Source organism: Streptomyces sp. NPDC055243 (assembly GCF_044544025.1).
Lineage (GTDB): Bacteria > Actinomycetota > Actinomycetes > Streptomycetales > Streptomycetaceae > Streptomyces.
Map to the genome: position 1 here is coordinate 111563 of NZ_JBITWR010000017.1, position 55109 is coordinate 166671.

Here is a 55109-nt window from a genome sequence, read left to right on the forward strand (position 1 = left end):
CGGTCGTCGAAGCCGATCAAGGTGTCCGGGCTCGACACCTCCCAGTCGGCGGGGACGTCGAAGGCGGTGCCCCACTTGGGGTTCACCACGACCTTCCAGCCGGGGATCGTCGGCTTGGCGCCGCCGCCCGTGCCGCGCTCGGTGCCGCCCTCTTCGGTCGGGGTCGGCTTCGGGGACGCGGACTTGACGGGCTTCTTCCCCGGCTTGTCGTTGGCCTCGTCGTCCTTGTCACCACCGAGGACGAGGAAGCCCGTGACGCCCGCGGCCACCACGACGGCGAGCGCCGCGACGATCGCGGTGATCTTCGTCTTGTTTCCGTCACCGCCCTGACCGCCGCCCGGCTGGGGCGGCATGGGCGGTGGCGTGGGCGCCGCCCACTGCGGCTGCTCCGGCTGCGAGTAGGCACCCGAGTGAGGCTGCTGCTGAAAGCCCGGCTGCTGGTATCCCGGCTGCTGGTACGGGTTCGGCTGCTGGTACCCCGGCTGCTGGTACGGGTTGGGATTCTGGTCCTGCGGGTTCTGCTCGCCCCCGGGCGGCTGCTGTCCTGGCCACATGGGCAGTAACCATAGAGGGGCTTGTGGCCTGATGTCATCGCTGGCCCCGCCGGGAGCTCGGCACATCGGGTCACAAGCCCCGCGGGTGCACGAAACGACTCAGGATTCCGTCGGGTCGCCGTGCAGCCGCACCGTATTGAGGATCTTCATGACCGTCGCCTCCGGGATCTCCTCCTCGACGCCCTTGGCGCCGTAGAGATTCCAGGCGACGTACTCGCCCTCGGAGTTCTTGAAGCCGAAGGTGATCGCCTTGCCGTCCGAGGCGCACTTGCCCGTCTGCGGCGTGTTCGTCGAATGGGCCCGCGCGAGGCTCCCCTTGATGCCGGTCTTCGTGGTGAACGGCTTCGCCTTCTTGTCGAAGGAGAGGCTCTTCTTGTCCGGCTGCGTGTACCCGCCGAAGACCCACCAGGGCACCTGGTTCACCGCGACCTCATCGGTGTTCTTCGCGCCGTTCGCGCCCTTGGTGCCGACGGCCCCGAGGGCGGTGTCCTCCTTCGTGCCGTCCTTGTCCTCGTCGGACGAGCACCATTTGGACTTGTAGTACGCGGGCGCCGACATGGTGATGAGCGGCTTGCTCCCGGCGTCCTCGCTCGCGTCGTCGAAGGCGATGGCCGAGTCCGGGGACTGCACCTCCCAGTCGGCGGGGACGTCGAAGGCCGTGCCCCACTTGGGGTTCACCACGACCTGCCAGCCCTTGACCACGGGCTTCGGGCCGTTGTCCGTGCCTCGCTCGTCCTCACCGCCGCCGGTGGCCGGATCGGAGCCCGGCTTCTTGGACGCGGACCCGGCGGGCTTCTTCGCCGCCTTGCCGTCGGCCTCGTCGTCCTTGTCGCCGCCGAGCACCAGGAAGCCGGTGACCCCGGCGGCCACCACGACCGCCGTCGCGGCGACGATCGCGACCAGCTTGGTCCTGCCGCCGTTGCCGCCGCCCCCGCCGGGCTGCTGCGTCCATCCCCCCGGCGCCGTCGGCACGCTCCACTGACCCTGGGGCTGCCCCGGCTGCCCCGGCTGTCCCGTTCCCTGCTGATAGGGATTGGGCTGCTGGTATCCCGGCTGCTGATAGGGGTTCGGCTGCTGGTACCCCGGCTGCTGGTACGGGTTGGGATTCTGGTCCTGCGGGTTCTGCTCGCCCCCGGGCGGCTGCTGTCCTGGCCACATGGCGGGAAACGATACGGGGTGTTGCAGCGGACACGTCACGACCGCCCGCGAGGGGCCGTTCGGGCCGTGGAGGGCTACTTGATCTCGCGCACCGTGCCGAGGATCTTCTTGACCGTCGCGTCCGGGACCTCGTCACTCACGCCCGCGGCGCCGTGGAAGGACCACGAGGCGAACGCGCCATCGGAGTCCTTGAACGCGAACACCGTGGCCTTGCCGTCCGTGTCGCACTTGCCCTCCTTCTTCGCGCCGGAGGACGAGGCGGTCACCACACTGCCCTTGAGGCCCGATGCGGTGGTGTAGGGCTCGGCGGCCCCGGTCCTGATGTTCTTCTTGTCGGGCTGGGTGAAGGCGCCGTAGATCCACAGGCGGGCGTCCTTGCTCGCCGCCTCGTCGGTGCTCCTGGCGCCCTTGTTGCCCTTGCTGCCCGCGGCGGCGAGAGGGGTGTAGTCCTTGGTGCCGTCCCGGTCCTCGTCGGCCCCGCACCACTTCTCCTTGAGGTACGCCGGTGCGGAGATGGCGACGATGGGCTTCTCGTCGAGGTCGTCGGCCTCCGAGACCCAGCTCACCCAGTCCGTGGACTTCAGGACCCACCCCGCGGGCACGTCGAAGGCGATCCCGCGTGCGGGGTTCACGACGGTCTGCCAGCCCGCGATCGTCGGCTTCGGATTGCCGCCGTTGCCACGGGCGTCGGCGTCGGCGTCGTCGGAGCCCGTCGGACTCGGGGCGGCGGACGAGGACTTCGCGGGGTCCGGCTTCGCGTCGTCGTCCTTGTCGCCGCCCAGGACCAGGAAGCCGGTGACCCCGGCGGCCACCACGACCGCGGCCGCGGCAACGACGGCGATGACCTTGGTCCTGCTGCCGCCGCCCCCGCCGTTGCCCCCCTGGCCGCCCTGCGGAACCTGAGGTGCGCCGCCCGGAACGGTGGGCGCGTTCCACGGCGCCGGCTGTTGGTACCCCGGCTGCTGGTACGGATTCGGCTGCTGGTTCGGCCCGCCCCCGGGCTGCTGCTCTCCTGGCCACATGCGCAGCAACGATAGGCGACGGCGATCTACGCCTTTCGGACTCCTGGCCAAAGAACGCTACTCGTGGGTAACATCACGGTCATGAGCGCTGACCAGATGTCGATAGGCGAGATGCTCGCCGCCACCGTGCCGATGGCCCGGACGCTGAACCTCGAGTTCCGCGAGACCACGCCCGAGAAGGCCGTGGTCGCCCTGCCCGACCAGGCCGACTACCACAACCACGTCGGCGGGCCGCACGCCGGAGCCATGTTCACGCTGGGCGAGTCGGCGAGCGGCGCGATCGTGCTCGCCGCGTTCGGGGACCAGCTCTCGCGGGCCGTGCCGCTGGCCGTCCGCGCCGACATCGCGTACAAGAAGCTCGCCATGGGGCCGGTGACCGCCACCGCGACCCTGGGCCGCCCGGTCGCCGAGGTCGTCGCCGAGCTGGACGCGGGTCAGCGGCCCGAGTTCCCGGTGGCGATCGCGATCCAGCGCGAGGACGGCGCCGTGACCGGCGAGATGACCGTCGTGTGGACGCTGCGTCCCAATAACTGAGTCGCGTGCGGGCGTTCGCTTCCGTACGTTCGTTGAACACAGCGGCGTCGCGTCGGCCGGGCCACGGGGGTCCCGACCGGTGCGGCGCCGTTTTTCCGTGACCTCGCCCGACCTCGTCCCGCCGTTTCGGGCGGTGTTCTGTTCAACTCATTGACACGAGTCAACAACGGTCATAGTTTTCCGCCGCCAGTGGGTCGACGTCATCCAGGGGAGCCGCCGCATGAGCCGCAGTTGCCGTATGAGTCGTATGAGCCGTCTAAGAGGTGCGGGGCGCACCACCTCCGCCCTCGTCGTCATGGCCGCCGCCGCGGCCCTGCTCGCCCCGCACCCCGCGCAGGCCGCCCCGGAGGATGCGCCCAGGGCGGGCGGCAAGGGCACGCTCGTCCGCACGGACGCGGGCTGGCTGCGCGGAGAATCCACCGCCGAGGGGCGCCAGTTCCTCGGCATCCCCTACGCGCGGCAGCCCGTCGGCGACCTGCGCTGGAAGGAGCCGCGGCCCGTCAAGTCCTGGCAGGGCGTGCGCGGTGCGACCGCCTTCGGCAACCGCTGCGTACAGACCGCCAGTTGGGACCCCGGATACGAGAACCCCAGCCACACCGAGGACTGCCTCGACCTCAACGTCTACGCGCCCGAGGGGCGACAGAACAAGCAGCGGCCCGTCCTGGTCTGGTTCCACGGCGGCGGGCTCACCGCGGGCGCGGGGGAGGACGTCGTGCCCGACGTCTTCGCCCGGCGCACCGGCAGCGTGGTCGTGACCGTCAACTATCGCCTCGGCGCGATGGGTTTCCTCGCCGGGAAGGGCCTCGACGCCGAGGCGTCCGACCGGGTCTCGGGCAACTACGGCATGCTCGACCAACAGGCCGCCCTGCGCTGGGTGCGCGCCAACATCGGCTCGTTCGGCGGCGACCGGCAGCGCGTCACCATCGCGGGTGAGTCCGCGGGCGGCCGCTCCGTCTGCACCCAGCTCGCCTCGCCCACCGCCAAGGGCCTCTACCGCGCGGGCATCGTGCAGAGCGGCGCCTACGGAGACTGCGCCGCCCGCGAGCGCGAGGAGGCGCTCACGCAGGGCGCCGCGTTCGCGAAGAAGGCGGGCTGCCCCGAACCGGCGACCGCCCTCGCCTGTCTGCGCGAGAAGTCCGCAAAGGAGATCCTCGCGGCACAGGCCGGGTTCGACTGGGGCCCGGTGGCCGGCGGCGACTTCCTGCCGGTCCAGCCCGAGGAGGCGTACGAGAACGGCAGCGCCTCACGCGTGCCGGTCCTGAACGGCGCGAACAGCGACGAAGGGCGCCTCTTCGCCTACGGCCAGTTCGACGGACAGGGCAAGCCGCTCACCGAGGCGCAGTACCCGGGCGCGCTCACCCGGACGTACGGCGCCGAGCTGGGCGCCGAGCTCCTCGAGCGCTATCCGGTGTCCGGGCACGCCTCGCCCACCCACGCGTACGCGGCCACCCAGGGCGACAAGATGTTCGCCTGCACGGCGCTGCGCATGGACAGGACACTCGCGGGCCGCGGCCCCGTTTATGCCTATGAGTTCGCCGACCGCACCTCGCCGCCCTTCGCCTCGATCCGCGAGGCGGGCAGGACGTTCGACTTCGGGGCGACCCACGTCAACGAAGTGCAGTACCTCTTCAAGCACTTCGGGCTCCCGACGCCGCTCGACGCGGAACAGCGGGCACTGGCCCGGCAGATGGTCCAGTACTGGGGCTCCTTCATCCACGGCGGCGCGCCGCGCGCCGAGGGCCAGCCCACCGCCCCCGACCAGCGGACCCGGCCCGGTCAGGTGCTCTCGCTGCGCACCGCGTCCGCCGGGGGGAACGAGCTGAGCGCCACTGTGGCCCGGGAGCACCTCTGTGACCTCTGGGACCGCGCGGACTCCGCCCCGGCCGACGCCGGGTGAGCGGGTAGGCTGCCCGGCGTGCGCGATCTTGGGGGGAACGCGCACGCCGGGTACAAGCACACCAGCACAGGAGGAACCGGCCTTGCACGTCCAGGAATGGCTGGAGACCGTACCGGCCGTCAGTATCTACGCGCTGGTGGGCGTGGTCATCGGTCTGGAGAGCCTGGGCATCCCGCTGCCGGGCGAGATCGTCCTCGTCTCCGCCGCGCTGCTCTCCTCGCAGCACGGCGAGCTCGACCCCGTCGTCCTGGGGATCTGCGCCACCGCGGGCGCCATCATCGGCGACTCGATCGGGTACGCGATCGGACGCAAGGGCGGCCGGCCACTCCTGGCCTGGCTGGAACGGAAGTTCCCCAAGCACTTCAGCGCCGCGAACGTCGGCAGCGCCGAGCGGTCGTTCCAGAAGTGGGGCATGTGGGCGGTCTTCTTCGGCCGCTTCGTCGCCCTGCTGCGGATCTTCGCGGGACCCCTGGCCGGCGTGCTGCGCATGCCGTACTGGAAGTTCCTCGTCGCCAACGTCCTGGGCGGCATCGTCTGGGCGGGCGGCACGACCGCCGTCATCTACTACATCGGTGTCGTCGCCGAGGACTGGCTCAAGCGGTTCTCGTACTTCGGCCTGGCCATCGCCGTGCTGATCGGCGTCGGCTCCATGCTGTTCGTCAAGCGCCGCGCCAAGAAGTCGGCGGCTGCGCACTCCGGGGCGGAGGCCGACAGCGGTGCGCGGACGGCGGCCGAGCCGGTTCCCGTCCCGGCCGCCGACTGACGTCACTTGGCGTGGGCGTCCCGGTGGGCCTTGGCCAGCTCGACGTACATCGTGCCGTTGAGCGTGATGCCCGCGCGCTCCTCGTCGGTGAGGGGCCTGCGCACCTTGGCCGGGACGCCCGCGACGAGCGACCCGGGCGGCACGACCATCCCCTGCGGCACCAGCGCCTGCGCCGCGACCAGTGAACCGGCGCCGATCACCGCGCCGTTGAGGACCGTCGCTCCCATGCCGATCAGGCAGTCGTCCTCGACGGTGCAGCCGTGCAGGACGGCGTTGTGGCCGACCGAGACCCGCTCGCCGATGGACATCGGGAAGCCCAGGTCGACGTGGAGGCTGCAGTTGTCCTGGATGTTGCTGTCGGCGCCCACGACGATCGGCCCGCCGTCCGCGCGCAGCACCGCCCCGTACCAGGCGCTCGCGCCGGCGTGCAGCGTCACCTCGCCGATGATCACCGAGGTGGGCGCGGTGAAGGCGTCCTGATCGATCTTCGGGTCCTTGCCGCCGATCCCGGTGATGAGTGCCTCGTGGCTCATCGGATTCTCCATTCGTACGTGTCTCGCGCCTGGCGGAACCGTACGGGACGGCGGCGGGTGCGCCGCCCTGTGGGGTGAAGATCACAGGGGTCCGGGCTCACCGGGGCGCGCGGGGCTGAGTAACGTGAGCGCGTGCCGAAGAACAGGAACACGTTCTCATCCGCGGTCGCCGACTGGCGGCGCCGCGCGACCCAGCGCGCCGTCCACGCGGGCTGGGCGTGGGTGCAGCGGACGGGGGCCGTCACCGCACAGCGCCCCGGGCGGCTGCGGTTCGGCGCGCTCGGCGACAACACGAAGCTGGCTTTCCCGCAGGGGACCGTCTTCGGTGAGCCGTGGATCCGCATCGGCGATCACTGCATCATCGGCGAACAGGTCACCCTCACCGCCGGGATGATGCCCGACCTGGACCTGGGCCCCGACCCGATCCTGCGCATCGGCAACGGGGTCGTGCTCGGCCGCGGCAGCCACGTCATCGCCGACACGACGGTGACGATCGGCGACGACTGCTACTTCGGGCCCACGGTGTACGTGACGTCCACGAACCACTCGTACGACGATCCCCACACGCCCATCGGCAAGCAGTGGCCACGGATGGAGCCGGTCGAGATCGGGCCCGGCTGCTGGATCGGTACGAACGCGGTGATCCTGCCCGGCGCGAAGATCGGCCGCAATGTGGTGGTCGCGGCGGGCGCCGTCGTGCGGGGCTCCGTGCCCGACCACGCCGTGGTGGCCGGGGCGCCCGCCCGTGTCGTGCGTACCTGGGACCCCGATGCGGGGTGGCAGCCGCCGTTGCGGACGCCCGCGCCCGTGCCTATTCCTGACGGGGTCACGCCGGAACAGTTGCTTGCCCTGGGGGAGTTGGAAGGATAGTCGCGGGTCTTTTCGTCTGCGGGTGCGTGCGGGCTTGTCGCGCAGTTCCCCGCGCCCCTAAAGGGGCGTCCGTCTAGCTGGCCAGCAGGACCGTGCCCACCAAGGCCAGGCCCGCTCCCGCCGCCTGCACCCCTCGCAGCCGTTCCTTCAATACCGCCCGTGCCGCGAGTGCCGTGATCACCGGGTACGTCGAGGAGAGCACCGCGGCCAGCGTCACCGGGCCGTTCTGGGCCGCCATCGAGTACGTGCCGTTGGCCGCCACGTCCGCCAGGCCGACGAAGGCCAGTGCCGGGAGCGCCGCCCAGATCAGGCCCATGCCCGTGCCCTCGGGGAGTGCGACGCCGCCCCGCTTCACGGAGACGAACAGCGCGGCTCCGCCCGCTGCCACGTTCGTCACGCGCTGCACGAACAGGGCGAGGAACAGACCGGTGAGGTTGCTCGACGCCTCGGAGATGAGGGCGAGCACCGCGCCGAAGCCGAAGGCCGCGAGCAGGGTGAGCAGCACCGCCTGGCGCTGCACGGGGGCGCCGCGCAGCTCGGGGCCGCCCGCGAGCACGATGCCCACGATGGCGACGGTGAGCCCGGCGAACTGCGGGATTCCGGGCCGCTCGCCCATGAAGAGGCCCACGCCCACCGGAACGACGACGCCCACGGAGGCCAGCGGCGAGACGACGCTCATCGGGCCGATGGCCAGGGCCTTGTAGAAGGCGAGCATCGCCACCGGGCCGAGGAGACCCGCGGCCACCGCGAACCACAGTTGGGGTCCCCACTCCGTCCAACCACCCGTCGCGACCACGATCGCGCCGAGGACGATGACGGCGATGGTCTGCGAGGCGACGACGACGGTGAGTGCGGGGATGCGTCGGGTCAGCAGCCCGCCGCCGAAGTCGGCCAGCCCGTACATCAGGCTGGTGGCCAAGGCGAACAGTGCTGTCATCGGAGATCCTCGCAGTACAGTGTGGTGAACCTTTAGGTGCACCACACCGTAGTTCACTATCCTTAACTATGTCATCCAAAATATTGGACGGAATGTGTCGGACCTCGACCAGCTGACTCAGTCGCTCGCGCGCAATCTCAAGCGCTGGCGCTCCGAGCGGGGCTTCACGCTCGACGCGCTCGCGGCCCGCGCGGGCGTGAGCCGCGGCATGATCATCCAGATCGAGCAGGCCAGGACCAACCCCAGCGTCGGCATCACGGTGAAGCTCGCCGACGCCTTGGGCGTCAGCATCACCACGCTCCTCGACTACGAGCAGGGCTCGCACGTCCGGCTTGTGCCGCCGGAGCAGGCGGTGCGGATGTGGTCCACGGAGGCGGGCAGCAGCACGACGCTGCTGGTCGGAACCGAGGCGCGGGGGCCCTTCGAGCTGTGGGCGTGGAAGCTGATGCCCGGCGACGGCAGCGACTCCGACGCGCACCCGCCGGGGACCATGGAGCTGCTGCATGTCGCGGCGGGCGAACTGACGCTCCTGGTCGACGGCGTGGAGCACCTCGTGCCCGCCGGGTCGGCCGCGTCGTTCGAGGCGAACGTGCCGCACGGCTATCACAACAAGGGCGACGAGCCGGTCGAGATGACCATGTCGGTGTCCGTGCCGCCGGCGCACGCCTCCTCGTACTGAGCGCTGGCGCGCCTGTTAGCGTGCGGCCATGCGTGCACCCATGGGAGATTTCGACGACGCCCGCCCCGCGCCCGAGGCCCTGGACCTCCTGGTCGCACCCGTCGCCGACGCCGTGCGCGGCTGGAGCGGGACCGTCCCCGCCGATGAGGTTCTCCACGTCGACACCGACCCCCGGTGGGCCGACACCGTCACCTTCGTGGAGCACTACGGCCAGGACATCCTGGAGCAGTCCGCGAACTGCGTCGTCGTCGCGGGCAAGCGCGGCGGCGAGGCATCGCTCGCCGCGTGCCTGGTCCTGTCCACGACCCGCGTCGACGTGAACGGCGTCGTGCGCCGCCGACTCGGCGCCCGCAAGGCCTCGTTCGCGCCGATGGACACGGCGACCGGCGAGACCGGCATGGAGTACGGCGGCATCACCCCGATCGGCCTGCCCGCCCACTGGCCGCTGCTCGTGGACGCCGCCGTCGTCGACCTGCCGTACGTCCTGATCGGCAGCGGCCGCCGCCGGGGCAAGCTCATCGTGCCGGGCAAGGCGTTCGCCGAACTGCCGAACGCGGTGGTGCTCGAAGGGCTCGGCGTCGCCTGACGCGGGGGCCTTGACCAGGCATCACACGCCGCTCACCGGCAGACGCCCTCCGCCCGCAGCCGGGCGATGTCGTCCGGGCCGCGCCCCAGCTCCCCGAGGATCCGCTCGGTGTGCTCCCCCGCGGCCGGCACCGGATCCATGCGCGGGTCCACGCCGCTCAGGTTCGCGGGCGGCACCAGCGCCTGCACCGGAGTCGAGCCGCCCGGGATCGCGACCTCCCGCCAGCGGTCGCGCTCGGTGAGCGCGGGGTGGTCCAGGAACTCGGCGACCGAATTGACGCCCGCGTTGGCGATGTTGGCGCGGTCGAGCAGCTCCATGGCCTCCTCGCTGCCGAGTTCGGCGAAGCGCGCGGAGATGATCGCGTCCAGCTCGTCGCGGTGCGCGACGCGGTCGGAACCGGTGGCGAACCGCGGGTCGGCGGTCAACTCGGGCCGCCCGATGACCTGTTCGCACAGGGCGGCCCACTCGGGCTCGTTCTGCACGGACAGCAGGACGTCCTTGCCGTCGGACGCGGTGAACGGGCCGTAGGGCGCGACCGTCGCGTGCCGGGCGCCGACGCGCGGCGGCTGTGTGCCGCCGTAGCGCGTGTAGTAGGCGGGCTGGCTCATCCACTCGGCGAGCGCGTCGAACAGGGAGACCTCGACGGCCGGTGCGCGCCCGGTGGTCGCCCGGGTGAAGAGCGAGGTGAGGATGCCGCTGTAGGCGTACATCCCGCCCGCGATGTCCGCGACGGAGATGCCGGCCCGCACCGCCTCGTCGGGCGTGCCGGTCAGCGAGAGCAGCCCGGTCTGGCACTGCACGAGCAGGTCGTACGCCTTACGGTCCGCCCAGGAGCCGCTGGTGCCGTACCCGCTGACGGTGCAGGGGATCAACGACGGGTAGCGGGCCTGGAGTTCGTCCGCGCCGAGACCGAGGCGGTCGGCCGCGCCGGGGGCGAGGTTCTGCACGAACACGTCGGCGCCCGCGAGGAGTTCGTGCAGGATCTCCCTGCCCTCCTCGGACTTGAGGTCCAGGGTGAGGGACTCCTTGGAGCGGTTGAGCCAGACGAAGTAGCTGGCCTGGCCGTGCACCGTGGTGTCGTAGCGCCGGGCGAAGTCGCCGCCGACGGGGCGCTCGACCTTGATCACACGGGCACCGAGGTCGGCCAGCTGGCGGGTGGCGAAGGGAGCGGCGACCGCCTGCTCCAGGCTGACGACGGTGATGCCCGCCAGGGGGAGCTGACCGGCCGGTTCGTGGTGCGTCGTCGCCATGACTGCCTCTCGTTCGCGGGTGCTGCTGCCTGAGTCTGTACGGTCACACGGGGCGTGGGGCGGGCGGGTCGCGGGGGGTTGCGGGCCGTTGTGGGTGGGGCGAGCTGGGCTGCGGCCGGGGCCCGCTCAATCGCCCTCACCCTCGCCCTCCCCCTCTCCCTCCCCCTCGTTCTTGTCCCCGCCCTCTCCCACCACCGACTTGGACACGAGCCGTCCGTCGGCGAAGCAGAGGCGGTAGCCGTCGGACGACATCAACCCCGTGCTGTAGTACGCGCAGTCCTGGCCGCGCGGTGTCGCGGGCGCGCCGTCCGGCGGGCCGTCCCTGGTGAACCGCGGCAGCCGGGATTCGACCGCGCCGCGCGGCTCCCCGGCCGTCAGGCCCGCGTACACGTCCCGGTCGAGCACCGACAGGGAGGAGCTGACGAGGCTGACGGGGATCATGAGAAGGAGGATTCCGGCCAGGACCGCGAGCGGGGCCACGACCGCCTGGAGGAGCCGCCGCCTGATCCGGCGCCTGGCCAGCTCCAACTCGCGGGCGGAGGTGGTCGGCCGGGGCGGTCCGGCGGTGCGCGGGGCGGCGCCCGCCGCGGGCAGCTCGGCGGTGACCGCGAAGCCGCCGTCGTCCGTGGGCTCCGCGCGCAGCGTGCCGCCCGCGAGGCGTACCCGCTCGTCGAGGCCGACCAGGCCGCTGCCGCCCGACGCCACCCCGGGCAGGCGCCCCGCGGGGGCCGGGTCGCTCTCCACCGTCAGGCGCAGCGCGTCGCCGTCCCGCGCGATGCGCACCCGCACCGCCGCGCCGGGCGCGTGCTTGGCGGCGTTCGTCAGGGACTCCTGGAGTACGCGGTGGACGGCGAGGCCGACCATCGGCGGCGGGTCCTCCGTGGCCCCCGAGCGTTCGAGCGTGACGTCGACCCCGGAGGCCCGCGCACGCTCGACCACGGCCTCCGCGCTCTCCTCCGAGGGCGCCCGCGGCGGGACTTCGTCGTCGGCCCGCAGCACGCCGATGATCTCCCGCAGCCGCTCGGTCGCCGCCCCCGCCGCCTCGCGCAGCTCGCCGACGGCCGCCTGCTGGCGGGCGTCCAGGGTGGGATCGACCTCCAGGGCGCCCGCCTGGACCGCGATGAGCGTCAGGTCGTGGCCCAGCGAGTCGTGCATGTCGCCCGCGATCCTGGCCCGTTCGCGGATGCGGGTGCGGTCCGCGACGGCCTGCTGCTCGTGCTCCATGCGCTCGGCGAGCCGCCAGCCGGTGGCCATCAGGTCGGCGTACTGGCGGCGGTAGCGGCCGAGCAGCCAGGGCAGCACCACGGCGATCAGCAGCGTCAGGAGCATCGAGGGCCAGCCCCACAGGTCGCTCGACACGACCGCGCACAGCACCAGCCCGGCCGCGGCGACTGCCCCGCAGAACCACAGTGCGGGACGCACCGCGACCGTACGGCTGCCCGCGAGATACCCGAAGAGGGCCAGCGCCGCCCAGTACACCGGCGTCAGCATCTCCGGGTCCGTCATCAGACTCAGCGCGACCGGCACGGCGAGCGCGGCGAGCGGCCGGCACCTGCTGAACGCCACGGCGCCCCCGAGCAGCGGGACGGCCAGGGCCGCCACGACCGCGTCACGTCCGTCGAGACGCAGGGCGGCCGAGACCGGCGGCGCGCACACCACGAGCCACAGACCGATGTCGAAGAGCCGGGGAAGCCAGCCGTTTGCGCCGCGCATCCGCCAAGCATCGCCGATCACCCCCGGCCGGCGCGCCCCCCGACGAAGGCAGGGGATCGCCACGCGGCATCAACTGCCGGTCGCCCGCCGCTCACTCCCCGCCGACGAGCCCCGCCTCGTACGCCAGGATCGCGGCCTGCACCCGGTTCTTGAAGCCAAGGCGGGCCAGGACCTGGCTGACGTACGCCTTCACCGTGCCCTCGACGACGTGCAGCCGCCCGGCGATCTCCGCGTTCGACAGCCCGGCACCGACCAGCGCCAGCACCTCGCGCTCGCGCGCCGTCAGCTCTTCGATCCGGGCCCGCGCGGCGGCCTGCTTGCCGAACTGCCCGGTGCCGAGGTGGGAGATGACCAGCCGCGCGATCGACGGCGAGAGATACGCGCCGCCATCGGCGATGGCCCGGACACCGCTGATCAGCTCGCGCGGGTTGCCGGACTTGAGGACGAAACCGGCCGCGCCCGAGTCGAGCGCGGCGGCGATGTACTCGTCCTCGGAGAACGTGGTGAGCATCGCCACCGCCGTCCCGGGCGCGGCCTTGTGCAGCTCGGCCGCCGCCCGGAGGCCGTCGAGCCGGGGCATCCGGATGTCGAGGAGGCAGACGTCCGGGCGGTGCCTGAGCGCGAGGTCGACCGCCTCGCGCCCGTCGGCCGCCTCGGCGACGACCTCGATGTCCTCGGCGCTGCCGAGGATCGCCCGCACTCCGGCCCGGATCAACGTCTCGTCGTCGGCGAGAAGCACTCGGATCATGCGAGCACGCTACCGGGCCGCTCGGGACCTGGTGTCTGCCGTCGCAGTTCACCTGATGCTCATGAGTGTCCTGACCGTCGGCCTCGCGGCCATCGTGCGCAGTTCAGCCGGGACCATCACCGTGCTGTTCGTGCCGCTGCTCATCGTGCCGCCGATCCTCCCCTCGACTCCCCTCGACTTCCTCACGAACCTGGCGCGGTTCCCGCCCCGGGCGGCGGGCACGCAGTCCCTCACCGGCGACGCGGATCTCTACGGTCCCGCCACCGGGCTGCTGCTCCGCGTGGCCGGACAGCCGCCTCCCCGACCCTGGCCACGGTGATCCTCGGGCGCCGCGACGCCTGAGCCTTCTCCGCCGACGACCTGCCCTCCCCGAACGGAGCCCGGATCTGTCATGCCCTCGACATCCGCTGCATCGGCATCCGCCGCCTCGAAGCCCACCGCTCGCACCGCCCCCACCGCCCCCACCACGCCCGCCGCCCCCGCCGTCCCCAGCGCGTACGTCACCTCCATCGCCGACTCCGAGGAGCAGATCCGGGCCGCGCAGCGCCTGCGGTACCGCGTCTTCGGCGAGGAGATGGGAGCCACGCTCCACACCCCCCTGCCCGGCCACGACGTGGACGACTACGACGACCTCGTGGACCACCTGATCGTCACCGACACCACCACCGGCGATGTCGTGGGCACCTACCGCCTGCTGCCTCCCGGGCGGGCCGAGCGGTCCTACTCCGACAGCGAGTTCGACCTGCGCGCCCTGGAGGAGCTGCGCTCCTCCACGATCGAGGCGGGCCGCTCCTGCGTGCACCCCGACCACCGCTCCGGCGCGGTGATCAACCTGATGTGGTCGGCGCTCGCCCGCTACGTCCTGCTCTCCGGCCACCGCTACCTGGCCGGCTGCGCCTCCGTGCCGCTGTCCGACGGCGGCAAGGCCGCGTCCAGCGCCTGGCTGCTCGGCACGTCCAAGCACGCGTCGCCGCCCGAGCTGCGGGTGCAGCCCAGGCGCCCCTGGGTGCCCACCGCGCCGACCGTGGAGCGGCCGGCCTACGCCGACCTGCCGCCGCTCCTGCGGGGCTACCTGCGGCTCGGCGCGTGGATGTGCGGGGCGCCCGCGCACGACCCCGAGTTCGACGTCGCCGACTTCTTCGTCCTGCTCGACATGGACCGGTTCGGCGACCGCTACCGCCGCTACTTCCTGGGGGAGACGCCATGAGCCCCGCGGCAGCCACGGCCGCGCTCTGCACCCCGGCCTGCGTCACCCGCTCGGCGTCGCGCGTCCCGCCGCCCGAACTGGCCCGCCGGTACGCCGCGTTGTCGTACGAGATCGGCCTGGGCGTGGCCCAGGGCGCGCGGCTCGCCGAGCCCCACGCGCTGCGGGCGCGGGCCCGGGGAATCCTGGGCGCGCTGGGCGTGCGCCTCGACGCGGGGCCGGAGAGGCTGACGGTGGACCGTGCCGGTCGTTCTCCCGGGACCCTGATCGTCGCCAACCACATCTCCTGGCTCGACGTCGTCAGCCTGCTCGCCGTCGAGCCGGTGACGGTCCTCGCCAAGCGGGAGGTGGGCCAGTGGCCGGTGATCGGCGCGCTCGCCCGGCGGGCGGGGTCCCGGTTCATCGACCGTGACGGCCTGCGCCAACTGCCCCATGTGGTGGCCGACCTGGCGTCGACCCTGCGCTCGGGCCGCTCCGTCCTCGTCTTCCCGCAGGCGACGACCTGGTGTTCCGTGTCCGGCGGCCGGTTCCGCCGGGCCACCTTCCAGGCGGCGGCCGACGCGGGGGCTCCCGTGCGGCCGGTGACCATCCGCTACTACCAGCACGGCGCCCGCAGCACCACGGCCGCCTTCCTGGGCGACGAGACCTTCGGGGCCTCGCTGCACCGCGTCGCCGGTGCCCGGGGACTGGCCGTGCGGGTCACCGCGCACGCCCCGCTGCACGGCTCGGACCGCCGGGAGCTGGCCGCCGAGGCCCAGGCGGCCGTCGGCGCCGATGAGATGCCCGCCCACGGTGGGGTGTCGTAGGCCTCAGGAGCCCCCGAGCGTCCTCACCGGCGTCACCTCACGCACATGCACCACGGCGTCGAACCAGTCCGCGAGGGAGCCGCCGGACAGATGGTGGTCCGCGTCCTCGTTATGTGCGGCACGGGAACTGGAGCCCCTCCGCGGCCGACTCCTGAACAGGCGCGGACGTGACGGTTCCGCGCTGTCTCGTTCACGAGTGTCAGGAGAGCGGCGATGAGCGATCGCCCCCAATTGCCCCTGCTCTGCGGTTTCCTCGCGCTGCTCGCGGTGATCTTCGCGGTGTCGTACGCCGTGGGCACGGCCGTCGGACCGGTCGCACCCGGGATGCAGCGGACCGAGACCGAGACCGGGACCGGGACGGACACGGAGAGGGGGCAGGGCGATGGCGGCGGCGGGTCGCACGGAAGCGGCGGTCACTGACGTCGTCACCGATCTGACCGTGGGCGGGATGACCTGCGGCGCCTGTGTGGGACGCGTCGAGAAGCGGCTCGGCAGGCTGGACGGCGTGAGCGCGGTGGTGAACCTGGCCACCGGGCGGGCCCGCGTGACCCATCCGGCCGCCGTCGCCCTCGGTGAACTCGTCGCGGCGGTCGAACGGGCGGGCTGTACGGCGGAACCCGTCCGGCAGCCGGAGCCGCTCCCCGAGCGGGACAGTGGGCCGACGGACCCCGAGCCCGTGCCGGAGTCCACGAACCCCGAGTCCACGAACCCCGAGTCCACGAACCCCGAGCCCACGAACCCCGAGTCCGCGAACCCGGAGCCCGCGCGCGATGACCGCGTACGAGGCGACCGTGACCGCGACCGCCTCCTGATCGTCGCCCTGCTCGCGGTCCCCGTGCTCGTCCTCTCGATGGTGCCCGCCCTGCAGTTCCGCAACTGGCAGTGGCTGTGCTTCATGCTGGCCGCGCCGGTCGCCGCCTGGGGCGCCTGGCCGTTCCACGCCCGCGCGCTGCGCGGACTGCGGTACTCCGCCGCGACCATGGACACGCTCGTCTCGCTCGGCGTGGCCGCCTCGTTCGCCTGGTCCTCGTACGCCCTCTTCCTCGGCGGTGCGGGCGACCCCGGCATGCGGATGCCGTTCAGCCTGCTGCCGTCCACGGCGGACGGGGCCGCGCACATCTATCTGGAAGCGGTGGTCGGCGTACCGCTGTTCGTCCTGGCGGGGCGGTACCTGGAGGCGCGGGCCCGGCACGGGACGGGGGCGGCGCTGCGTTCGCCGGCATCCCTGACCGTCAAGGACGTCGAGGTCAGGGACGGTGACACGGAACGGCGCATCCCGCTCGCGCACCTCCGCGCGGGCCAGAGCTTCGTCGTGCGGCCGGGGGAGCGCGTCGCCACCGACGGCGTGGTGCGGGAGGGCGGTTCGGCCCTGGACCTCTCGCTGATCACGGGGGAGAGCGAGCCCGTCGAGGTCGGCCCCGACGACGCGGTGACCGGTGGCGCCGTCAACGTCGGCGGGCTGCTCCTGGTGCGGGCCACGGCAGTCGGCGCCGACACCCGGCTCGCCCGCATCACCCGACTGGTCACCGAGGCCCAGGCCGGCAAGGCGCGCGCCCAGCGGCTCGCGGACACGGTGGCGGGCGGATTCGTGCCGGTGGTGCTCGCGCTGGCCGTCACGGTGCTCGGCTTCTGGCTCGGCGCGGGAGCCGCCCCGCAGTCCGCCGTGACGGCGTGCGTGGCGATCCTGGTCGTGGCCTGCCCCTGCGCGCTCGGCCTCGCGACCCCCACCGCCCTGCTCGCCGCCACGGGCCGGGGCGCCCGGCTAGGCGTCCTGGTCGGCGGACCGCGGGCTCTGGAGACCCTGCGGCACATCGACGCCGTCGTGCTCGACAAGACCGGCACGCTCACCTCGGGGCGGATGAGCGTCGTCCGGGTCACCGTGACGGCGGGCGGCATCGCACGGGAGGAGGTGCTGCGGCTCGCCGGTGCGGTGGAGCGGGGCGCGGAACATCCGCTGGGCCGGGCGGTCGTCGCCTACGCGGAACGCCCGCTGCCGCAGGTGACCGAGTTCCGTGCCACGCCGGGCAGCGGGGTGAGCGGCCGCGTCGAGGGCCGTTCCGTCGAAGTCGGCGCCCCCGAGGGCGAGTTGCCCGACGACCTGGCTCATGCGCTGGCCGCCGCCGAAGCCGCCGCGCACACCCCGGTCGTGGTCCGTGTGGACGGCGTGGCCCAGGCCCTGATCGCGATCGGCGACGTCGTACGCCCCGGAAGCTACCGAGCCGTCGACCGGCTGCGCCGCCTCGGCGTGCGCCCGGTGCTCGCCACGGGAGACCGCGAGCCGACGGCCCGCGCGGTCGCCGCGGAGCTGGGCATCACCGAGGTCCACGCGCGCTGTACGCCCGAGGGAAAGGCAGACCTGGTGAGGGAGTTGAGGGGCCAGGGCCACCGTGTCGCGGTCATCGGGGACGGCGTGAACGACGCGGCGGCCCTCGCGGGCGCGGACCTCGGCATCGCCATGGGCGACGGAACCGACGCGGCCATCGGGGCCGCCGACGTCACGCTCGTACGCGGCGACATCGAGACCGTCGCGGACGCGGTCCTGCTGGCCCGCCGCACCCTGCGCACGATCCGGACGAACCTCGTCTGGGCCTTCGGCTACAACGCGGTCACCGTGCCCCTGGCGGCCGTCGGCCTGCTCAACCCCATGGTGGCGGCCGCCGCGATGTCGGTCAGCTCGCTCCTGGTGGTGGGCAACAGCCTGCGGCTGCGCACCTGGCGGCCGGGTCCGGTGCGCGGCAGGACGGCCGGTGTGCGATGAGCAAGGACTTCCGGTCGGCGGCACGCGGCCTCCGCGGCCCGCTGCTCGCCGCGCTCGCGCCCGTCACGGCGTGTGCCGTCGCGCTCGGCGGCCTGACCGCGTGGGTGGGCGCGGGCGGTGCGGGCAGGCCCGCGCGGATCGAGGTGGCGGCGGGGCGGGTCTTCCTGCCGTACGGGGACACGCAGGACACCTCGGCCTACTTCCGCATCACCAACAGGGGCGGCTCGGCGGACCGGTTGACCGGCGTCACCTCGGACTCCCCGGCCGCCGACCAGGCCATGCTGGGCCGCCACCGGACCACGGGCGGCCGGGCGGCGTACATGAGCGGCACGGGATCGGCCGAGGTCCCGGCGCACGGCACCCTGGCGATGTCGCCGCTCGGCGTGGACGTGATGCTGCGGGCCCGCGGCCGGTGGCAGGTGGGCGACACGGTGCCGTTCACGCTGCACTTCCGGGACGGCGGCAGCGTCCGGGCCGAGGCGGTCGTGGTCCGGCCGGGCGCGGAATCCGTCCGGGGCGGGAACCGGACGGGCCCGCCGTCCGACTCCTGAGACGTGTCGCTGTCATGACCAACAGACTTGCTGGGAAAGGGAGTTGAGAAGAGATGGGCGCTGATGGACTCGGGGTGGGCGCGGGCCGTCGTCAGGTGCTGCGGGGCGCCGTGGCCGGGACGCTGGGCGCGGCCGGACTCGCCGCCGCGTCGGGCCTTCCGGCGCACGCGGCAGAGCGTCGGGCACCCGGCGAAGAGGCCGCGAAGTCGCTGGACGTCGCCGTGCTGCTGTACGACGGATTCACCGCCCTGGACGCCGTCGGCCCGTACGAAGTGCTGTGCCGGGTACCCGGCGTGCGCGTGACGACGGTGGCCAGGAAGGCGGGCCCGGTCCGCACCGACACCGGCGAACTGACGCTGGTGGCCGAGCGGGCCATGAGCGACGTCGGCAGGGCCGACGTACTGCTGGTGCCCGGCGGCGGCGATCGCGGGACGGTCGCCATGATGGAGGACGCCGACGCCCACCGGTGGATCCGCCGCATCCACCGCCACTCCACGTGGACCACATCGGTCTGCACGGGCTCCCTCATCCTCGGCTCGGCGGGCCTGCTGCGCGGACTCCCGGCCACCACCTACTGGGCGTCGCGCCCCTACTTGAAGGAGGTCGGCGCCGTCTACACCCCCGGCCGCTTCGTCGAGACCGGGAAGATCATTACGGCGGCGGGCGTCTCCGCGGGCATCGACATGGGTCTGCACCTCGCGTCCCGGCTCTCCGACGAGAAGGTCGGCCGGGCGATGCAGCTGGCCGTCGAGTACGACCCGGACCCGCCGTACGACACGGGCAGCCCCGAGAAGGCCGACGCGGAGACCGAGGCACTGGCCCTGAAGCTGCTCGCGGACTCGGCGCGTTGAGTCGCCCCCTCAGGGGTCGGAGCGGAGGTCCGCCCAGTTCCCGCGGTCGTGTGTGCCGTGGCTCACACCTGCGGGGCGGGTGAGTGGACCGGGTTCATTTCGCGTACCCGCCCGTGAAAGGAGTGGCGCGAATGCAAAGATGTCCCCGCCATGACTGCTGGGTGGTGTTCTCGCGCGGTACGGGCTGCGGTGTTCGCGGCCGCCTGTGTGCTGCTCGCTGCCCTGGGGCACGTGATGATGTCGGGGGCCCCGGTGCCCTGGTGGACGCTGGGTGCCGGAGCCGTCGGAGTCGGCGCCACGGCATGGGCGTTGGCCGGGCGCGAGCGGGGGCTGCCGGTGGTCGTCTCCGTGACGGTGGCCGCGCAGGCCGCGCTGCACTCGGGGTTCTCCCTGGCGCAGGCCGTGGCGCAGCCCTCCGGCGGAGTCCCGCTCGTACGGCGGTGGGCGCAGCACGTGCTGTGCGCGGCGCCGATGGGCGCCGACTCCATGGGCAGGGGACAGGGCTCGGCCATGTCCGCCCCGATGCCCGCCTCGGGGTCGATGTCGGGCGGCATGCCCGCCGCGCCCCCCGTGCCCGCTGTGCCCTCTGTGCCCGCTGTGCCCGCTGTGCCCGCTGTGCCCTCGGTGTCCTCGGTGTCCTCCTCCATGGAACACATGGATCACATGGGCGGTGGCCACGACATGAGCGGCATGTCGCCGCTCGGCATGCTCGCCGCCCACCTGCTCGCCGCGCTCCTGTGCGGCCTCTGGCTCGCGCACGGCGAGCGTGCGGCCTTCCGGATCGCGCGTGCCTTCGCCGGGTGGCTCGTCGCCCCGCTGCGGGTGCCTCTCGCGCTCCCGGCGCCCACCCACCGTCCCCGCATCCGGCCCCGTCGCCGCCCTGCGGCGGGCCGGCCGCGGCAGTTGCTCCTCGTCCACGCCATCACTTCTCGGGGTCCGCCCACGGGGACCGCTGTCGCCTGACAGCCGGCTCCCCGACGCCGTTCCCGCGCGCCACGTCGCGCGGCCGGGCGGCTCGGGCATCGGTCGTACGCACTCGCGCGCGGCCGTACCCCCCTCACCGGACCCGCCGGACGCACGTATCCACCGCGTACCCGGGTCCCGGATTCCCGAGAAGGACACCAGGTGATCATTCCTGCCCTGCCCAGCTCACCCGACGAGTCGATAACGGCCTGGGCGCTCGCCGCCCGCGCCGGTGACCCCGAGGCGGTCGAGCACTTCGTACGCGCCCTGCACCGCGACGTCCGCCGGTACGTGACGTACCTCGGTGGCGATCCGCAGGCCGCCGACGACCTGACGCAGGACACGTTCCTGCGGGCCCTCGGCAGCCTGCACCGTTTCGAAGGGCGCTCGTCCGCCCGTACCTGGCTGCTGTCCATCGCCCGGCGCGCGGTGATCGACAGCCTGCGGCACGCCGCCGCCCGGCCCCGCCTCTCCGACACGGACGACTGGCAGTCCGCCGCGGAGCGGGCCCAGCCCAGGGGCCTGCCGGGCTTCGACGACGGCGTGGTCCTCGCCGACCTGCTCGCGACGCTGCCCGACGAGCGGCGTGAGGCCTTCGTCCTCACCCAGCTCCTGGGGCTGCCCTACGCGGAGGCCGCGCTGCTCACCGGCTGCCCGGTGGGCACGGTCCGCTCGCGGGTGGCGCGGGCCCGCATCTCGCTGATGGAGCGGCTGCGGGACGCCGAGCGCCCCGCGCTGGTGGGCGCCGCGGCCTGACGCGCCGTGCGGCCGCCCGGTGGAGACGCCGGGCGGCCGCACGCGTGCCCCGTCAGAGTGCCGTCAACGTCCTCGTCACCGGCGCCAGAGCCGCGTCAAGGGCCGCCTCTTCCGCGTCCCGAGGCGGTTCGGTGGAAGCCGGTGATTCCGGACGAGGGAACAGCGGTGATTCTGGACGAAGGCACAGGGGTCGAGCGCGAGCGCGTGAGCGGCGTACGGCCCGGCACGACCTACTGCCGCAGCGACGACAGCGACCGTGGCCAGGACCCGGAAGGCCGCACGTCGGTGACCCGGGTGCTGGTGGTGGAGGACGATTCCCGGCTCGCGCGGGCTCTCGTGATCAACTTGCGGGCGCGCGCGTACGCAGTGGACGCGGCGCCGGACGGCGCGACGGCGCTCCGGATCGCGGCGACGCGTCGACCCGACGTCGTCGTCCTGGACCTGGGGCTCTTGGACATGGACGGCGTGGACGTACTGAGGGCCCTGCGCGGCTGGACCAGGGTGCCGGTCCTGGTGCTCACCGCGCGCCGGGCCTCCGCCGAGAAGGTCGCGGCGCTCGACGCGGGCGCCGACGACTACATCACCAAACCGTTCAGCATGGACGAGCTCCTGGCCAGGCTGCGCGCGGCCGTCCGCCGCACGCGGGCCGCGCCGGACGACCCTGCCGCCGAGGTCGTGACGACGGACGAGTTCAGCGTCGACCTGGTGGCCAAGAGGGTGCGGCGGGGCGGACGCGACGTACGCCTGACCCCGACCGAGTGGCAGCTGCTCGAAATACTGATCCGCAATCCCGGGCGGCTCGTCAGCCAGCGGCAGCTGCTGCGGGACGTGTGGGGCCCCTCCCGCGGCAGCAAGACCAACTATCTGCGGGTCTACATGGCCCAGTTGAGACGCAAGCTCGAAGCGGACCCGTCCCATCCGCGCCACCTCGTCACGGAGCCGGGCATGGGGTACCGCTTCGAGAGCTGACGGCCTTGAGCTGCGCGGGAGAGAGACGGTCCTGTCCGGCGCGGCGCAGGGCGGCGGACACCCGGTCCGCGGGCCAGCCGAGGGCTGCGGCCAGGGCGCACTCCGGGAGGGGAGCGCCCGCGTGCCGCAGCGCGGCAAGCACGGTCAGGGCGTCGTCGACGGCTCCGGTGCCGCCGCTCATGTCCTCGCTGAGGGTCGCGAAGAACTGGCTCATATGGGCAAGGCGGGCCCCCGCGGGCGTCGCCGGGTCGAGCACCTCGACGCCGCGCTGCGCGGTCCGCGCCCACGTCGCGTGCTGCTGGGCGCTCGTCAGCCACGCCTGGAGCCAGACGTCGTCGTCGATGACGTACCGCTGGCGACGCTGTCCCGGCTCCCGTACGCGGCGGATCACCTCAAGCCCCTCCAGATAGCCGACGGCCAGGGACACCGACGCCGGGCTGACCCGCAGCCGCTGGACGAGGTCCGCGGCGGTGAGGCTGCCGGAGTCGTCGGTGATCAGGCACGTGAGCACTCGCGCGGCCATGCGGGGCACCCCCGTGCTGACCATCAGGGCCGCGAGCCGCTCGGCGAAGTCGCGTACGGCCTCGGGGTCGCGTCCGTAGGGGTCGGCGGGCGCGGCGGGCGCGCGGCGCGGGATCTTCCTGCGGCGGCGGGCGCGCCGTTCGGTGGCGAGGTGGGCGTGGTCGACGCGGTAGGCCTCGGGGCCGCCGTTGCGGGTCACCTCGCGGCTGACGGTCGACGTCGGCCTGCCGATGCGCCGGGCGATCTCGGCGTACCCGAGCCCCTCGGCGAGGCCCGCGCCGATGCGGCGGCGGTCTTCGTGGGTGAGCCTGCCTCCGGGCATGCGCGTCGGCCTCCTTGCGTTCATCGGCAAGTCCATTGCAATGAATCCGCGAATTCCCCTACTGGAGCGACTGTCTCGTCCAGTTATTCATTGATGGCTGGTTGAACGCAACGTAGCTTCGCCGACATCTGAACGGATTCGGATTCGGATTCGGATGCGGCTATGGCTATGGACAGGGCGAGGAGTTGACGTGACGACGACGAGCGAGGACGTCGTGCTCGATGTCGAGGGGCTGCGCATGCGCTACGGCACCGCCGACGTGCTGCGCGACGTGACCTTCCAGGTGCGGCACGGCGAGGTGCTCGCGCTGCTCGGACCGAACGGTGCGGGCAAGACCACCACCATCGAGATCATGGAGGGGTTCCGCATGCGCTCGGCGGGCCGCGTCCACGTGCTCGGCGCGGACCCGGCGTTCGGCACCGAGGCCTGGCGGGCGCGGATCGGGGTCGTCCTGCAGTCCTGGCGCGACCACGGCAAGTGGCGGGTGCGTGAGCTGCTCGCGCACCTGGGGACGTACTACGCCCCCTACTCCACCGGCACGATCCGGCGGCCGTGGGACACCGATGAACTCATGGCGGCGGTCGGCCTGAGCGCCCACGCGGACAAGAAGATCAAGACGCTGTCCGGCGGACAGCGGCGCAGGCTGGACGTGGCGATCGGCATCGTGGGCCGCCCGGAACTGCTGTTCCTGGACGAGCCCACGGCGGGCTTCGACCCGGAAGCCCGGCAGGAGTTCCACGAACTGGTCCACCGCCTCGCCGACGACCACGCGACCACGATCCTGCTCACCACGCACGACCTGGCCGAGGCGGGCAAGCTCGCCGACCGCATCCTGATCCTGTCCGGGGGACGGATCATCGCGGACGGCTCGCCGGACGACCTGGCGCGGCGCACCGCGGGGCGGGACGAGGTGCGCTGGACGTACGGCGGGCGGCACTTCGTGAAGGCGACGGCCGAATCGACGGCGTTCGTCAGGGAGTTGTTCCGCGAGCACGGCGATGCCGTAGGTGAACTGGAGGTCCACCGGGCCTCGTTGGAGGACACCTACCTGGCGCTGGTACGACAACAGGGCGAGGCCGAGGAGACGCGCGAGACCGGGGCGACCCGCGAGACCGAGGAGACCCGCGGGACCGGGAAGGCGGTGGCCCGGTGAACGCGACGAGTGTGGCGGTCCGGGCGGGCTGGAGCCGTGGGCTGATCGAACTGCGGCAGTCGTTCACCAACGGCGGCGACGTGCTGTCGCATCTGCTGTGGCCGGTGCTGATGCTGACGGTCATGTTCTTCATGCGGGACACGGCGTTCGGCACGAGCGGACTGCTGCTCGGCACCCTCGCCCTGCCGAGCATCCTGGGCATGAACGCGGCGATGGGCATGGTCAGCATGAGCCAGGCGCTCACCGCCGAACGCGAGGACGGCACCTTGCTGCGCGCCAAGGCGACGCCGAACGGGATGCCCGGCTACCTCATCGGCAAGGTCGTCTCCGTCTCCGGCGGCCTGCTCGCCGACCTGGCGATCCTGCTGATCCCCGGGATCTTCGTCGTCGGGGGCCTGGCGATCGGCGGCCCCGGCTCGTGGCTGACGCTGACCTGGGTCCTTCTCCTCGGCATGGTCGCCACGCTGCCCATCGGCGCGATCCTGGGCTCGGTGTTCACCAGCGCGCGCAGCCAGGGCCTGATCCAGCTGCCGATCCTGGGCATGATCGCCATCTCCGGCATCTTCTACCCGATCACCGCGCTGCCGGACTGGCTGCAGTGGACGGCCCAGGCGTTCCCCATCTACTGGCTGGGCCTCGGCATGCGCTCGGCCCTGCTGCCGGACGGCGCGGCCGCCATCGAGATCGCCGGCTCCTGGCGCCCCTGGGAGACGGCCGGGGTGCTGGGGGCCTGGGCCGTGCTGGGCCTGCTCGTGGCCCCGGTCGTGCTGCGCCGCATGGCACGCAGGGAGTCGGGCTCCAGCGTGGCTGCGCGCCGGGAGAGGGCGCTGCGGCGGGTCGGCTAGCCGGCCTGGCCACAGCGCCCGCTCCCCGAACGCCTAGCGCAGCATGGGCAGTTCGATGGCCGGGCAGCGGTCCATCACCATCTCCAGGCCCGCTTCCCGCGTCCGTTCGTACGCCGCCTCGTCGATGACGCCCAGCTGGAACCAGACCGCCTGCGCGCCGATCGCGACGGCTTCGTCGGCGGCCTGGCCCGCTAGGGCGCTGTTGAGGAAGACGTCGACGACGTCGATCTTGAAGGGCACGGCTGAGAGGGACGGGTAGCCCTTCTCGCCGTGCACCGTCTCGGCCTTCGGGTGGATGGGGACGATGCGCTTTCCGTAGCGCTGAAGGACCCCCGCGACCCCGTACGCCGCTCGCTCCTCGTTCGTGGAGAGCCCCACGACCGCCCAGGTGTCTCCGAGCTCCGTCAGGATCTTGCGCACTGTTGCCGGATCGCCGTACACGTCCCGCTCCCTCTGCCGCCGTTGGTCGGATGACTGCGCGGCGACTGGTGTCGCCGTGGCACCTCGGACGTGCGCGTCCGACGCGTACGTCGATCGGACGCGTACGTCAGACGTGCACTCCTCAGACGTGCACTCCTCAGACATTCACGCCAAAGTCCGACGCGATGCCGCGCAGCCCACTGGCATAACCCTGGCCGACCGCGCGGAATTTCCACTCCGTGCCGTGGCGGTAGAGCTCGCCGAAGACCATGGCGGTCTCGGTCGACGCGTCCTCGGTCAGGTCGTAGCGGGCGATCTCCGCGTTGTCCGCCTGGTTGACCACGCGGATGAAGGCTCCCCGGACCTGGCCGAAGCTCTGGCCGCGGTTCTCGGCGTCGTGGATGGAGACCGGGAAAACGATCTTCGTGATGGTGGCGGGGACCGCCGCGAGGTTCACCTTCACGGCCTCGTCGTCGCCCTCGCCCTCACCGGTGAGGTTGTCGCCGGTGTGCTCGACCGAACCGTCGGGGCTCTTGAGGTTGTTGTAGAAGATGAAGTGCTCGTCGGAGACGACCTTCCCCGAGTCGTCGCAGAGCAGTGCGCTGGCGTCCAGGTCGTAGTCCGTGCCGGTGGTCGTGCGGACGTCCCAGCCCAGGCCGACCAGGACGGCGGTGAGGCCGGGGGCCTCCTTGCTGAGCGAGACGTTGCCGCCCTTGGCCAGGGAAACTCCCACGATGTCCTCCTGAAGTCCTGAGGTGAGGTGCGTACCGGCCGTGGTCAGGGCCGGAGAGAAAAATCTACAGCACTGTAGAAGTGACCGGGGTGCCGCGTCCCGATACCGCGTCCCGTTACGATGTGGCGCCCCTCGACGGGCCGTCAAGAGAGCCGTCAAGACAGCCCCGGGAACGGGCGTCGGGAACAGGCGTCCAGGTATCCAGGAGGGACACGGGCATGGAGCGGCATGAACGCGAGGCGCGGCAGCCCCGCCTCCGGCGGCGCGCGCAGGGCGAGTTGGAGGCGCAGGTGCTCGCGGTGCTGCACGGTGAGGCGGGGCCGGTGAACGCGGCGTGGGTGCAGGAACGTATCGGCGGAGACCTCGCCTACACCACCGTGATGACGATCCTGACCCGGCTGCTCGCCAAGGGCACCGTCACGCGCGAGCGCGTGGGCCGGTCGTTCGTCTGGCGCTCGGCGGCGGACGAGGCGGGTCTCGCCGCGCTGCGGATGCGCAAGGTGCTCGACGGCGAACGCGACCGCGGCGCCGTGCTGGCCAGCTTCGTCACCACGCTCTCGCCCGCCGACGAGCGGATGCTGCGGGGGCTCCTGGGGGCGGGCGGCGCCGGCGGGTGACCCCGTCCGCCCCATGCGCGGCCTGACGGTCGCGGCCGTGTCGGAAATCGAGAACAGGGGCCGAAACCAGAGGCCGGAATCAGGGGCCGAATCCAGAGGCCGGAATCAGGGGCCGAATCCAGAGGCCGGCATCAGAGGTCGAACTCGTGCGGCGGCAGGTCGAGCGCGAAGCACGCCTCCCGCACGACGGCCCGCTCCGCCGGGTCGAAGTCGCCGTCCGCGCCGCCGATGACGATGCCGATCTGGATCACGGCACGCGCCTCGGCGGGCTTCTTCTTCGCCTTGGCGACCTCCTGCAACACGCTGACCTTGCCGAACGCGAAGTCGGCGGTCAGCTTGTCGACGTACTCGTCGAAGCGGCGCCGCAACTCGTCGGCGGGGAAGTTCTGCAGCACTTCATTGGTGGCGATGAGCTGGGCCACGCGCTGGCGTTCGGACGGATCGATGGTGCCGTCCGCGGCCGCGACGAGGGCGCACATCGCCATACTGGAGTCGCGGAAGGCGCCGCTCTTGAGGTCGTTCTTCTTCGCCATGAGCTGGGTCTGCATCGTCGATGCGGATTCCTTGACGCGGTCCCACAGGGCCATGAGAGCTCCGTACGTTGGTTACTTGTTTCTACAGCACTGTAGAAACTAGCAGGAGTGCTGAGAAGTTCCGCCGAGGGCAGGGAGGACGGACGATGACACGGACCGCAGAGGAACTGCTCGACGCCGTGGCGGTGCAGCTGGCCCCGGATCCGGCGGCCAACCCGCTCGTCCCGCGGGTCGCGGACGGCACCGCGAACCGTTCCGCGATCACCGCTCTCGCTCTGGAGCAGCGCTCCGTGATCCCCGCCGACCGCCGCTCCTTCCTGCACCTGGCCGAACGCTCGGCCGCCTCCGGAGAAGCAGAGTGCGCCGCCTTCTTCCGCACCCTCGCCGAGGGCGAGACCCTCGCCCTCGACCGGCTCGACGCCCTGGTCGCGGCGTGCGGCGTGGACAAGGCCGACGCCGACGCGTACGAGCCGCGCGCGGGCTGCCAGGCCTACCCGGCGTACGTGGCCTGGCTCGCCCTGAACGGCGCCCCCGTCGACGTGGTCCTCGCCCTGACCGCCAACTTCGCGGCCTGGGGCGCCTATTGCGCGACGCTGGCCCGCGCGCTTCCCGCCCACTACGGCTTCAGCGAGGAGGCCTGCGGGTTCTTCGCCTTCTTCGCCGAGCCCGCGCCCGACCTCGAACGGCAGGCGCTCGCCGCGGTGCGCGCGGGCATGGACCGGGGCCTCGACGCGACCGGGTCCGCCCTGCGCCACGGCAAACTCCTCCAGCGCTACGAGGCGATGTTCTGGGAGACGCTCGCCGACCCGGCGCGCGGCCTCTGACCTCCGCCGCCGGTAAGCCGGGTGCGCCTACTCCCCGCGGAACTCGGCGAGTTGAGCCACGAGCCCGCGGATCAGCGCGTCGAGCCCCGACGCGAACGCCTCGTCGGCCCGCGCCGCCTTGCCGCCGCCCACGGCACTCTCCAGGGCGGCGGCAAGGACCGGCACCCGTGGCGCGTGCCCGGCCGGGTCGATCATCAGCGGCGGCGCCACGAGGTCGAGCGCCGAGCCGAGCAGGAACGACTCGACGCTGGTCAGGGTGGTGACCAGCCGTTCCTGCGGCCAGCCGCCGCGGGCCAGCGCCGCGACCACCGCCTCGTACATGCTGAGCGTGGCCGGTGAGCTGATGGTCGTGGTGGCCAGCAGGTCGATCGCCTGCGGGTGCCGGGCGAAGGCGTCGCGGTACGAACGGGCCCACGCGGCAAGGGCCTCGGGCCACGGCAGCGCCTCGAAGGCGGAGACGTCCATCTCCTCGACGATCAGCCGCCGCACGCCCTCGATGACCTCGGCGCGGCCGTCCAGGTGGTTGTAGAGCGATGCGGTCCGCACCCCGAGCCGCGCGGCCAGGCGGGGCAGGCTGAACGCGTCGGCCCCCTCGGCGTCGATCAGCGCGAGGGCCTCCCGCGCTATCAGGTCCGCGCTCAGCACCGGTATACGCGGTCTTCCTCTGCCCATCGCCTGGCAACTCCCCTCTTCGGACGGGGTCTTCACAGCCGCCCAGGTGCAGAGTACGGTCCTGCCCAGCTCTGACTAAAGGCTTTAGTTTTCGGACCCGCCTGGCCGACCCCTTGGAGTGCCCGCGTGACCGCACCCACCTCCCGACCCGCCAAGGGCCTGAGCGGCGGCGCCGTCGGCACCGGCGACCTCGTCTTCTTCGTCGTGGCCGCCGCCGCGCCGCTGACCGTGATGGCCGGGGTGGCCCCGCTGGCCATCGGTATGGCGGGCCGTGCCGCGCCGCTGGGCTACCTGCTGTCGGGGCTGCTGCTCATCGTCTTCGCAGCCGGATTCACCGCGATGAGCCGCTTTGTCCGCAACGCGGGAGCCTTCTACGCCTACATCGGCCGCGGTCTTGGCCGCCCGGCGGGAGCGGGCTCCGCGTACGTCGCGCTCTTCTCGTACAACGCCATCGGGGTCGGACTGCTCGTCGCCTTCGGATGGTTCACCGAGTCCGGGTTCGAGGACCTGACCGGGGTCCGCGTGGCCTGGTGGATCTGGGCGCTCGCCGGACTCCTCGCCATCGGCGTGCTCGGCTATCTGAAGGTCACCTTCAGCGCCAAGGTCCTCGGTGTCGCGCTGGTCCTCGAAGTCCTCGTCCTGCTGGTCTTCGAGGCCGGTCTTCTCGCCCACGGCGGCGGGCCGCAGGGCCTCGACCCGGGCACGCTCTCGCCGCACCACCTCGGCGCATCGGGGGTGGGCGGCATGTTCGTGCTGGCCGTCGGCGCCTTCGTCGGGTTCGAGGCGACGGCCATCTACGCGGAGGAGGCGCGGGAGCCGGAGCGGTCGGTGCCGCGCGCCACCTACATCGCCGTGGCGTTCCTCGCGCTCTTCTACACCTTCACCGTGTGGATGATCATCAACGCGTACGGCTCCGGCCGCGCCCAGGCCGTCGCCGATGGCGAGGGCGGCGCCGACATGGTCTTCACCGCCACCGAGCGGTTCGCCGGGGCCTGGGCCGCCGACTCCATGCACGTACTGATCATCACCAGCGCCTTCGCCGCGACCCTCGCCTTCCACAACGGCGCCGCCCGCTACTTCTACGCCCTGGGCCGCGAAGGGCTGTTGCCGCGCCGCCTGGGCACCGTGTCGCCGAAGACGCGGGCGCCGGCCGCGGCGGTCGTGACGCAGTCGGCGCTCGCGCTTGCCGTGGTCGCCGTGACCGTCGTCGGCGGCGCCGATCCGTACACCGTGACCTTCCTGTGGAGCAACGGCTCCGGCATCCTCGGCGTGATGCTGATGCAGGCGCTCGCCGCGCTCGCGGTGTACGGCTTCTTCCGGCGCGACCGCAGGGGCATGCCTGCCTGGCGGGTGGTCGCGGCGCCGCTGACCGCCTGCGCGGGCCTCGCGGTCCTCATCGGCCTGGTGTGCGCCAACCTCGATCTCCTGACGGGAGCTTCGGGCGGCGTCAACGCGGCACTGATCGCGCCGCTGCCCGTGCTGTTCGTGACGGGAGCGGCACTGGCCCTGCGGATCCGACGGCGTGATCCGCAGGCCTACGAACGGCTGACGACGGTGGACGCGGAGCGCGTGTGACGGAGAGAGTGCGTGTGACGGAGGGGCGGGACAGCATGGCGGACGAGACGGCGGTGACGCGGGTCTTCCTCGGGGCGGTGCGCACCGGAAGCGACGCCCACGGGGACACCACGGCACTCGCCGTACGCGGCGGACGCGTCGTCGCGCTGGGCGACGCGGCCCGCGCGCTCGCCGAAGTGGCGGACGACGTCGTCGAGTTGGGCGACGGACTGCTCCACCCCGCCTTCGGCGACGGGCACGCCCACCCCCTCTTCGGGGGGCTGGAGAGCTTCGGCCCGCAGATCAAGGACCTCACATCGGTCGACGCGATCGTCGCGGAGGTCGGACGCTGGGCCGCTGCGCACCCGGACGCGGAGTGGATCGTCGGCGCCTCCTACGACCCCGCGCTCGCGCCCGACGGCGAGTTCGACGCCCGGTGGCTGGACGCGGCGGTGGCCGAACGGCCCGTCGTGCTGCGGGCCTACGACTACCACACGGTGTGGTGCAACACGGAGGCGCTGCGCCGGGCAGGGGTGCGGGACTCGACGCCGGACCCGCGCCTGGGCTGGATCATCCGGCGCCCCGACGGCTCGCCGCTGGGCACCCTGCGCGAGTGGCACGCCTGCGACCTCGTGCTCGACCAGGTGCCCGCACGCGAGGAGGCCGAACTGGTCGAAGCCGTGCGCCGCGCGGGGGAGGCGTACGCGCGAGCGGGCATCACCTGGGTGCAGGACGCCTGGGTCGAACCGGAGATGGTGGAGGCCTATCTCGCGGCGGCCCGGCACGACGCGCTCAGCGTCCGCGTCGACCTGGCCCAGCGTGCCGATCCCGACCGCTGGCGCGAGCAGCGGGGGCAGTTCGACGCGGCGCGCGGGCGCGTGGCCGCCGAGGGCGGCCCGCTGCTGTCCGCGCGCACGGTGAAGTACTTCAGCGACGGCGTCATCGAGGGCGGTACGGCCGCCCTGCTCGACCCCTATCTGGACGCTCCGCACAGCTGCGGCATGCCCGTGTGGGAGCCGCGTGCGCTGGCCGAAGCGGTGCGCGCGTTCGACGCCGACGGCTTCCAGACGCACATCCACGCCATCGGCGACGCGGGCGTGCGGGCGGCGCTCGACGCGGTGGAGGCCGCGGTCACCGCCAACCCGGCCTGGGACCGGCGGCCCGTGATCACCCACGTCCAGCTCGTCGACCCTGCCGACCTGCCGCGCTTCGCCGCCCTCGGCGTCATCGCCAACTTCGAGCCGCTGTGGGCGCAGCCCGATCCGCTGCAGACCGATCTGTCGATGCCGCGGATCGGTGCCGAACGCTCCGACCGGCAGTACCCGATGGGGGAGTTGGCGCGCGACGGGGTGCGGCTCTCCTTCGGCAGCGACTGGCCCGTCAGTTCGTACGAGCCCCTCGAGGGCATCCAAGTCGCCGTCACCCGGCGGACGTTCGACGGTGTCCCGGAGGGCGGCTGGACCCCGCACCAGCGGCTCACCGTGGAGCAGGCGCTCGCCGCGGCCACCAGCGGCGTCGCCCACCAGGCGGGCGCCGACGACCGGCTCGCGCTCGTTCCCGGGGCGCCCGCGGATCTGGTCCGGCTCTCCGCCGACCCGCGCACGGTCGACCCGATGGCCGTCCGGCACGTGCGGGTGCTCGGCACCTGGCTGGGCGGCGTGGCTACGTACCGGGCGCCGGAGGAGTGAGGGGCAGGACGATCGCGGTGACGGCGATGCCGTCACGTATCAGCCAGGTGCCCCGGAAACCCTTCAGCTCACGCCCCGCCACCGTCGGTCCTGACACGCGGAGCGCCGCGGTGAACGTGCCGTCCGGGTCCAGGTCCAGTCGCGCGTCCTCGAAGCCGAGCCAGCGTCCGGTGAGCGGGAACCACGTCTTGTAGACGGACTCCTTGGCGCTGAAGAGCAGCCGGTCCCAGGGGACGTCCGGATGCCGGGCGCCGAGCCCGGCCAGGGCCGTGCGCTCGCCCTCGTCCGCGACCAGCGCGAGGACGCCCTCGTCGGCGAGCGGAGCGGCCGGCTCCGCGTCCACGCCGATGGAGGTGACCGCCGAGGAGCGCGCGACGACGGCGGCGCGGTAGCCCGCGCAGTGCGTCATGCTGCCGATGATGCCGTCGGGCCAGCGCGGCGCGCCCTTGGGGCCCGGCAGGATCGGCACGGCCGGCACACCGAGCTCGGCGAGCGCCGCGCGGGCGCACTGCCGGACCGTGGCGAACTCGCGGCGCCGCTTGTCCACGGCCCGCGCCACGACGTCCGCCTCCTCGGGAAACAGGAAGGGATCGACCGGGTCCTCACGGGTCTCCACGACGGTGACGGACACGGCCGCGAGCAGCGAGCCCAACACGTCGGTGCCGCCGGGGACTTGGCGTACGGGATTCGAAGGTGACGTCACAACGGATCACCGTACCGGGGCCGGGGTCCCGGCGGGGGCCTACCCTGGCGTGATGCACGACGAGTACCGCACAGTGGCCCGCGAGGCCGTGCACGAGACCGAGATCAACCGCTCGCGCTTCCTGTGCGCCCTCGCACCCGCGGCCACCGAGGCGGAGGCCCAGGACTTCGTCGCGCGCATCCGCAAGGAACACCCCTCCGCCTCGCACAACTGCTTCGCGTACGTCATCGGGGCCGACGCCGGGGTGCAGAAGGCCAGCGACGACGGGGAGCCGGGCGGCACCGCCGGTGTGCCGATGCTCCAGATGCTGCTGCGGCGCGACATGCGGTACGTCGTGGCCGTCGTGACCCGCTACTACGGAGGGGTCAAGCTCGGTGCGGGCGGGCTGATCAGGGCCTACGGAGGCGCGGTCGGCGAGGCGCTGGACGCGGTCGGCACCCTGACCCGCAGGCGCTTTCGGCTCGCCACCGTCACGGTCGACCACCAGCGCGCGGGCAAGATCCAGAACGATCTGCGGTCGGCGGGGCGCGCGGTGCGCGACGTGCGGTACGGGGACGCGGTGACCATCGAGATCGGTCTTCCGGACGCCGATGTCGAGGCCTTCACGTCCTGGCTCGCGGACGCGACCGCGGGCAGCGCGGTGTTCGAGCTCGGGGGAGAGGCGTACGGGGACGCCTGAGGCCGGGGCGCGCGAGCCCAGGCGCAAACGCCTGTGAATGGGTAGAATTCGGGCATGGGAGAGCGGCCTGTAGCGCCGACTGCGCCCGAACTCGTCCTCGAGACCGACACCGGCTCCACGGTGATGAGTCCGAGCCGGGACTATCACGTCGGGCGCGACCCACTGAGCGACATCGTCATCGACGACGCCCGCGTCTCCTGGCACCACGCCGTCCTCCACGCCGAGCTCGACCACTGGACGATCGAGGACGAGCACAGCACGAACGGCACGTACGCCGACGGGCGGCGCATCCACGAGTGGGGCGTCGGACCGGGCAGCGTGTTGCGCTTCGGCAGCGTCGCCGACGGCCCGCGCGCCGTGCTCGTCGGCCGGGAGCCTTTGCCGCCCGCCGCCCCCGAGCGTCCCTCCGCCGTCCGCACGCCCTCGGCCACCGGTACCTTCCGGCGCCCGACCTCCGTGCGCCCGCTGCCCGCCCGCACCGTGCGCATCGGCCGCGCCGCCGACAACGACCTGGTCATCGACGACCTGGTCGTCTCCCGCCGCCACGCCGAGCTGCGGGTCCTCGCGGACGGCGCGTACGAGATCGTCGACCTCGGCAGCCACAACGGCACCTATCTCAACGGCCAGCCGGTCACCCGCGCCCCTGTCCTGCCCGGGGACATCGTCGGCGTCGGCCACCGTGCGTACTGCCTCGTCGGGGACGAGCTCCAGGAGTACGTCGACACGGGTGAGGTCTCGCTCGACGTACAGGACCTGACGGTCGCCGTCGACAAGGGCCGCAAGACGCTCCTCGACCGGATCTCCTTCCCCGTCGGCGAGAAGTGCCTGCTCGCGGTGGTCGGACCCAGCGGCGCCGGGAAGTCCACCCTCCTCAACGCCCTCACCGGCCTGCGCCCCGCCGACGACGGCACCGTCCTCTACGACGGCCGCGACCTCTACCGCGACTACGCCGAACTCCGCCGGCGCATCGGTCTCGTGCCGCAGGACGACATCCTGCACGCACAGCTCACCGTGCGCCGCGCCCTCGGCTACGCCGCCGAACTGCGCTTCCCCCAGGACACCGAGAAGGCCGAACGCCGGGCCAGGGTCGACGAGGTCATCCACGAGCTGGGCCTCGAACAGCGCGTCGACCAGCCCATCCACAGCCTCTCCGGCGGCCAGCGCAAGCGCGTGAGCGTCGCCCTGGAACTGCTCACCAAACCGTCGCTGCTCTTCCTCGACGAACCGACGTCCGGGCTCGACCCCGGCATGGACCGCTCGGTGATGCACATGCTGCGCGGCCTCGCCGACGACGGCCGGACGGTCATCGTCGTCACGCACAGCGTGCTCAGCCTCGACGGGTGCGACCGGCTCCTGGTGCTCGCGGCGGGCGGCAGGATCGCCTACTACGGGCCGCCCCAGGACGCCCTCCCGTTCTTCGGCTTCGAGGAGTGGCCCGAGGCGTTCGAGGCCTTCGAGGGGGACCGCGACCGCGACTGGGCGGGGGAGTACCGGCGCTCGCCCTTCTACCAGCAGTACATCGTCAACGCCTCCGCGCAGCCGCCCGTGCCGCAGGGCGCCGGGGGCGTGGCCCCCTCCTTCGCCCCGCCGCCGAAGGCGCAGAGCTGGGGCTCCCAGCTCCGGACGCTGGTGCGGCGCTACGCGGCCGCGCTCGGCGCGGACCGTACCTTCCTCGCGATCATGGTCGCGCTGCCCTTCGTGATGGGCGCCATGGCCCGCGCGCTCGCCGGGAGCAAGCTCACGCAGGAGACGGCGATGAACGCGCTGCTCATCCTCTGCGTGGGCGGCGTCCTGACCGGCGCGGCCAACGCCGTGCGGGAACTGGTCAAGGAGCGGGTCATCTACCGTCGCGAACGGGCCGTGGGGCTCTCCAGATCGGCGTACCTGATGTCCAAGGTCGTCGTCCTCGGAACGATCACCGTGCTACAGGCCGTCGTGCTGACCCTGGTGGCGCTGCTCGGCGTCGATCTCAACGCACCCGCCGGCAAGGGCGTGCTGCTCCCGCCGCTGGTCGAGATCACGGTGGCGGTGGCCCTCCTCGCGTTCACCGCCATGATGCTCGGGCTCCTGGTCTCGGCCCTGGTGCGCAAGGAAGAGGTGACGATGCCGCTGCTCGTGCTGCTCGCCATCGTCCAGGTGGTGTTCTGCGGCGCCCTGCTGAAACTGCACGGGGTGCCCGGCGTCGAGCAGCTGGCGTGGCTCGTGCCCTCGCGGTGGGCGCTGGGCGCGATGGCGGGGACCATCGGCCTCGGCAGGATCGTGCCGGGGGAGCTGACGGCCGACCCGCTGTTCCGGCACTCGGCGGGCGTCTGGCTGCTCAACATGGGCATGCTCGTGGCTCTGTCGGTCGTCTTCGGCTACGTGGTCGCCAGGCTGCTGCGACGGCACGAGCCTGCGGTCATGCGGAAGCGGTGAGCGCCGAACGGGGGCCGAAGCGGGAACAGGCACAGGAGCGGGAGGCAGGAGCGGACGAGATGACCACTGCGGACTTCCGGCCCACCCACGTCGTCCCCCAGGACGGTCTTCCCGCGTGGGAGGCGCCGGACGCCGACCTCCCGACGACGCCGCTCGACGCGCTCCTGCCCGTGCGACTGATCGACCGGCTCGGCGACTGGGGCCGGATCGTCTGCGCCAACGGCTGGTCGGCCTGGGTCGACGGCCGCCTCCTGGTCGCGGTCCCGCAGGACCCACCGGCCGCGGGGCACCCCCTGACCCGATCGGCCGACCCGGGCCCGCTCCTGAAGAGGACCGAGGACGCCCTTGGCCGCTACCGCCGGGCGACGGAGGAGCTGGCGGCGGGCGACGGCGACGGCGAGTCCTTCCGGAGCCGGACGCGCGGCCTGCGTGTGGGCGTGGTCGTGGACGGCGAGTCGATGTGGCTCTACGACGCCGAACACGAGCGGTGGGTGTACTGCGACGGGACCCGGCTCAGCACGTACGCGGCGCGGGAGGGCCCGAGCGTCCACGGCGAGGGACCGGTCGGGGCGCCGCCGGCGGGCGCCGGGGGTCCGGAGCCGACGCAGGTGGTGGGCGGAGCCGTGAGTCCCGGCGGCACGGCGGCTCCGGAGCCGACCCAGGTGGTCGAAGCCGTCTCCGGCACGGAACCCGGCGACGCTCCTGCCGCGTACGGCGAAGGCCCTGGCCGCCTCCCCGACCCGTACGCCGATGAGGAGACCCGTCGCATCCCGCCCGTCACGGTCGATCCCGGTCCGGCGGCGGGCCGGGACGGGGGCGCGTGATGGAGGCCGGCACCCATTCCGGGCGGCCGTCCGAGCTGATCGGGAAGCAGATCGCGGGGTACCGCGTCGAGAGCGAGATCGGGCGCGGCGGCATGGCCGTCGTCTACCGGGCCAGGGACCTGCGCCTGGACCGGACCGTCGCCCTGAAGCTGCTGGCCCCCGAGCTCGCGCGCAACGACACCTTCCGGCAGCGCTTCACGCACGAGTCGCGCGTGGCCGCAGCGATCGAGCATCCGCACATCGTGCCGGTCTTCGAGGCGGGCGAGACGGACGGCGTGCTCTACATCGCCATGCGGTACGTTCCCGGGCTCGACCTGCGCCATCTGCTCGACGACTCGGGCCCGCTCCCCGTAGGAACCGCCTTGCGCGTCGCAGCGCAGGTCGCGTCCGCGCTCGACGCGGCCCATGGCCACGGCCTGGTCCACCGCGACGTCAAACCGGGCAACATCCTGGTGGCCGAGGGCACGGACAGCGACCACCCGGAGCACGTCTACCTCACGGACTTCGGGCTGACGAAGAAGTCGCTGTCGCTGACCGGGTTCACGACCGTGGGCCAGTTCGTCGGGACCCTCGACTACGTGGCGCCCGAGCAGATCTCGGGCCGCCCCGTGGACGGCCGTTGCGACGTCTACAGCCTCGCCTGCGTCGTCCACGAGACCATGGCCGGCGGGCCGCCCTTCCAGCGCGACGACGACATGGCGCTGCTCTGGGCCCATCAGTACGACCGGCCGCCCCGCCTGACCGAGAAGCGCCCCGGCGTCCCCGCGGCCCTCGACGCCGTCCTCGCGAAGGCGCTGTCCAAGAGCCCCGACGACCGCTACGGCTCCTGCCTGGAGTTCGCCGCCGCGCTGCGGGCCGCCGTCACGGGAAGCACGGAGGGGCACGCTCCTACGCAGGTGGCTCTCCCGGTCGTGGGAAGCGCGGAGGACCCGGGAGGCTCGGGGGAGTCGGGGGAGTCGGGGAAGCCGGGGGAGTCGGGGAAGTCGGGAGATCCTGGGGCGCCTCCGGAGCCGCCCGGCTGGGCTCGGCCCGTCTTCCGGCGGCTGTCCGGCTAGGGCCTGCGGGGTGCGTCCGGCGCCACCTCGCCGCGCCGGTGGACCCGCCGCGCGAGCACGCCGCCGATGAACCCGGTGACCAGACCCCAGGCCACGGCCAGGATCAGCGCGGTGCCCAGGTTCGGGTGCAGCTTCACCAGGCCGGAGAGGCCGCCGCCCAGGTCCCCGATGCCCAGGAGCGACAGGCCGTAGTGGGCGTCGACGCGGGCGAGCAGGCACACGGCGAGCACCGTGAGGGTCAGCGCCACCGCCATGTGCACGGCGTGCTGCCAGGACCGCATCCGCGCGGGCGAGCGCGCCGCCATCAGGAACGCGGCTCCCAGGACCATGACCGCCGCGACGACAAGGAGCCACCACACCCGGCCGTCGTGTTCGGAGAGCGTGCGCAGACTGAGCGTGGAGTCGGCCGGAGTACGCAGTACGTCGTCGAGGACGCGCGGCATGGGCAGCCCGAACGGCCCGTCCACGCGGCCTTCCCAGGACGCGCCGAGCCCGATGGTGAAGGCGAGCCAGACGAGGTTGGGCAGCCCCAGGAGCAGCACCGCGAGGGTCTCGGCGGCGTGCCCCCGCGTGGCGGCCACGACCAAGCCGACGACGAGCCCCAGGGCGACGTACGCGAGCAGCAGGACCACCATGGCGTAGGCGGTGGGACGCACCGATTCCTGGAAGCGCACCAGGCGGGCGGGGAGCGGGGCCCCGCGCGCGACCAGCAGCGCCACGGCGAGCACGCCCGCCAGCCACAGCAGCCCGAACACGAGGGTCAGCGGCACGTCGGTCTCGAAGCCGACCCTTGGCGTGGCCCCCAGCAGATCGCCGACGTCGGCCGCCGCCCCCTCGCCGAGCGCGACGGTGAACCGGTGGCGGGCGAGCAGACCGAGGCCGATGAGGAGCAGGACCCACAGCACCGCGAACCGTGCGGCCCAGCCGGTCAGTTCCTTCGTGTCGGCGACGGCGCGGTGCCGCAGCGGCCTGAGGAACCCGGCGGCGATCACCAGCGCCCCGGCGAGAGCGACCGAGAGGGGGAGCACGGAGAGCCCCGCGTTCGTCTCGGCGATCGCCCCGGCGTCGCCGGAGAGCCCGACGGAGCCGCCGACCGCCATCACGACGACGGCCGCGACGACGCTGGGGAACGCGCCGCCGGGCAGGTCGGCGGCCCCGGCGGCCCACAGGCCGAGCGCGGCGACGACGGCCATGGCCACCAGCGCGGCGAGCACGGTGACCACGGCGTGGAGCCAGCCGTGGGGGGCCCGGCGGATCTGTGGCGCGCGCTGCGCGCCTGCTCGGCCGTGCGGTTTCTGGTCGCTCACGTTGTCACGCTAAGCAGCGCCGGGGCAGCCCGCCCCTCGGGAGGGCCGACCGCGTCGGCTTGCGGTCCTCCGGGAACCGGGACACACAATAGGCGCGTAACGGTGCACAGCGTGCGGAGCGGTATAAAACGCGCTTGGTGCCGTGCGCCGCAGCAGATCCCCTACGCAGGGAAGAAGTGTTCGTGAGCGTCGAACCGCCGTCGTCAGGACGCCCCACAGGACCCCCGTCAGGCCCGCTCTCGGGCCCGTCGCAGCCGGGGGCGACCCAGGCGGGTTCGACGCCGCCGCCCAGCGGTGAACGGCCGTCGGGCCCGCCGGGCGGTCCGCCGGACGGCCCTGCCGGCGGCGAGGGCCGGGGCGGCGGACCCGGCGGGCCGGACCAGGGCCCCGGCGGGAGCCCGGAGCCGGACCGCCCCTGGTGGAGGTCGGCGCCGCGGGTGGCGGCGATCTCCCTCGTGCTCGTGGCCGCGGTGGTGCTGACCGTCGTCCTCACCCGGCCCGACGGCTCCGACGGCACCCCGGAATCCGCCGGCGAGGTCATCCTCCAGCCCGCGGGGAAGCCGGGCCCCGACCCCTTCACCGAGTCGACGGCCCGGGACGACGCCACACCGTCGTCCCCGTCCGCGCTGCCGAGCTCATCGGCGTCGGCCAACGTGACGCGCGGCGTCGACGGCTCCGCCCCCGGCCTCTACGGCGGGACGCGCAAGGTCGGCAGCTGCGACGTGGAGAAGCAGGTCGCCGCCCTCAAGGAAGACCCGCTGAAGAACAAGGCGTTCGCCTCGGTCCTCGACATCGACGCGTCCGCCGTCCCCGCCTACCTGCGCGCGCTCACCCCCGTGCAGCTGCGCATGGACACCCGCGTCACCAACCACGGCTACCGCGACGGCGCCCCCACCGCCTATCAGGCCGTCCTGCAGGCCGGGACCGCCGTGCTCGTCGACGACCGGGGCGTGCCGCGCGTGCGCTGCGCCTGCGGAAACCCGCTGCTGCCTCCCGTCGCGCAGAAGAGCACCCCGAAGCGGGCGGGCGAGGCGTGGCCCGGCTACCGGCCGTCGAACGTCGTCGTCGTGGCGCCCGCCGTCCAGGTCGTGAACGTGTTCGTCATGTACGACCCGAAGAGCGGGGACTGGTTCGAACGTGACAAGGGCGACACGGGCGCCGGTGACACGAAGACCCGGCCGCCGGTGAACGAGCCCTCTCCCTCCCCGTCTGTGTCCGACTCGTCCTCCTCGTCCCCTTCGTCCGCCGCTCCCTCCGCCTCCTCCGGTGAGCCCTCCTCGCCGTCCGCCTCGTCCTCCGCGCCCTCGTCGCCCTCCTCGGAGCAGGAGCAGCCGTCCTCCTCGCAGCCCCCGCAGCCGCCGTCGTCGCCGGTGGCGGATTGAGGTTCGTGATCGAGCAGGGGCCGACAGGCGCTAGCGTGGTGGGTGCTGTCGGCGAGGCCCGTGCTGGGGCGGTGCTGGATCCGGGGCGTAGGAGGGGTGAGCGAGCATGCGGGCCGGAGCGGCGTCTTGAGAATTCTGCACACGTCCGACTGGCATCTGGGCCGGTCCTTCCACCGCGTGAACATGCTCGACGCCCAGGCCGAGTTCATCGGCCACCTCGTCACCACCGCGCGTGAGCGCGAGGTGGACGCCGTCGTGGTGTCCGGGGACGTGTACGACAGGGCGGTGCCCCCGCTCGCCGCCGTCGAGCTGTTCGACGCCGCGCTGCACCGGCTCGCGGACCTCGGCGTCCCGACGGTGATGATCTCCGGCAACCACGACTCGGCGCGCCGCCTCGGTGTCGGCGCCGGACTCATCGGCCGCGCGGGCATCCACCTGCGCACCGCGCCCGCCGCCTGCGGGGAGCCGGTGGTCCTGGCCGACGACCACGGGGACGTGGCGTTCTACGGCCTGCCGTATCTCGAACCGGCGCTGGTCAAGGACGAGTTCGGGGTGAAGCGGGCCGGTCACGAAGCGGTGCTCGGCGCCGCCATGGAGCGGGTGCGCGCCGACCTGGCCGCCCGGACACCGGGCACCCGGTCCGTCGTCCTTGCCCATGCCTTCGTCACCGGCGGCGAGGCCAGCGACAGCGAGCGGGACATCACGATCGGCGGGGTGTCCGCCGTGCCCTCCGGGGTCTTCGAAGGCGTCGACTACGCGGCCCTCGGCCACCTGCACGGCAGCCAGGCCATCAGTGAGCGTGTGCGCTACTCGGGCTCCCCGCTGCCGTACTCGTTCTCCGAGTCCACGCACCGCAAGAGCATGTGGCTCGTCGACCTCGGCGCGGCGGGCGAGATCGAGGCCGAGCGGATCGACTGCCCCGTGCCGCGGCAGCTCGCCCGCATCCGCGGCGACATCGCGACCCTCCTCGACGACCCGGAACTGGCCCGGCACGAGGACGCCTGGGTCGAGGCGACGCTCACCGACCCGGTGCGCCCCGACGACCCCATGGCCCGCCTCTGCGAGCGCTTCCCGCACACCCTCAGCCTCGTCTTCGACCCCGAACGCGCCCCCGAGGACCCGGACGTCTCGTACGCCAAGCGCCTTGCAGGCCGCAGCGACCAGCAGATCGCGGAGGACTTCGTGACCCATGTGCGGGGCGCGGGGCCCGACGAGCCCGAACAGGCGGTGCTGCGGGCGGCGTTCGACACCGTCCGCACCGACGACACGCTGCGCGAGGTGGCCCGATGAGGCTGCACCGGCTCCGGATCACCGCGTTCGGCCCCTTCGGCACCACCCAGGACATCGACTTCGACGACCTCTCCGCCGCCGGGCTCTTCCTGCTGCACGGGCCGACCGGCGCGGGCAAGACCTCCGTCCTGGACGCCGTCTGCTACGGCCTGTACGGATCGGTGCCGGGCCCCCGGCAGGGCAGCGGCCAGGGCGTGACGCTGCGCAGCGACCACGCGCAGCCCGCCGTGCGGACGGAGGTGTGCCTCGAACTCACCGTCGCCGGGCGCCGGTTGGAGGTCACCCGGCAGCCGCCGTGGGAGCGCCCGAAGAAGCGCGGCGCCGGCACGACCATGGAGAAGGCGCAGAGCTGGCTGCGGGAGTACGAGGCCGACGCCGATGCGGGCGGTGACGGCGGTGCGTGGAAGGACCTCAGCCGCTCCCACCAGGAGATCGGCGAGGAGATCACACAGCTGCTCGGCATGAGCAAGGAGCAGTTCTGCCAGGTGGTGCTGTTGCCCCAGGGCGACTTCGCACGCTTCTTGCGGGCCGACGCGGAGGCCCGCGGCAAGCTGCTCGGGCGGCTCTTCGACACGCGCAGGTTCGCCGCGGTCGAGCAGCGGCTCGCCGAGCAGCGGCGCGATGCCGAGGGCGCGGTGCGCGAAGGGGACAGGGAGCTCCTCGCCGACGCGCACCGGATGCAGCAGGCCGCGGGCGGCGCCCTGGAGGACGCCGAGTCGCCGCTGCCGGAGCTTTCGCCCGGCGATCCGGGGCTCGCCGAGTCCGTCCTGGCCTGGGCGGCAGTGGCCCGCACCGGCGCCCGCGAGCGGCGCACGATCGCCCGGTGCGCGCTCGCGGCCGCCGAGTCCGCGCAGGCCGCCGCCGGGCGCCGACTGGACGACGTACGCGAACTCGACCGGCTGCAACGGCGGTTCGGGCAGGCCCAGGAGCGGTCCGGCCGCCTCGCGGAACGCGCGGACGAGCACCGGCAGCTACAGACCCGGATGGAGCGGGCGCGCAAGGCCGAGACGGTGGCCCCGGCGCTCGGGCTCCGCCAGGCCACCGAGGAGGAGCACCGCCGCGCGACCGCCGAAGAGGCACGCGCCCGCGGCCACCTGCCCGCCACGTTCGCGGACTCGGGCGCGTCGGGACTCGCCGCCGCCGCGCGCAAGGCGGCCGAAGAGCTCGGCGGCCTCGACTCCGCCCGCCGCGCCGAGCGGCGCCTGGCCGAACTCGGCACGGAGCGCGCGTCCCTGGAGCGCGAGGAGCGCGCCGACGACGAGCTGCTGCGCGAGGCGGCGGGCTGGCTCGACGGCTGGGAGAGCACCCGGACCGCGCTCCAGGAGCGCATCGAGTCCGCCCAGGAGGCGGCCACGCGCGCCGAGCACCTCGCGGGCCAACTGGAGCCCGCTCAGGGACGGTTGGACGCGGCCCGCCGCCGTGATCGCCTCGACGGGGAGGCGACCGCCGCGTACGAACACGCCCTCGCGGCCCGTGAGCGCGCCACCGCGGCCCACGAACACTGGCTGACCCTGAAGGAACAGCGCCTCACCGGCATCGCGGCGGAACTGGCCGCGGGCCTGACCGACGGCGCGCCCTGCGCGGTCTGCGGAGCCACCGAACACCCCGCGCCCGCGCCGAGGACCGCCGGTCACGTCGACCGCGCCACGGAGGAGTCGGCGCTCGCCGCGTACCGGCAGGCGGAGGAGCGGCGCGCGGAGCAGGAGCGGCATCTGGGCGAGGTGCGCGAGTCGCTGGCGGCGGCGCGAGCGGCGGCGCAGGGGCTGTCCGGCGGGGAATCCGCGGCCGCGGCGGCGGAGAGCGTCCCGGCGGGGCCGTCCGTCGAGCAACTCGCCGAGACGGTCGAGCAGCTGCGGGCGGAACACGCCGAGGCGCGGAGCCGCGCCTCGGGTCTGCACGCTGCCCGCGAAGCCCTCGCCCAGGAGCAGCGCGAGCACGACCGCAGAGTCGCCGCGCGGCAGGAGGCCGCCGTGCGGGCCGCGTCCCGCACCACCCTGCGCGACAGCCTCGACCGCGAACAGGCTGCTCTGGACGCCGAGTTGACCCGCGCGCGGGGAGCCAGCGCCAGCGTCGCGGCCCGAGCCTCCCAGCTGGAGCGGCAGGCCGCGCTCCTGACCGAGGCGGCGGACGCCGCACGCGTCGCCGACGACACCGCCCAGCGGCTCAAGGACGCCGACGCGCGACTCGCCGACGCCGCCTTCCGCGCGGGGTTCGACACGCCGAGGGCGGCGGCCGAAGCCCTGCTCGACGACGCGCGCCACCGCGAGCTGCAACACCGTATCGACGAGTGGCAGAACGAGGAGGCGGCAGTGCGTTCGCTCCTCGCGGAGCCGGACGCGGCCGGCGCCGCCCAGCAGCCGCCGGCCGACCTGCGAGCGGCCCAGGAGGCCGCCGAGCACGCCGACCGGCAGGCCCGCGCGAGCGCCTCCGCGCTCGACGCGGCCACACGACGCTGCGCCGAACTCGACCGGCTCTCCGACCGGTCGGCCGCGGGGGCCCGGCGGCTCGCGCCCCTGCGCGCCGCCTACGACCGCGTGGCGCGCCTCGCGGGCCTGGCCGCGGGCACATCGGCGGACAACGAACGCAAGATGCGCCTGGAGTCCTACGTGCTCGCCGCCAGGCTCGAACAGGTCGCCGCCGCGGCGACCGCACGCCTGCGGCGCATGTCGTCGGGCCGCTACACCCTGGTCCACTCCGACGACCGCACCGGGCGCGGCCGTTCGGGCCTTGGCCTGCACGTGGTGGACGCCTGGACGGGCCGCGAGCGCGACACGTCCACGCTCTCGGGCGGCGAGACCTTCTTCGCCTCGCTCGCCCTGGCGCTGGGCCTCGCCGACGTCGTCACCGACGAGGCGGGCGGCGTACGGCTCGACACGCTCTTCATCGACGAGGGCTTCGGCAGCCTCGACGACCAGACCCTCGACGAGGTCCTCGACGTCCTGGACTCGCTGCGCGAACGGGACCGCAGCGTCGGCATCGTGAGCCATGTCGCGGACCTGCGACGCCGCGTCCACGCGCAGCTGGAGGTCGAGAAGGGACGTGCGGGATCGGTCGTACGGCAGCGCGGCGGGGTCTGACGAACCAGGTCAGCGGCCCAGCGGGCGCCTCGGCAGGGGCGAGGAGTAGACGATGCTCGTGGTCACCGACCCCAGCGCGCCGATCTTCCCCGCGACCTCCTCCAGGTGACCCATCGAGCGCGCGGCGACCTTGATGACGAAGCAGTCGTCACCGGTCACGTGGTGCGCCTCCAGGATCTCGGGGGTCACCTCGACCAGGTCGTGGAACGGCTTGTAATGGCCGTTCGGGTAGCGCAGGCGCACGAACGCCAGGATGGGCAGACCGAGACGCTCCGGATCGACCACGGCCGCGTACCCCTGGATCACGCCCGCCTCCTCCAGGCGGCGGACCCGTTCGGTGACGGCGCTCGCGGACATGGAGACGGCACGGGCCAGCTCGGCATAGCTGGCGCGGCCCTCACGCTGGAGGACGTCGAGGATGCGCCAGTCGGTGGCGTCCGTGGAATAACCGGTCATGCCTGAGAGGTAACAGGGGAATCCCCGGCGGATCAAGAGGTAGGCCGGGGATCGGATCTTCTGGGGCGGCGGCTTCGCCCGTAGATTTCTGGCCATGAGCACAGTGACGAACACCGAGCCGACGACCGCCCCGACCACGGCGGCCGCCGCCCCCGGCGCCCCGAACCCCGTCCTGCGGGTCGCCCCCGCAGCCCCGGCGGCCGCCGCCGCGTACTTCGGCGCGAGCCTCGCCTTCCACGCCGACGTGTCCGACGTCGCCTCCGCGCTCGCCGCCGACGGCGACCCCGGCTTCGTCGTGCTCGACTCCCGCTCGACCGAGTCCTGGGACCAGGGGCACATCCCCGGCGCGATCCACCTGCCCACCGCGCTCATCGCCGAGCAGGCCGGGCAACTCCTCGACCAGTCCGTCCCCGTCGTCACCTACTGCTGGGGTCCGGGCTGCAACGGCGCGACCCGCGCCGCCCTCGCCCTGGCCCAACTGGGCTTCCAGGTCAAGGAGATGCTGGGCGGCTTCGAGTACTGGGCCCGCGAGGGCTTCACGTTCGAGACCTGGGAAGGCAGCGAGCGCCGTACGCCCGACGCTCTGACGGCCCCGCTGGACGCGGACGACTGCGGCTGCTGAGGCCCATCAAAGGACCGACGCGAAGGGCCGACGTGAAGGGACGGCTCAAAGGGCCGACAACTCGTCCACCAGGTCGTCGAGGCCCAGCGACCCCTGCGACAACGCGGCCATGTGCCACGCCTTCGCGTCGAAGGCATCGCCAAGGCGCCGCCGCGCGTTCTCGCGCCCCAGCAGCCAGGCCCGCTCGCCCAGCTTGTAGCCGATGGCCTGGCCGGGGATGGAGAGGTAGCGGGTCATCTCGCTGGCCACGTACTCCGTGGGACGGCTGCAGTGCGCGTCGTAGAACTCCTGCGCGAGGTCGGGGGTCCAGCGTTCGCCCGGGTGGAAGGGCGCGTCCGCCGGGATCTCCAGCTCCAGGTGCATGCCGATGTCGACGATGACGCGCAGCGCCCGCATCATCTGGGCATCCAGATAGCCGAGCCTGCGCTCGGCGTCCGTGAGGAAGCCGAGCTCGTCCATGAGCCGCTCGGCGTACAGCGCCCAGCCCTCCGCGTTGGCGCTTACGATGCCGATCGTCGCCTGGTAGCGGGAGAGATCCTCCGCCACGTGCGCCCACTGCGCCAGCTGGAGATGGTGGCCGGGCACGCCCTCGTGGTACCAGGTGGAGACCAGGTCGTAGACGGGGAAGCGGGTCTCGCCCATCGTCGGCAGCCACGTCCGGCCGGGACGCGAGAAGTCCTCCGACGGGCCCGAGTAGTACGGGGCCGCCGCGCCGCCCGGCGGGGCGATGTGGGACTCGACCTTCCGCACCCGCTCGGCGAGTTCGAAGTGCGTGCCGTCCAGCGCCTCGATCGCGTCGTCCATCAGCTCCTGGAGCCAGACCCGCACCTCCTCCACCCCCTCGATGTGCGTGCCGTGCTCGTCGAGGTGCGCCAGTGCCACCCACGGAGTGGCCGCGCCGGGCAGGACCTTCTCGGCCTCGGTGCGCATCTCGCCGAGCAGCCGGTGGAATTCGGCCCAGCCGTACGCGTACGCCTCGTCGAGGTCCAGGTCGGTGCCGTTGAAGTAGCGCGACCAGCGGGCGTAGCGCTCGCGGCCCACCGTGTCGGGCGCGCCCTCGATCGCGGGCGCGTACACGTCCCGCATCCAGTCGCGCAGCGCCACGACCGACGCGGTGGCGGCCCGCGCCGCCTCGTCCAGTTCGGTGCGGAGCGCGTCCGGGCCGGCGGAGGCGAACTCCTCGAACCAGCCGCGGCCCTCGCTCCCGCCGGGACCCGCCCACTCGCCGAGCTGCTCGATGAAGGTGGCGGTGGGTCGGGGAGCCGCGAACAGCTTGCGCTCCAGGCCCAGTTCGAGCGAGGCGCGATAGCCCTCGTACGCGGCCGGTACGGCCCGCAACCGTTCGGCGATCGCCGTCCAGTCCTCGGCCGTCTCCATCGGCGTCACGGTGAAGATCTCGCGCACCGCGTGCGGAATCGTGTGCAGATTGCCGACCGCGCGCAGCCCCTCGCCGACCTCGTGCACCGCGAGTTCGGCGGTGAGCCGCTCCCGCAGCAACCGCCCGCACCGGCGCTCGGCCTCGGTTCCGGCGCCGGGCAGCCGCTCCGCCTCGTCGAGCCGGGCGAGCGTCCTGCGGGCGAGCTCCGCCACGGCGTCCTGGCCCGCGGGCGAGGTGTCCGGGAGCTTGCTGTGGCTGGCCTTGACGCCGAGATACGTGCCGTTGATGGGGTCGAGGGCGATGAGCTCGTCGACATAGGAGTCGGCGACCTGGCGGGGCAGCGGGCTCGTGTTCTCGCCCGCGTTCGAGATCTTCATGTCTGACATGCGGACATCCTCGTACGCGGAACATGCTCGCGTCATCACGATTGGCCGGAGCTCTGCCCTTGGTCATCGGCCCCGGGGCCCGGCGGCAGGAGCGGTCCGCACTCCCACTGCTGGAAGATCAACCGCGTCTCCACGCGGGCCACTTCGCGCCGTGCCGTGAACTCGTCGAGGACGAGCCGCTGCAGGTCCGCGGTGTCGGCCACCGCCACGTGCACCAGATAGTCGTCGGGCCCCGCGAGATGGAACACCGACCGCGACTCCGGCAGCGCCCTGATCCGGTCCACGAACGGCCCGACGAGCTCCCGCCGGTGCGGGCGCACCTGCACGGAGAGCAGCGCCTCAAGGCCGCGTCCGAGCTTCGCCGGATCGAGCCGCAGCTGATGCCCGAGAATCACACCGGAGCGGCGCAACCGGGAGATACGGTCCAGACAGGTCGACGGGGCGACGCCGACCTGGGCCGCGAGATCGCGGTAGGTGATCCGGGCATCGTTCTGCAGCAGCCGCAGTATGCGGAGATCCACCGGGTCCAGTACGACAGATTCAGCCACGCGCCGAACGTAGCACGGCCTTCAACTACCAGTCACCGGCCTTTGTTCAGGCTGTGGGGCATGGACACGAACACGGAACCTCGCACCGGATCCGGCCACCCGACCCCGACCCCGGCACCACCCGCCCCGCGCGCCCTCGCCACCGAGGCCGTGCACGCCGGACGCGACGACCTGGCCGGGCTCGGCCTGCACGCCGCGCCGATCGACCTGTCCACCACCTACCCGTCGTACGACACCCGCGGCGAGGCCGCGCGCATCGACGCCTTCGCCGCCGACGGCGCCCTGGACGACGGACCGCCCGTCTACGCCCGCCTCGCGAACCCGACGGTGGCCCGCTTCGAGACCGCCCTCGCGCGGCTGGAGGGGACACAGAGCGCGGTCGCCTTCGCGAGCGGCATGGCGGCGCTGACCGCGGTCCTTCTCGTGCGCGGAGCGGCGGGACTGCGCCACGTCGTGGCGGTCCGCCCGCTGTACGGCTGTAGCGACCACCTCCTGACGGCGGGGCTGCTGGGCTCCGAGGTGACCTGGGTCGATCCGGCCGGGATAGCCGACGCCATCCGCCCCGACACGGGCCTGGTGCTCGTCGAGTCGCCCGCCAATCCGACCCTGGCCGAGCTCGATCTGCGTGCGGTGGCCAAGTCCTGCGGCACGGTGCCGCTGCTGGCCGACAACACCTTCGCGACGCCCGTCCTCCAGCGGCCCGTCGAGAGCGGGGCGCGGCTCGTGCTGCACAGCGCCACCAAGTACCTGGGCGGGCACGGAGACGTCCTGGGCGGAGTGATCGCGTGCGACGAGGAGTTCGCGCGGCAGCTGCGGCAGGTCCGGTTCGCCACCGGCGGAGTGCTGCATCCGCTGGCCGGATACCTGCTGCTGCGCGGTCTCTCCACGCTGCCGGTGCGGGTGCGCGCCGCGTCCGCGAACGCGGCGGAGCTCGCGCGGCGCCTTGCCGCCGACCCGCGCGTGCGCCGCGTGCACTATCCGCGTCTGGGCGGCGCCATGGTCGCCTTCGAGGTCCGCGGCGATCCGCACGCGGTGACCGCCGGGGTGCGGTTGATCACCCCGGCGGTCAGCCTCGGCAGCGTCGACACGCTCATCCAGCATCCGGCGTCCATCAGCCACCGGGTCGTGGACGCGGCGGACCGGCGCTCGTCGGGCGTGAGCGACAGCCTGCTGCGTCTGTCGGCCGGGCTTGAGGACGTCGAGGACCTGTGGCAGGACCTCGACCGCGCCCTCGGGAGCCCTCGGCCGTCCGGCACCGGCACAGGTGCCGACGCCGGCGCGTCGGCCGATGTGCCCCGGGTCAGTGCTGCTCGGCCCGCCCCTGCGGCTGGTCGTACGGCAGTCGCGAGCTGACCGGCGTCGCTTCGAGGCGGGCGGTGATGACCAGCGTGCCTTCCTCGATCTGGTAGTCGAGGGGAAGGCCGAGGCCGCGCATCGCGGCGACCATGCCCGTGTTGGAGGCCTGCGTCACCGCGTACACGCTCTCGCAGCCGGCCTCGACCGCCAACGCCACCAGGCGGCCCAGGAGTTCGCTGCCGATGCCGCGGCGCTGCCAGTCGTCCTCGACGAGCAGCGCGATCTCGGTCTCGTCGCCGTCCCAGAGCAGATGGCCGATGCCGACGATGCGCCCGGACGCGGTCTGCACGGCCAGGGTGCGGCCGAACCGCGGGCTGAGCAGGTGGTTGAGGTAGCGGTCCGCGTCCCGTACGGGGCCGTGGTAGCGCATGCCGAGGGTGCGCTGCGAGCAGCGCTCGTGCATGGCCTTGGCCGCGTCGACATCGGTGGTGTCGGCCCGGCGGACGGTGATGGGGCTGCCCTCGGCGAGGGTCAGTACGTCCTGGCTGCGCGGCATGCGCGGGCCCAGCCGGGTGTCGAGCTCGACCAGGGCACGCGCGCGGGCGAACTCGGTGGGCGTGAACGGCAGGTACGGCCGCTCCACGGTGATCACTTCGCCGTCCGGGGCCTGTAGCCGCAGCACCGTGCCCTCGCCCTCCAGCGCGCCCTCGACGGGTGCGCCCTCGGCGGGCTTGGCCGCCCGCGGCCCGGCGGTGGACTGGGCCTTGGCGGGCAGGGAGCGGATGGTGCAGCGGCCCAGCAACTGGCGCAGGGCGAGCGGCAGTTCGGCGGCGTCGAGGGCGGTGCGGGTGGCCAGGCTCAGGATACGGGTGGGGGCGTCCACCAGGTCGTGGGCGTCCGCACGCTCGATCCAGGTGCCCGATCCGCCCGCGTGCGCGACGCCCCGGGTGATCTCGGCCGCGGGCAGGTCGGCGGGGGCGCGCAGCAGGAACTCGTCGACGGTGCCTTCGGCCAGCGGGTGCGCCTGGAGGCTCAGGATGTCGACCCTGCCGTGCGCCAGCGCGGTGCACAGGGCGGCGAGCGAGCCGGGCTCGTCCCGCACCGTGGTGCGCATCCGCCACAGCGTCGTCGCCCCTGCGGACGACTCCGTGGCGATGGCCCCGGCCTGTTCCATGGCCGTCATGGGGCCGCTCCGCGGCCCGCCCTGCTGGCTGGTCCGCTGCCCGGCGGCGTGCGGCCGGGCGCCGGTATCGTCCGCTGTCGGGGGTGCGTGGTTGTGGCGGCGTGCCCACCATGTGTGGAACCCGACCGTGGCGAGCAGCACCACGGCCGAGATCACGAGCAGGGCGGGGCCGTCCGGGCCGTGCCCGATCATGTTCGCCACCGCGTCCGCCACGGCCACGGCCGTGAACAGGGCGGCGAGTTCCACCAGATCCCGCCGCCAGTGGTGAACGGGACGGCCATGTTTGGTTCGCGTCACATCAGACATGTCTGTACTCATACGGCCACTGTGGAGGAAGGGTGTTGCGTGATCACGAACGTTTTGTGACTGATGGGTTAAGACGCCTTCTGTCCGTTTAGTTCAACTTTGCTCTTCCTTGGTATCCGGACATGACCTCTTGCTGTCCCTTCGGGGGTGAAATCACTGCTGTCCCACCTGGCCCGGCCGCAGTGCCTTGGAGAACAGCACCCCGCCGCCCTCCTGTCGCAGCCGCACGGTCAGCTCGCCGCTGGCCCCGTCGATGTCGACCTCGCCGAAGTACTGCGGGGTCTCGGCCGGTGAGGTGTTGGCGCGGTTCGGCGCCTTCACGAAGCGCTGCTCGGCGCCGAACGTCCCGTCGAGCTTGAGCGCCTGGAAGCCGCCCGCGGCCAGCGGCCCCGAGACGAACTCCCAGAACGGCGCGAAGTCCTTGAACGCCGCACGCGAGGGGTCGTAGTGCTGGGCCGAGGTGTAGTGCACGTCGGCGGTCAGCCACACCGTCCCGGTGACCTTGCGGTGCTTGATGTGCCGCAGCAGCTCGGCGATCTGCAGCTCGCGGCCCAGCGGCGCGCCCGGGTCGTTCTGCGCGACGGCCTCGAAGTTCGCCGCGCCGTCGGGCACGACGAGGCCCAGCGGCATGTCGGACGCGATGACCTTCCAGGTGGCGCGCGAGCGCGACAGCTCCCGCTTGAGCCACCGCAACTGCCGGGCGCCCAGGATGCCGGTGGTGTCGTCGGGCTGGCGGCCGGGCGAGTTGGCGTTGCGGTAGGAGCGCATGTCCAGGACGAACACGTCCAGGAGCGGCCCGTGCCGCAGCACGCGGTACACCCGGCCGTCCTCGTCGCCCGGCGGGAGCGTGGAGATCGGGTAGTACTCGCTGAACGCGCGCAGGGAGCGCCCGGCCAGGACGTCCACGTTCTTCTCCGTGTAACGGGGGTCGGTCAGGATCTGCCCCGGATACCAGTTGTTGCGCACCTCGTGGTCGTCCCACTGGACGATGGAGGGCACCTGCGCGTTGAAGCGCCGCAGGTTCTCGTCGAGCAGGTTGTAGCGGAAGGCGCCGCGGAACTCCGCCAGCGACTCGGCGACCTTCGACTTCTCCTCCGTGGTCACGTTCCGCCACACCCTGCCGTCGGGCAGGGTGACGCTGGGCAGGATGGGCCCGTCGGCGTAGATGTTGTCGCCGCTGCACAGGAAGAAGTCCGGGTCCCTCTGGCGCATCTCGTCGAAGATGCGCCAGCCGCCGCGGTCCGGGTTGATGCCCCACCCCTGGCCCGCGATGTCGCCCGACCACAGGAAGCGCACGCCTTCCTTGCGCCCCTTCGGCGTCGTACGGAACGTGCCGGTGACCGGCTCGCCGGTACGTCTGGGGTCGTCGGGGTCGGCCAGGATCACGCGGTAGTGGATCTGCTCGCCCGCGGGCAGTCCGCGCAGCCGTGTCGTCCCGGTGAAGTCGGTGTCCGGGCCGAGTACCGGGCCCTTCCAGCGGGTGGGGTTGCGGAACGACTCCGTGGCGGACGTCTCCACGATCATGCGCGCCGGTCGGTCCGAACGCACCCACACCAGGCCCGCGTGCGCCGTCACGTCACCGGCCTGCACACCCCACTCGGCCCGCGGACGCCCGGACCGGGCGAACGCCGGAGCGGCCCCGGCGAGAGACGGCACGGCCAGTGCCGCAGGCACGGCGAGCGAACCGCGCAGCACACTGCGGCGGCGAGGGGACGGGCTCGGCTCAGGGTGTGACATGAATGCGCCTCCAGTGACAGGTCCGACCAGTGTGCAGGGCCACAACTAGTGGTGCGCGGCGGCGCACACACAAACCCCAAGTGAACAACTGCCCATGGGTACAAGGGAACCGGTGTGCGAACGGTATGTCGCCCGTGCCGTCTCCTACATCTCCGGTCGCAGGTCCCCAGTCGCGGCACACCCGCCGTGCGCCCGAGGCCGGACGGCCGATGTCCGAAGATCGTTCGCTGGCTACGCTCGGGAGACAGGGGTGCGCGGCCGAGCGCGCCGCGTCCGAAGGGGGAGTCCCATGCCGGTCAACGGTCAGAGCCACATCCGCATCGCCCGTCCGTCCCGCGATCTCGCCGCGGCGGAGCGCTTCTGGGTGACGGGCCTCGGCCTGGACGTCGTATGGCGGTCGGAGGGCGGCGGCGCGCCCGGCGAGCACGACCTGCTCATGGTCGGATGGCCGGACGCCTCCTGGCATCTCGAACTCGTGCACGAGGCGGACAAGCCGGTCCGACCGCGGCCCACGGAGGAGGACCTGCTCGTCGTCTACCTCGACGAGCCCGTCCCCGACGAGCTGGTGGCACGCCTCGAAGCGCACGGCGGCACCCGCGTCCAGTCGCCCAACCCGTACTGGAACGAGTGGGGCGTCACCGTCGAGGACCCGGACGGCTACCGCCTGGTGCTCTGCACGCGCGCGTGGTCCAACTCCTGATCAGGCGCTCCGGGCGGCCTCGGCGACCAGCCGTACTCCCTCGGTGATCCTGGCGGGCGTCAGATGGGCGTAGCCGAGGACGAGGCGCACCCCGGAGCCCACCGCCGAGCCGTCGTCGCTGCCGTAGGCGCTCAGCGGCCGGACGGTGACCCCGGCCGCCGCCGTACGCCGCAGGAAGTCCTCCTGCGGCCCGCAGTGCTCGGGCAGCCGGGCGATGACGTGCAGTCCGGCGGCGATCCCGGTGACCTCCGTGCCGGGCAGGTGCTCGTCGAGCGCCGCGACCAGCGTGTCCCTGCGCTCCCGGTAGGCACGCTGGCAGCGGCGCAACTGGCGGTCGTAGTCCCCGCGTTCGACGAACCGCGCGAGCAGCGCCTGGTCGAGCGCCGGATTGCCCAGGTCCATCATGCGCTTGCGGGCGACGACCTCGTCGGTCATCGACTCCGGCACCAGCAGCCACCCCAGGCGAAGCCCCGGAGCGAGCGACTTGCTGACCGAGCCCGTGTACGCGACGTGCCCCGGGTCGAGCCCTTGCAGCGCGCCCACCGGGGCGCGGTCGTAGCGGAAGTCCCCGTCGTAGTCGTCCTCGATGATCAGACCGTCCACGGACCGCGCCCAGTCCAGGAGTTCGGTGCGCCGCCGTGCCGAGTAGCCGATGCCCAGGGGGAACTGATGGGCGGGCGTGGTGAGGACCGCACGCAGCCCCCGCTCCCTCAGTACGCCGGTGACCATGCCCTCGTCGTCGAGCGGGACCGGCACCGTGCCGACGTCCGCCGATGCGAACAGCTCGCCGTGCTGCGGGCTTCCGGGGTCCTCGACGCCGACCGTGCGCACCCCGCGCGCGTGCAGCACGAAGCCGACCAGGGCGGTGGCCTGCGCCACTCCGGAGCAGACGACGATCCCCTCGGGGTCGGCGACCACGCCCCTGCGGCGTACGAGCAGTTCGGCGAGGGCCGTACGCAGCCGGGGCAGGCCCCGCGGGTCGGGGTAGCCGAGTGCGTGATGGGGCAGTTCGGCCAGGACGCCGCGGTGCGCGGCCGCCCACGCGGCGCGCGGGAACAGGGACAGATCGGGGGTGCCCGCGATGAAGTCCACGCGCGCGTGGACGGGACGCGGCGCCAGATCGCGTGCGCCGCGTGCGGCGGTCCGGGCCGCCCCGCCCACCCAGGTCCCCGCGCCGCGGTCGCTGCGCAGGTAGCCCTCGGCCGTCAGCTGCTCGTACGCCTCGGTGACGAGCCCCCGCGAGACGCCCAGATCGGCGGCGAGTTCACGGCTGGACGGCAGCCGCGTCCCCGGCGCGAGCCGCCCGGCCCTGACCGCGTCGCGCAGCGCCGACTGGAGACTGCGGCCACGGCTGCGGGCGGGGGCGGACGCGGCGGGGAGCAGCAGCTCCCAGGCGGCGGTGCCCGGTGCCCGCCCCGATCCTGACGTCATCGGGTGCGCCTCCTGAGCGTGACGGTGGACGGGCGAGGCGAAGTGGTCCCCGAAAAGGCCCCGGAAGTGGACCTTAAACCGGTCCGCGTCCGTTCCTAGCGTCAGGGACATGAACACGAACCCCACCCGCGGAGCCGGCGGAGCCCATGGATCCCTGCTCGCGGCACTCGCCTGCCTCCTCGTCGGCGGCTCCTTCACCGCCAACAGCCTCCTCGGCGACTACCCGTACGCGGGCGGCCAGTTCCTGCGCTACGGCCTGGCCTGCCTGCTGCTCCTGCCGCTGCTCGGGCGGGGCGCGACGGCGCCGCTGCGGCGTCTGACGGGGCGCCAGTGGGGGCGGCTCGCGGTG

53 protein-coding genes and 1 pseudogene (2 of these 54 running past the window's edge) are annotated in these 55109 nt (G+C 73.0%); 33 read left to right on the forward strand and 21 right to left on the reverse strand.

All coding sequences use genetic code 11. From position 1 onward, the window contains the following. The 3 genes from ACIGXX_RS36015 to ACIGXX_RS36025 form a co-directional block, all read right to left on the reverse strand. Positions 1-554, reverse strand: the 5' portion of a protein-coding gene (locus ACIGXX_RS36015; protein ID WP_351169893.1) for a DUF1720 domain-containing protein. Its footprint begins 496 nt before the window's first position; 554 of the gene's 1050 nt are visible here — the first part of the coding sequence; it begins with the start codon at positions 552-554; its stop codon lies beyond the left edge, outside the window. Positions 555-653: 99 nt separating this feature from the next. Further along, positions 654-1712, reverse strand: a complete 1059-nt coding sequence (locus ACIGXX_RS36020; RefSeq protein ID WP_361469283.1) for a hypothetical protein — start codon at positions 1710-1712, stop codon at positions 654-656. A 74-nt stretch (positions 1713-1786) separates the two neighbouring features. After that, positions 1787-2734, reverse strand: a complete 948-nt coding sequence (locus ACIGXX_RS36025; RefSeq protein WP_399982168.1) for a hypothetical protein — start codon at positions 2732-2734, stop codon at positions 1787-1789. An 81-nt stretch (positions 2735-2815) separates the two neighbouring features. Between ACIGXX_RS36025 and ACIGXX_RS36030 the strand changes: the two genes are divergently transcribed. From ACIGXX_RS36030 to ACIGXX_RS36040, 3 genes are all read left to right on the forward strand, one after another. Further along, the gene (locus tag ACIGXX_RS36030; protein ID WP_351169884.1) at positions 2816-3268 is read left to right on the forward strand and encodes a DUF4442 domain-containing protein; all 453 of its coding nucleotides are present in this window, start codon (positions 2816-2818) and stop codon (positions 3266-3268) included. 247 nt (positions 3269-3515) lie between these two features. After that, positions 3516-5165 carry a carboxylesterase/lipase family protein gene (locus ACIGXX_RS36035; protein ID WP_399982171.1) on the forward strand — a complete coding sequence of 550 codons (1650 nt, stop codon included), beginning with the start codon at positions 3516-3518 and terminating at the stop codon, positions 5163-5165. An 82-nt stretch (positions 5166-5247) separates the two neighbouring features. Then, entirely contained in the window at positions 5248-5928 is a 681-nt protein-coding gene (locus ACIGXX_RS36040) for a DedA family protein (RefSeq protein ID WP_351169878.1), read from the forward strand. 2 nt (positions 5929-5930) lie between these two features. Here the strand turns inward: ACIGXX_RS36040 and ACIGXX_RS36045 are convergent, their stop codons facing one another. After that, positions 5931-6461 carry a gamma carbonic anhydrase family protein gene (locus tag ACIGXX_RS36045; protein WP_351169875.1) on the reverse strand — a complete coding sequence of 177 codons (531 nt, stop codon included), beginning with the start codon at positions 6459-6461 and terminating at the stop codon, positions 5931-5933. Positions 6462-6593: 132 nt separating this feature from the next. Here ACIGXX_RS36045 and ACIGXX_RS36050 point away from each other — a divergent pair, with 132 nt between their 5' ends. Beyond that, entirely contained in the window at positions 6594-7331 is a 738-nt protein-coding gene (locus ACIGXX_RS36050) for an acyltransferase (protein WP_351169872.1), read from the forward strand. A 73-nt stretch (positions 7332-7404) separates the two neighbouring features. Here the strand turns inward: ACIGXX_RS36050 and ACIGXX_RS36055 are convergent, their stop codons facing one another. Continuing rightward, positions 7405-8268: an EamA family transporter gene (locus ACIGXX_RS36055; RefSeq protein ID WP_399982177.1), complete on the reverse strand. Its 864-nt coding sequence runs from the start codon at positions 8266-8268 to the stop codon at positions 7405-7407. A gap of 94 nt (positions 8269-8362) precedes the next feature. Here ACIGXX_RS36055 and ACIGXX_RS36060 point away from each other — a divergent pair, with 94 nt between their 5' ends. Together ACIGXX_RS36060 and ACIGXX_RS36065 are read left to right on the forward strand one after the other, a co-directional pair. Beyond that, entirely contained in the window at positions 8363-8947 is a 585-nt protein-coding gene (locus tag ACIGXX_RS36060; protein ID WP_351169866.1) for an XRE family transcriptional regulator, read from the forward strand. A gap of 28 nt (positions 8948-8975) precedes the next feature. Further along, a complete protein-coding gene (locus ACIGXX_RS36065) occupies positions 8976-9533 on the forward strand; it encodes a YbaK/EbsC family protein (protein ID WP_399982181.1) in 558 nt (185 codons plus the stop codon). A 32-nt stretch (positions 9534-9565) separates the two neighbouring features. On the opposite strand, the gene ACIGXX_RS36070 is transcribed toward ACIGXX_RS36065, so the two are convergent. The 3 genes from ACIGXX_RS36070 to ACIGXX_RS36080 all read right to left on the reverse strand — a co-directional run bounded on the left by ACIGXX_RS36070 (position 9566) and on the right by ACIGXX_RS36080 (position 13244). Beyond that, entirely contained in the window at positions 9566-10783 is a 1218-nt protein-coding gene (locus ACIGXX_RS36070; RefSeq protein WP_399982184.1) for a CaiB/BaiF CoA transferase family protein, read from the reverse strand. Between the two features lie 126 nt (positions 10784-10909). Then, positions 10910-12496, reverse strand: a complete 1587-nt coding sequence (locus ACIGXX_RS36075) for a sensor histidine kinase (RefSeq protein ID WP_399982188.1) — start codon at positions 12494-12496, stop codon at positions 10910-10912. 91 nt (positions 12497-12587) lie between these two features. After that, positions 12588-13244, reverse strand: a complete 657-nt coding sequence (locus ACIGXX_RS36080; RefSeq protein WP_399982191.1) for a response regulator — start codon at positions 13242-13244, stop codon at positions 12588-12590. Between the two features lie 61 nt (positions 13245-13305). Between ACIGXX_RS36080 and ACIGXX_RS36085 the strand changes: the two genes are divergently transcribed. The 10 genes from ACIGXX_RS36085 (at position 13306) to ACIGXX_RS36130 (ending at position 22102) form a co-directional block, all read left to right on the forward strand. Continuing rightward, positions 13306-13563 (forward strand): hypothetical protein, encoded by a 258-nt coding sequence (locus ACIGXX_RS36085; RefSeq protein WP_351169851.1) that lies wholly within the window; start codon positions 13306-13308, stop codon positions 13561-13563. Positions 13564-13635: 72 nt separating this feature from the next. Continuing rightward, complete coding sequence (locus ACIGXX_RS36090; protein ID WP_399982194.1) at positions 13636-14451, forward strand: GNAT family N-acetyltransferase; 816 nt, start codon at positions 13636-13638, stop codon at positions 14449-14451. After that, positions 14448-15254 carry a lysophospholipid acyltransferase family protein gene (locus tag ACIGXX_RS36095; protein ID WP_383825756.1) on the forward strand — a complete coding sequence of 269 codons (807 nt, stop codon included), beginning with the start codon at positions 14448-14450 and terminating at the stop codon, positions 15252-15254. The genes ACIGXX_RS36090 and ACIGXX_RS36095 overlap by 4 nt, the downstream gene beginning before the upstream one ends. Before the next feature lie 213 nt (positions 15255-15467). Further along, entirely contained in the window at positions 15468-15674 is a 207-nt protein-coding gene (locus ACIGXX_RS36100) for a hypothetical protein (protein WP_351169842.1), read from the forward strand. Continuing rightward, complete coding sequence (locus tag ACIGXX_RS36105) at positions 15637-18012, forward strand: heavy metal translocating P-type ATPase (RefSeq protein WP_399982199.1); 2376 nt, start codon at positions 15637-15639, stop codon at positions 18010-18012. The genes ACIGXX_RS36100 and ACIGXX_RS36105 overlap by 38 nt, the downstream gene beginning before the upstream one ends. Continuing rightward, positions 18009-18563: a copper chaperone PCu(A)C gene (locus ACIGXX_RS36110; protein WP_399982202.1), complete on the forward strand. Its 555-nt coding sequence runs from the start codon at positions 18009-18011 to the stop codon at positions 18561-18563. The genes ACIGXX_RS36105 and ACIGXX_RS36110 overlap by 4 nt, the downstream gene beginning before the upstream one ends. A 53-nt stretch (positions 18564-18616) precedes the next feature. Continuing rightward, positions 18617-19414 carry a DJ-1/PfpI family protein gene (locus ACIGXX_RS36115; RefSeq protein ID WP_351169833.1) on the forward strand — a complete coding sequence of 266 codons (798 nt, stop codon included), beginning with the start codon at positions 18617-18619 and terminating at the stop codon, positions 19412-19414. 150 nt (positions 19415-19564) lie between these two features. Continuing rightward, the gene (locus ACIGXX_RS36120; RefSeq protein WP_399982206.1) at positions 19565-20377 is read left to right on the forward strand and encodes a hypothetical protein; all 813 of its coding nucleotides are present in this window, start codon (positions 19565-19567) and stop codon (positions 20375-20377) included. Positions 20378-20539: 162 nt separating this feature from the next. After that, positions 20540-21133, forward strand: coding sequence for a sigma-70 family RNA polymerase sigma factor (locus tag ACIGXX_RS36125; RefSeq protein ID WP_351169827.1), 594 nt, complete (start codon positions 20540-20542; stop codon positions 21131-21133). A 285-nt stretch (positions 21134-21418) separates the two neighbouring features. Beyond that, positions 21419-22102: a response regulator gene (locus ACIGXX_RS36130; RefSeq protein ID WP_399982299.1), complete on the forward strand. Its 684-nt coding sequence runs from the start codon at positions 21419-21421 to the stop codon at positions 22100-22102. On the opposite strand, the gene ACIGXX_RS36135 is transcribed toward ACIGXX_RS36130, so the two are convergent. Continuing rightward, the gene (locus tag ACIGXX_RS36135) at positions 22065-22946 is read right to left on the reverse strand and encodes a helix-turn-helix domain-containing protein (RefSeq protein WP_366464944.1); all 882 of its coding nucleotides are present in this window, start codon (positions 22944-22946) and stop codon (positions 22065-22067) included. The genes ACIGXX_RS36130 and ACIGXX_RS36135 overlap by 38 nt on opposite strands. Before the next feature lie 238 nt (positions 22947-23184). On the opposite strand from ACIGXX_RS36135, the gene ACIGXX_RS36140 reads away from it, so the two are divergent. After that, positions 23185-24099 carry an ABC transporter ATP-binding protein gene (locus tag ACIGXX_RS36140; RefSeq protein WP_366464955.1) on the forward strand — a complete coding sequence of 305 codons (915 nt, stop codon included), beginning with the start codon at positions 23185-23187 and terminating at the stop codon, positions 24097-24099. After that, entirely contained in the window at positions 24096-24944 is an 849-nt protein-coding gene (locus ACIGXX_RS36145; protein WP_399982211.1) for an ABC transporter permease, read from the forward strand. The genes ACIGXX_RS36140 and ACIGXX_RS36145 overlap by 4 nt, the downstream gene beginning before the upstream one ends. A 33-nt stretch (positions 24945-24977) precedes the next feature. On the opposite strand, the gene ACIGXX_RS36150 is transcribed toward ACIGXX_RS36145, so the two are convergent. Further along, complete coding sequence (locus tag ACIGXX_RS36150; RefSeq protein ID WP_361469242.1) at positions 24978-25385, reverse strand: CoA-binding protein; 408 nt, start codon at positions 25383-25385, stop codon at positions 24978-24980. 136 nt (positions 25386-25521) lie between these two features. After that, the gene (locus tag ACIGXX_RS36155; RefSeq protein WP_351169816.1) at positions 25522-26097 is read right to left on the reverse strand and encodes a TerD family protein; all 576 of its coding nucleotides are present in this window, start codon (positions 26095-26097) and stop codon (positions 25522-25524) included. Between the two features lie 218 nt (positions 26098-26315). On the opposite strand from ACIGXX_RS36155, the gene ACIGXX_RS36160 reads away from it, so the two are divergent. Beyond that, positions 26316-26714, forward strand: a complete 399-nt coding sequence (locus tag ACIGXX_RS36160; RefSeq protein WP_383825735.1) for a BlaI/MecI/CopY family transcriptional regulator — start codon at positions 26316-26318, stop codon at positions 26712-26714. 131 nt (positions 26715-26845) lie between these two features. Here ACIGXX_RS36160 and ACIGXX_RS36165 read toward each other — a convergent pair whose 3' ends face one another. After that, the gene (locus ACIGXX_RS36165) at positions 26846-27301 is read right to left on the reverse strand and encodes a TerB family tellurite resistance protein (protein ID WP_361469236.1); all 456 of its coding nucleotides are present in this window, start codon (positions 27299-27301) and stop codon (positions 26846-26848) included. A gap of 92 nt (positions 27302-27393) precedes the next feature. On the opposite strand from ACIGXX_RS36165, the gene ACIGXX_RS36170 reads away from it, so the two are divergent. Then, entirely contained in the window at positions 27394-28071 is a 678-nt protein-coding gene (locus ACIGXX_RS36170) for a transcriptional regulator (RefSeq protein ID WP_361469234.1), read from the forward strand. A gap of 27 nt (positions 28072-28098) precedes the next feature. Here ACIGXX_RS36170 and ACIGXX_RS36175 read toward each other — a convergent pair whose 3' ends face one another. Next, positions 28099-28743 carry a TetR/AcrR family transcriptional regulator gene (locus tag ACIGXX_RS36175; protein ID WP_383825732.1) on the reverse strand — a complete coding sequence of 215 codons (645 nt, stop codon included), beginning with the start codon at positions 28741-28743 and terminating at the stop codon, positions 28099-28101. A gap of 126 nt (positions 28744-28869) precedes the next feature. Here ACIGXX_RS36175 and ACIGXX_RS36180 point away from each other — a divergent pair, with 126 nt between their 5' ends. Further along, positions 28870-30318 (forward strand): APC family permease, encoded by a 1449-nt coding sequence (locus tag ACIGXX_RS36180; protein WP_399982220.1) that lies wholly within the window; start codon positions 28870-28872, stop codon positions 30316-30318. Between the two features lie 35 nt (positions 30319-30353). Next, positions 30354-31985: an amidohydrolase gene (locus ACIGXX_RS36185; RefSeq protein WP_399982223.1), complete on the forward strand. Its 1632-nt coding sequence runs from the start codon at positions 30354-30356 to the stop codon at positions 31983-31985. On the opposite strand, the gene ACIGXX_RS36190 is transcribed toward ACIGXX_RS36185, so the two are convergent. Then, positions 31960-32640 (reverse strand): 4'-phosphopantetheinyl transferase, encoded by a 681-nt coding sequence (locus ACIGXX_RS36190; protein ID WP_399982303.1) that lies wholly within the window; start codon positions 32638-32640, stop codon positions 31960-31962. The genes ACIGXX_RS36185 and ACIGXX_RS36190 overlap by 26 nt on opposite strands. A gap of 100 nt (positions 32641-32740) precedes the next feature. On the opposite strand from ACIGXX_RS36190, the gene ACIGXX_RS36195 reads away from it, so the two are divergent. From ACIGXX_RS36195 to ACIGXX_RS36210, 4 genes are read left to right on the forward strand one after another with little or no spacing between them, the layout of a single operon-like run. Then, positions 32741-33367 (forward strand): YigZ family protein, encoded by a 627-nt coding sequence (locus ACIGXX_RS36195; RefSeq protein ID WP_366464951.1) that lies wholly within the window; start codon positions 32741-32743, stop codon positions 33365-33367. Between the two features lie 54 nt (positions 33368-33421). After that, on the forward strand, positions 33422-35782 hold the full coding sequence (locus tag ACIGXX_RS36200) for an FHA domain-containing protein (RefSeq protein ID WP_351169792.1): 2361 nt from the start codon (positions 33422-33424) through the stop codon (positions 35780-35782). A 59-nt stretch (positions 35783-35841) separates the two neighbouring features. Beyond that, a complete protein-coding gene (locus tag ACIGXX_RS36205; protein WP_361469218.1) occupies positions 35842-36606 on the forward strand; it encodes a hypothetical protein in 765 nt (254 codons plus the stop codon). Continuing rightward, positions 36606-37661 (forward strand): serine/threonine-protein kinase, encoded by a 1056-nt coding sequence (locus ACIGXX_RS36210; RefSeq protein ID WP_399982228.1) that lies wholly within the window; start codon positions 36606-36608, stop codon positions 37659-37661. Before ACIGXX_RS36205 ends, ACIGXX_RS36210 begins: the two co-directional genes overlap by 1 nt. Here ACIGXX_RS36210 and ACIGXX_RS36215 read toward each other — a convergent pair. Then, complete coding sequence (locus tag ACIGXX_RS36215) at positions 37658-38854, reverse strand: streptophobe family protein (protein ID WP_399982306.1); 1197 nt, start codon at positions 38852-38854, stop codon at positions 37658-37660. The two genes, ACIGXX_RS36210 and ACIGXX_RS36215, sit on opposite strands and share 4 nt — an antisense overlap. A gap of 296 nt (positions 38855-39150) precedes the next feature. On the opposite strand from ACIGXX_RS36215, the gene ACIGXX_RS36220 reads away from it, so the two are divergent. The 3 genes from ACIGXX_RS36220 to ACIGXX_RS36230 all read left to right on the forward strand — a co-directional run bounded on the left by ACIGXX_RS36220 (position 39151) and on the right by ACIGXX_RS36230 (position 44717). Continuing rightward, positions 39151-40350: a DUF6777 domain-containing protein gene (locus ACIGXX_RS36220; RefSeq protein WP_399982231.1), complete on the forward strand. Its 1200-nt coding sequence runs from the start codon at positions 39151-39153 to the stop codon at positions 40348-40350. A 126-nt stretch (positions 40351-40476) separates the two neighbouring features. Then, positions 40477-41640 (forward strand): exonuclease SbcCD subunit D, encoded by a 1164-nt coding sequence (locus ACIGXX_RS36225; protein ID WP_351169780.1) that lies wholly within the window; start codon positions 40477-40479, stop codon positions 41638-41640. After that, positions 41637-44717 (forward strand): AAA family ATPase, encoded by a 3081-nt coding sequence (locus ACIGXX_RS36230; RefSeq protein WP_399982234.1) that lies wholly within the window; start codon positions 41637-41639, stop codon positions 44715-44717. The genes ACIGXX_RS36225 and ACIGXX_RS36230 overlap by 4 nt, the downstream gene beginning before the upstream one ends. Positions 44718-44726: 9 nt before the next feature. On the opposite strand, the gene ACIGXX_RS36235 is transcribed toward ACIGXX_RS36230, so the two are convergent. Then, on the reverse strand, positions 44727-45173 hold the full coding sequence (locus ACIGXX_RS36235) for an Lrp/AsnC family transcriptional regulator (RefSeq protein WP_351169774.1): 447 nt from the start codon (positions 45171-45173) through the stop codon (positions 44727-44729). 94 nt (positions 45174-45267) lie between these two features. Here ACIGXX_RS36235 and ACIGXX_RS36240 point away from each other — a divergent pair, with 94 nt between their 5' ends. After that, complete coding sequence (locus tag ACIGXX_RS36240; protein ID WP_399982237.1) at positions 45268-45795, forward strand: rhodanese-like domain-containing protein; 528 nt, start codon at positions 45268-45270, stop codon at positions 45793-45795. A gap of 45 nt (positions 45796-45840) precedes the next feature. Here the strand turns inward: ACIGXX_RS36240 and ACIGXX_RS36245 are convergent, their stop codons facing one another. Together ACIGXX_RS36245 and ACIGXX_RS36250 are read right to left on the reverse strand one after the other, a co-directional pair. Continuing rightward, positions 45841-47559 (reverse strand): DUF885 domain-containing protein, encoded by a 1719-nt coding sequence (locus tag ACIGXX_RS36245; protein ID WP_399982240.1) that lies wholly within the window; start codon positions 47557-47559, stop codon positions 45841-45843. Between the two features lie 35 nt (positions 47560-47594). Continuing rightward, positions 47595-48107 carry an Lrp/AsnC family transcriptional regulator gene (locus ACIGXX_RS36250; protein WP_351169765.1) on the reverse strand — a complete coding sequence of 171 codons (513 nt, stop codon included), beginning with the start codon at positions 48105-48107 and terminating at the stop codon, positions 47595-47597. A gap of 60 nt (positions 48108-48167) precedes the next feature. On the opposite strand from ACIGXX_RS36250, the gene ACIGXX_RS36255 reads away from it, so the two are divergent. Then, positions 48168-49460, forward strand: coding sequence for a trans-sulfuration enzyme family protein (locus tag ACIGXX_RS36255; protein ID WP_383825711.1), 1293 nt, complete (start codon positions 48168-48170; stop codon positions 49458-49460). On the opposite strand, the gene ACIGXX_RS36260 is transcribed toward ACIGXX_RS36255, so the two are convergent. Continuing rightward, positions 49408-50904 (reverse strand): GNAT family N-acetyltransferase, encoded by a 1497-nt coding sequence (locus tag ACIGXX_RS36260; protein ID WP_383825708.1) that lies wholly within the window; start codon positions 50902-50904, stop codon positions 49408-49410. The genes ACIGXX_RS36255 and ACIGXX_RS36260 overlap by 53 nt on opposite strands. A gap of 141 nt (positions 50905-51045) precedes the next feature. Then, the gene (locus ACIGXX_RS36265; protein ID WP_351169756.1) at positions 51046-52629 is read right to left on the reverse strand and encodes an alkaline phosphatase D family protein; all 1584 of its coding nucleotides are present in this window, start codon (positions 52627-52629) and stop codon (positions 51046-51048) included. 289 nt (positions 52630-52918) lie between these two features. Here ACIGXX_RS36265 and ACIGXX_RS36270 point away from each other — a divergent pair, with 289 nt between their 5' ends. Then, positions 52919-53329, forward strand: a complete 411-nt coding sequence (locus ACIGXX_RS36270; RefSeq protein WP_361469189.1) for a VOC family protein — start codon at positions 52919-52921, stop codon at positions 53327-53329. On the opposite strand, the gene ACIGXX_RS36275 is transcribed toward ACIGXX_RS36270, so the two are convergent. Continuing rightward, positions 53330-54760 (reverse strand): PLP-dependent aminotransferase family protein, encoded by a 1431-nt coding sequence (locus tag ACIGXX_RS36275; RefSeq protein WP_351169750.1) that lies wholly within the window; start codon positions 54758-54760, stop codon positions 53330-53332. 109 nt (positions 54761-54869) lie between these two features. Here ACIGXX_RS36275 and ACIGXX_RS36280 point away from each other — a divergent pair. Further along, positions 54870-55109 (forward strand): annotated as a pseudogene (locus ACIGXX_RS36280) (DMT family transporter); its annotated part runs 567 nt beyond the window's last position; the annotation flags it as partial.

Excerpts from the sequence above, each read along its gene's own strand:
- ACIGXX_RS36135 (WP_366464944.1), bottom strand. The coding sequence starts at position 22,946 with ATGCCCGGAGGCAGGCTCACCCACGAAGACCGCCGCCGCATCGGCGCG.
- ACIGXX_RS36020 (WP_361469283.1), bottom strand. The coding sequence starts at position 1,712 with ATGTGGCCAGGACAGCAGCCGCCCGGGGGCGAGCAGAACCCGCAGGAC.
- ACIGXX_RS36105 (WP_399982199.1), top strand. The coding sequence starts at position 15,637 with ATGGCGGCGGCGGGTCGCACGGAAGCGGCGGTCACTGACGTCGTCACC.
- ACIGXX_RS36090 (WP_399982194.1), top strand. The coding sequence starts at position 13,636 with ATGCCCTCGACATCCGCTGCATCGGCATCCGCCGCCTCGAAGCCCACC.
- ACIGXX_RS36045 (WP_351169875.1), bottom strand. The coding sequence starts at position 6,461 with ATGAGCCACGAGGCACTCATCACCGGGATCGGCGGCAAGGACCCGAAG.
- ACIGXX_RS36095 (WP_383825756.1), top strand. The coding sequence starts at position 14,448 with ATGAGCCCCGCGGCAGCCACGGCCGCGCTCTGCACCCCGGCCTGCGTC.
- ACIGXX_RS36200 (WP_351169792.1), top strand. The coding sequence starts at position 33,422 with ATGGGAGAGCGGCCTGTAGCGCCGACTGCGCCCGAACTCGTCCTCGAG.
- ACIGXX_RS36165 (WP_361469236.1), bottom strand. The coding sequence starts at position 27,301 with ATGGCCCTGTGGGACCGCGTCAAGGAATCCGCATCGACGATGCAGACC.
- ACIGXX_RS36170 (WP_361469234.1), top strand. The coding sequence starts at position 27,394 with ATGACACGGACCGCAGAGGAACTGCTCGACGCCGTGGCGGTGCAGCTG.
- ACIGXX_RS36265 (WP_351169756.1), bottom strand. The coding sequence starts at position 52,629 with ATGTCACACCCTGAGCCGAGCCCGTCCCCTCGCCGCCGCAGTGTGCTG.
- ACIGXX_RS36270 (WP_361469189.1), top strand. The coding sequence starts at position 52,919 with ATGCCGGTCAACGGTCAGAGCCACATCCGCATCGCCCGTCCGTCCCGC.
- ACIGXX_RS36055 (WP_399982177.1), bottom strand. The coding sequence starts at position 8,268 with ATGACAGCACTGTTCGCCTTGGCCACCAGCCTGATGTACGGGCTGGCC.
- ACIGXX_RS36230 (WP_399982234.1), top strand. The coding sequence starts at position 41,637 with ATGAGGCTGCACCGGCTCCGGATCACCGCGTTCGGCCCCTTCGGCACC.
- ACIGXX_RS36245 (WP_399982240.1), bottom strand. The coding sequence starts at position 47,559 with ATGTCAGACATGAAGATCTCGAACGCGGGCGAGAACACGAGCCCGCTG.
- ACIGXX_RS36175 (WP_383825732.1), bottom strand. The coding sequence starts at position 28,743 with ATGGGCAGAGGAAGACCGCGTATACCGGTGCTGAGCGCGGACCTGATA.
- ACIGXX_RS36065 (WP_399982181.1), top strand. The coding sequence starts at position 8,976 with ATGCGTGCACCCATGGGAGATTTCGACGACGCCCGCCCCGCGCCCGAG.
- ACIGXX_RS36215 (WP_399982306.1), bottom strand. The coding sequence starts at position 38,854 with ATGGCCGTCGTCGCCGCGCTCGGCCTGTGGGCCGCCGGGGCCGCCGAC.
- ACIGXX_RS36140 (WP_366464955.1), top strand. The coding sequence starts at position 23,185 with ATGCGCTACGGCACCGCCGACGTGCTGCGCGACGTGACCTTCCAGGTG.
- ACIGXX_RS36260 (WP_383825708.1), bottom strand. The coding sequence starts at position 50,904 with ATGAGTACAGACATGTCTGATGTGACGCGAACCAAACATGGCCGTCCC.
- ACIGXX_RS36185 (WP_399982223.1), top strand. The coding sequence starts at position 30,354 with ATGGCGGACGAGACGGCGGTGACGCGGGTCTTCCTCGGGGCGGTGCGC.
- ACIGXX_RS36115 (WP_351169833.1), top strand. The coding sequence starts at position 18,617 with ATGGGCGCTGATGGACTCGGGGTGGGCGCGGGCCGTCGTCAGGTGCTG.
- ACIGXX_RS36075 (WP_399982188.1), bottom strand. The coding sequence starts at position 12,496 with ATGCGCGGCGCAAACGGCTGGCTTCCCCGGCTCTTCGACATCGGTCTG.
- ACIGXX_RS36085 (WP_351169851.1), top strand. The coding sequence starts at position 13,306 with ATGAGTGTCCTGACCGTCGGCCTCGCGGCCATCGTGCGCAGTTCAGCC.
- ACIGXX_RS36030 (WP_351169884.1), top strand. The coding sequence starts at position 2,816 with ATGAGCGCTGACCAGATGTCGATAGGCGAGATGCTCGCCGCCACCGTG.
- ACIGXX_RS36210 (WP_399982228.1), top strand. The coding sequence starts at position 36,606 with ATGGAGGCCGGCACCCATTCCGGGCGGCCGTCCGAGCTGATCGGGAAG.
- ACIGXX_RS36235 (WP_351169774.1), bottom strand. The coding sequence starts at position 45,173 with ATGACCGGTTATTCCACGGACGCCACCGACTGGCGCATCCTCGACGTC.
- ACIGXX_RS36100 (WP_351169842.1), top strand. The coding sequence starts at position 15,468 with ATGAGCGATCGCCCCCAATTGCCCCTGCTCTGCGGTTTCCTCGCGCTG.
- ACIGXX_RS36070 (WP_399982184.1), bottom strand. The coding sequence starts at position 10,783 with ATGGCGACGACGCACCACGAACCGGCCGGTCAGCTCCCCCTGGCGGGC.
- ACIGXX_RS36205 (WP_361469218.1), top strand. The coding sequence starts at position 35,842 with ATGACCACTGCGGACTTCCGGCCCACCCACGTCGTCCCCCAGGACGGT.
- ACIGXX_RS36025 (WP_399982168.1), bottom strand. The coding sequence starts at position 2,734 with ATGTGGCCAGGAGAGCAGCAGCCCGGGGGCGGGCCGAACCAGCAGCCG.
- ACIGXX_RS36240 (WP_399982237.1), top strand. The coding sequence starts at position 45,268 with ATGAGCACAGTGACGAACACCGAGCCGACGACCGCCCCGACCACGGCG.
- ACIGXX_RS36120 (WP_399982206.1), top strand. The coding sequence starts at position 19,565 with ATGACTGCTGGGTGGTGTTCTCGCGCGGTACGGGCTGCGGTGTTCGCG.
- ACIGXX_RS36035 (WP_399982171.1), top strand. The coding sequence starts at position 3,516 with ATGAGCCGTCTAAGAGGTGCGGGGCGCACCACCTCCGCCCTCGTCGTC.
- ACIGXX_RS36080 (WP_399982191.1), bottom strand. The coding sequence starts at position 13,244 with ATGATCCGAGTGCTTCTCGCCGACGACGAGACGTTGATCCGGGCCGGA.
- ACIGXX_RS36110 (WP_399982202.1), top strand. The coding sequence starts at position 18,009 with ATGAGCAAGGACTTCCGGTCGGCGGCACGCGGCCTCCGCGGCCCGCTG.
- ACIGXX_RS36275 (WP_351169750.1), bottom strand. The coding sequence starts at position 54,760 with ATGACGTCAGGATCGGGGCGGGCACCGGGCACCGCCGCCTGGGAGCTG.
- ACIGXX_RS36195 (WP_366464951.1), top strand. The coding sequence starts at position 32,741 with ATGCACGACGAGTACCGCACAGTGGCCCGCGAGGCCGTGCACGAGACC.
- ACIGXX_RS36255 (WP_383825711.1), top strand. The coding sequence starts at position 48,168 with ATGGACACGAACACGGAACCTCGCACCGGATCCGGCCACCCGACCCCG.
- ACIGXX_RS36160 (WP_383825735.1), top strand. The coding sequence starts at position 26,316 with ATGGAGCGGCATGAACGCGAGGCGCGGCAGCCCCGCCTCCGGCGGCGC.